General features: G+C 42.3%; 44 protein-coding genes and 2 pseudogenes (1 of these 46 running past the window's edge). 20 read left to right on the forward strand and 26 right to left on the reverse strand.

The annotated features are described in order from the left end of the window. Positions 1–63 precede the first annotated feature (63 nt). Complete coding sequence (locus ACT3S4_RS10715; protein ID WP_060491130.1) at positions 64–369, reverse strand: cupin domain-containing protein; 306 nt, start codon at positions 367–369, stop codon at positions 64–66. A gap of 193 nt (positions 370–562) precedes the next feature. Between ACT3S4_RS10715 and ACT3S4_RS10720 the strand changes: the two genes are divergently transcribed. The 6 genes from ACT3S4_RS10720 (at position 563) to ACT3S4_RS10745 (ending at position 7,985) form a co-directional block, all read left to right on the forward strand. Continuing rightward, entirely contained in the window at positions 563–1,519 is a 957-nt protein-coding gene (locus ACT3S4_RS10720) for a helix-turn-helix domain-containing protein (RefSeq protein ID WP_444761030.1), read from the forward strand. Positions 1,520–1,856: 337 nt separating this feature from the next. Then, positions 1,857–2,795, forward strand: a complete 939-nt coding sequence (locus tag ACT3S4_RS10725; RefSeq protein WP_198329937.1) for an ABC transporter permease — start codon at positions 1,857–1,859, stop codon at positions 2,793–2,795. Then, positions 2,792–3,742 carry an iron chelate uptake ABC transporter family permease subunit gene (locus ACT3S4_RS10730; RefSeq protein WP_444761031.1) on the forward strand — a complete coding sequence of 317 codons (951 nt, stop codon included), beginning with the start codon at positions 2,792–2,794 and terminating at the stop codon, positions 3,740–3,742. Before ACT3S4_RS10725 ends, ACT3S4_RS10730 begins: the two co-directional genes overlap by 4 nt. After that, a complete protein-coding gene (locus ACT3S4_RS10735; protein WP_443548148.1) occupies positions 3,739–4,515 on the forward strand; it encodes an iron ABC transporter ATP-binding protein in 777 nt (258 codons plus the stop codon). Before ACT3S4_RS10730 ends, ACT3S4_RS10735 begins: the two co-directional genes overlap by 4 nt. Next, the gene (locus ACT3S4_RS10740; RefSeq protein WP_444761032.1) at positions 4,512–5,498 is read left to right on the forward strand and encodes a siderophore ABC transporter substrate-binding protein; all 987 of its coding nucleotides are present in this window, start codon (positions 4,512–4,514) and stop codon (positions 5,496–5,498) included. The genes ACT3S4_RS10735 and ACT3S4_RS10740 overlap by 4 nt, the downstream gene beginning before the upstream one ends. Before the next feature lie 171 nt (positions 5,499–5,669). After that, a complete protein-coding gene (locus ACT3S4_RS10745; protein WP_443564040.1) occupies positions 5,670–7,985 on the forward strand; it encodes a TonB-dependent receptor in 2,316 nt (771 codons plus the stop codon). Positions 7,986–8,174: 189 nt separating this feature from the next. Here ACT3S4_RS10745 and ACT3S4_RS10750 read toward each other — a convergent pair whose 3' ends face one another. Then, positions 8,175–8,450 (reverse strand): DMT family transporter, encoded by a 276-nt coding sequence (locus ACT3S4_RS10750; protein ID WP_444761033.1) that lies wholly within the window; start codon positions 8,448–8,450, stop codon positions 8,175–8,177. A gap of 523 nt (positions 8,451–8,973) precedes the next feature. Between ACT3S4_RS10750 and ACT3S4_RS10755 the strand changes: the two genes are divergently transcribed. From ACT3S4_RS10755 to ACT3S4_RS10775, 5 genes are all read left to right on the forward strand, one after another. After that, the gene (locus tag ACT3S4_RS10755; RefSeq protein WP_444761034.1) at positions 8,974–11,364 is read left to right on the forward strand and encodes a TonB-dependent receptor; all 2,391 of its coding nucleotides are present in this window, start codon (positions 8,974–8,976) and stop codon (positions 11,362–11,364) included. A 469-nt stretch (positions 11,365–11,833) separates the two neighbouring features. Next, entirely contained in the window at positions 11,834–12,646 is an 813-nt protein-coding gene (locus ACT3S4_RS10760) for a hypothetical protein (RefSeq protein ID WP_444761035.1), read from the forward strand. Beyond that, positions 12,636–15,692, forward strand: coding sequence for a hypothetical protein (locus ACT3S4_RS10765; protein WP_444761036.1), 3,057 nt, complete (start codon positions 12,636–12,638; stop codon positions 15,690–15,692). The genes ACT3S4_RS10760 and ACT3S4_RS10765 overlap by 11 nt, the downstream gene beginning before the upstream one ends. Continuing rightward, positions 15,682–17,049, forward strand: a complete 1,368-nt coding sequence (locus tag ACT3S4_RS10770) for a hypothetical protein (protein WP_443564036.1) — start codon at positions 15,682–15,684, stop codon at positions 17,047–17,049. The genes ACT3S4_RS10765 and ACT3S4_RS10770 overlap by 11 nt, the downstream gene beginning before the upstream one ends. Before the next feature lie 41 nt (positions 17,050–17,090). Then, entirely contained in the window at positions 17,091–17,717 is a 627-nt protein-coding gene (locus tag ACT3S4_RS10775; protein WP_201553847.1) for a condensin complex protein MksE, read from the forward strand. 176 nt (positions 17,718–17,893) lie between these two features. On the opposite strand, the gene ACT3S4_RS10780 is transcribed toward ACT3S4_RS10775, so the two are convergent. After that, positions 17,894–18,799 carry a LysR family transcriptional regulator gene (locus ACT3S4_RS10780; RefSeq protein WP_444761037.1) on the reverse strand — a complete coding sequence of 302 codons (906 nt, stop codon included), beginning with the start codon at positions 18,797–18,799 and terminating at the stop codon, positions 17,894–17,896. A gap of 294 nt (positions 18,800–19,093) precedes the next feature. Here ACT3S4_RS10780 and ACT3S4_RS10785 point away from each other — a divergent pair, with 294 nt between their 5' ends. From ACT3S4_RS10785 to lldD, 3 genes are all read left to right on the forward strand, one after another. Next, positions 19,094–20,797, forward strand: a complete 1,704-nt coding sequence (locus ACT3S4_RS10785; protein WP_444761038.1) for an L-lactate permease — start codon at positions 19,094–19,096, stop codon at positions 20,795–20,797. Between the two features lie 65 nt (positions 20,798–20,862). Continuing rightward, positions 20,863–22,569 carry a D-lactate dehydrogenase gene (dld, locus tag ACT3S4_RS10790; protein ID WP_444761055.1) on the forward strand — a complete coding sequence of 569 codons (1,707 nt, stop codon included), beginning with the start codon at positions 20,863–20,865 and terminating at the stop codon, positions 22,567–22,569. A gap of 127 nt (positions 22,570–22,696) precedes the next feature. Then, complete coding sequence (lldD, locus tag ACT3S4_RS10795) at positions 22,697–23,839, forward strand: FMN-dependent L-lactate dehydrogenase LldD (RefSeq protein WP_444761039.1); 1,143 nt, start codon at positions 22,697–22,699, stop codon at positions 23,837–23,839. Between the two features lie 263 nt (positions 23,840–24,102). On the opposite strand, the gene ACT3S4_RS10800 is transcribed toward lldD, so the two are convergent. From ACT3S4_RS10800 to ACT3S4_RS10810, 3 genes are all read right to left on the reverse strand, one after another. Further along, positions 24,103–25,203 carry a tyrosine-type recombinase/integrase gene (locus tag ACT3S4_RS10800; protein WP_444761040.1) on the reverse strand — a complete coding sequence of 367 codons (1,101 nt, stop codon included), beginning with the start codon at positions 25,201–25,203 and terminating at the stop codon, positions 24,103–24,105. Between the two features lie 33 nt (positions 25,204–25,236). Then, positions 25,237–25,371 carry a hypothetical protein gene (locus ACT3S4_RS10805; protein ID WP_444761041.1) on the reverse strand — a complete coding sequence of 45 codons (135 nt, stop codon included), beginning with the start codon at positions 25,369–25,371 and terminating at the stop codon, positions 25,237–25,239. Positions 25,372–26,586: 1,215 nt separating this feature from the next. Continuing rightward, positions 26,587–27,072 carry a hypothetical protein gene (locus tag ACT3S4_RS10810; protein ID WP_045455644.1) on the reverse strand — a complete coding sequence of 162 codons (486 nt, stop codon included), beginning with the start codon at positions 27,070–27,072 and terminating at the stop codon, positions 26,587–26,589. Positions 27,073–27,295: 223 nt separating this feature from the next. On the opposite strand from ACT3S4_RS10810, the gene ACT3S4_RS10815 reads away from it, so the two are divergent. Further along, positions 27,296–27,961 (forward strand): hypothetical protein, encoded by a 666-nt coding sequence (locus tag ACT3S4_RS10815; protein ID WP_045455647.1) that lies wholly within the window; start codon positions 27,296–27,298, stop codon positions 27,959–27,961. Positions 27,962–28,111: 150 nt separating this feature from the next. Here ACT3S4_RS10815 and ACT3S4_RS10820 read toward each other — a convergent pair whose 3' ends face one another. The 10 genes from ACT3S4_RS10820 to yghU all read right to left on the reverse strand — a co-directional run bounded on the left by ACT3S4_RS10820 (position 28,112) and on the right by yghU (position 42,598). Then, positions 28,112–28,855: a M90 family metallopeptidase gene (locus ACT3S4_RS10820; protein WP_045455651.1), complete on the reverse strand. Its 744-nt coding sequence runs from the start codon at positions 28,853–28,855 to the stop codon at positions 28,112–28,114. A 96-nt stretch (positions 28,856–28,951) separates the two neighbouring features. Continuing rightward, positions 28,952–29,962 (reverse strand): RhuM family protein, encoded by a 1,011-nt coding sequence (gene rhuM, locus ACT3S4_RS10825; RefSeq protein WP_201605699.1) that lies wholly within the window; start codon positions 29,960–29,962, stop codon positions 28,952–28,954. Positions 29,963–30,047: 85 nt separating this feature from the next. After that, a complete protein-coding gene (locus ACT3S4_RS10830; protein ID WP_444761042.1) occupies positions 30,048–31,118 on the reverse strand; it encodes an AraC family transcriptional regulator in 1,071 nt (356 codons plus the stop codon). 154 nt (positions 31,119–31,272) lie between these two features. Further along, on the reverse strand, positions 31,273–33,354 hold the full coding sequence (gene capA / locus ACT3S4_RS10835) for a caprolactamase subunit alpha (RefSeq protein WP_201605703.1): 2,082 nt from the start codon (positions 33,352–33,354) through the stop codon (positions 31,273–31,275). Between the two features lie 57 nt (positions 33,355–33,411). Next, complete coding sequence (gene capB / locus ACT3S4_RS10840; protein WP_201605704.1) at positions 33,412–35,175, reverse strand: caprolactamase subunit beta; 1,764 nt, start codon at positions 35,173–35,175, stop codon at positions 33,412–33,414. A 417-nt stretch (positions 35,176–35,592) separates the two neighbouring features. Further along, positions 35,593–36,141, reverse strand: a complete 549-nt coding sequence (locus ACT3S4_RS10845) for a peroxiredoxin-like family protein (RefSeq protein ID WP_201604179.1) — start codon at positions 36,139–36,141, stop codon at positions 35,593–35,595. Positions 36,142–36,440: 299 nt separating this feature from the next. Next, a complete protein-coding gene (locus ACT3S4_RS10850; protein ID WP_201604181.1) occupies positions 36,441–37,685 on the reverse strand; it encodes a DUF819 family protein in 1,245 nt (414 codons plus the stop codon). A gap of 176 nt (positions 37,686–37,861) precedes the next feature. Continuing rightward, the gene (locus tag ACT3S4_RS10855; RefSeq protein WP_055125462.1) at positions 37,862–39,529 is read right to left on the reverse strand and encodes a DEAD/DEAH box helicase; all 1,668 of its coding nucleotides are present in this window, start codon (positions 39,527–39,529) and stop codon (positions 37,862–37,864) included. 583 nt (positions 39,530–40,112) lie between these two features. Further along, complete coding sequence (locus ACT3S4_RS10860; RefSeq protein WP_444761043.1) at positions 40,113–41,384, reverse strand: DUF1176 domain-containing protein; 1,272 nt, start codon at positions 41,382–41,384, stop codon at positions 40,113–40,115. Positions 41,385–41,743: 359 nt separating this feature from the next. Beyond that, positions 41,744–42,598, reverse strand: a complete 855-nt coding sequence (gene yghU / locus ACT3S4_RS10865; protein ID WP_109589798.1) for a glutathione-dependent disulfide-bond oxidoreductase — start codon at positions 42,596–42,598, stop codon at positions 41,744–41,746. A gap of 355 nt (positions 42,599–42,953) precedes the next feature. Between yghU and ACT3S4_RS10870 the strand changes: the two genes are divergently transcribed. Beyond that, positions 42,954–44,330: a DHA2 family efflux MFS transporter permease subunit gene (locus ACT3S4_RS10870; protein WP_055125460.1), complete on the forward strand. Its 1,377-nt coding sequence runs from the start codon at positions 42,954–42,956 to the stop codon at positions 44,328–44,330. 116 nt (positions 44,331–44,446) lie between these two features. Here ACT3S4_RS10870 and bfr (ACT3S4_RS10875) read toward each other — a convergent pair whose 3' ends face one another. From bfr (ACT3S4_RS10875) to ACT3S4_RS10885, 3 genes are all read right to left on the reverse strand, one after another. Next, on the reverse strand, positions 44,447–44,926 hold the full coding sequence (bfr, locus tag ACT3S4_RS10875) for a bacterioferritin (RefSeq protein WP_444761044.1): 480 nt from the start codon (positions 44,924–44,926) through the stop codon (positions 44,447–44,449). Between the two features lie 67 nt (positions 44,927–44,993). Further along, on the reverse strand, positions 44,994–45,482 hold the full coding sequence (bfr, locus tag ACT3S4_RS10880; protein ID WP_045447320.1) for a bacterioferritin: 489 nt from the start codon (positions 45,480–45,482) through the stop codon (positions 44,994–44,996). A gap of 439 nt (positions 45,483–45,921) precedes the next feature. Continuing rightward, entirely contained in the window at positions 45,922–46,113 is a 192-nt protein-coding gene (locus ACT3S4_RS10885; RefSeq protein WP_193005005.1) for a (2Fe-2S)-binding protein, read from the reverse strand. 378 nt (positions 46,114–46,491) lie between these two features. On the opposite strand from ACT3S4_RS10885, the gene ACT3S4_RS10890 reads away from it, so the two are divergent. Beyond that, the gene (locus tag ACT3S4_RS10890; RefSeq protein WP_045447327.1) at positions 46,492–46,821 is read left to right on the forward strand and encodes an ArsR/SmtB family transcription factor; all 330 of its coding nucleotides are present in this window, start codon (positions 46,492–46,494) and stop codon (positions 46,819–46,821) included. 152 nt (positions 46,822–46,973) lie between these two features. On the opposite strand, the pseudogene ACT3S4_RS10895 reads toward ACT3S4_RS10890, so the two are convergent. The 6 genes and pseudogenes from ACT3S4_RS10895 to tnpA form a co-directional block, all read right to left on the reverse strand. After that, positions 46,974–47,693 (reverse strand): annotated as a pseudogene (locus tag ACT3S4_RS10895) (sulfate/molybdate ABC transporter ATP-binding protein); the annotation flags it as partial. A 119-nt stretch (positions 47,694–47,812) separates the two neighbouring features. Further along, on the reverse strand, positions 47,813–48,769 hold the full coding sequence (gene cysW, locus ACT3S4_RS10900; RefSeq protein ID WP_201501256.1) for a sulfate ABC transporter permease subunit CysW: 957 nt from the start codon (positions 48,767–48,769) through the stop codon (positions 47,813–47,815). Further along, entirely contained in the window at positions 48,769–49,653 is an 885-nt protein-coding gene (gene cysT / locus ACT3S4_RS10905; protein ID WP_444761045.1) for a sulfate ABC transporter permease subunit CysT, read from the reverse strand. The genes cysW and cysT overlap by 1 nt, the downstream gene beginning before the upstream one ends. Positions 49,654–49,936: 283 nt before the next feature. Then, positions 49,937–51,031, reverse strand: a complete 1,095-nt coding sequence (locus ACT3S4_RS10910) for a sulfate ABC transporter substrate-binding protein (RefSeq protein ID WP_444761046.1) — start codon at positions 51,029–51,031, stop codon at positions 49,937–49,939. 249 nt (positions 51,032–51,280) lie between these two features. Beyond that, positions 51,281–52,297, reverse strand: a complete 1,017-nt coding sequence (locus ACT3S4_RS10915; RefSeq protein ID WP_444761056.1) for a sulfate ABC transporter substrate-binding protein — start codon at positions 52,295–52,297, stop codon at positions 51,281–51,283. Between the two features lie 340 nt (positions 52,298–52,637). Then, a complete protein-coding gene (gene tnpA, locus ACT3S4_RS10920) occupies positions 52,638–53,036 on the reverse strand; it encodes an IS200/IS605 family transposase (protein ID WP_109589807.1) in 399 nt (132 codons plus the stop codon). Between the two features lie 74 nt (positions 53,037–53,110). Between tnpA and ACT3S4_RS10925 the strand changes: the two are divergent. Continuing rightward, positions 53,111–54,419, forward strand: a pseudogene (locus tag ACT3S4_RS10925) (RNA-guided endonuclease InsQ/TnpB family protein). A gap of 176 nt (positions 54,420–54,595) precedes the next feature. Beyond that, entirely contained in the window at positions 54,596–55,117 is a 522-nt protein-coding gene (locus tag ACT3S4_RS10930; protein ID WP_045456193.1) for a hypothetical protein, read from the forward strand. A gap of 118 nt (positions 55,118–55,235) precedes the next feature. Here ACT3S4_RS10930 and sat read toward each other — a convergent pair whose 3' ends face one another. After that, positions 55,236–56,489: a sulfate adenylyltransferase gene (gene sat / locus ACT3S4_RS10935; RefSeq protein ID WP_109589809.1), complete on the reverse strand. Its 1,254-nt coding sequence runs from the start codon at positions 56,487–56,489 to the stop codon at positions 55,236–55,238. Positions 56,490–56,751: 262 nt separating this feature from the next. Between sat and ACT3S4_RS10940 the strand changes: the two genes are divergently transcribed. After that, on the forward strand, positions 56,752–57,671 hold the 5' portion of the coding sequence (locus ACT3S4_RS10940) for a nitrite/sulfite reductase (protein ID WP_444761047.1). It continues 766 nt past the right edge of the window; the window shows 920 of its 1,686 coding nt (coding positions 1–920); it begins with the start codon at positions 56,752–56,754; its stop codon lies beyond the right edge, outside the window.

The following is a 57,671-nucleotide window of genomic DNA, read 5'->3' on the forward strand; positions in this document are numbered from 1 at the left end:
TGCTCAGATGCATTTCAATCAAATAGCTGTAATAGAAACATTGTTATAGATTTAATTCTATATTCATAAAGGTTCAAAAAACATTACACTCGTTTCAGTAGGCGCATAAGGTTTATGGTTACTGTTCTTAGGAATAACGACAACTTCACCAGCGTTCACCTCTACGGTTTTGTCTTCTAATATAATAAATAGCTGGCCTGACAATACGTGAAATAACTTATCTTCATATTCGTGATTATGCCATTCATACTCACCTTTCAATTTAGCCAGTTTTACTGTTAATTGATTAAACTGAGCAATATCAGTAGGCTTCCAAAACTGTTCAATATCATCAAGCTCTTTTTTTATATTCGCTATAAGCAGACTCATGCTTACTCCTTTTTGGTATGTGAATACCATTGAATTATATTTAATTGATAATCATTAACATTAATATGATTGTTTATTACTAATAATGCTATTATTGCTTCAAGACTGGAGAACTGGCTATTTATACGTGTAAAGCTATTTTTAGCTGGATATAACATAAACACACATACCAAAACATCTTGATTGTATTTATATGGCAAACTTACATGCATTTTACGACCACTATCAGACCGAATACTGGTCTTTCGATCATCCTGATTCTGACTATTTGATTAAACGTCCAACTTATGATGGCAGCTCTGGTTATGGTGACTTACTGAGCTTGCATAATGGTATCGTGCTCGGTCGAAACAGCATTGCTAGCAGCCAATCTTTGGTGGAACCCGCCGCATCATTTTCTTGTGATGTAGGGATGCACTTAATTGTAGATGCGAACTATACCTTACATGCTAGTAATTTACGGACTGATACAAGTATTCATTCGCAGCAAATTTGGCGACGATCAGGAGATTTTGGTGATATAAACTCTATAGTTGATACTGAATATTTGCAGAATTCCCCTATAAATAGCCATATCGTAACAATCGATTTTAATCAAACATTATTGTCGCGCTGGGCAGAAAGCTTCGCTGTTCCAATATGGCTATTACTTTCTAATAATCAAGATCCTGAAATGGTTCAAGTCAGCTTATCCAACCAGCCACGTCTACTTGCTCGTGCAGCTTATATCCTCTCTTTACCCTGCTGTACTTTGAGTGACCGATTAGCTTTAGAGAGTCAAGCATTGCTGCTTTGCCAAGATATTTTAGGCATTCAAGATATATCAGGCCGATTAGCAAACCAAAAAAGCCAAATTGATCAGGCCGTTGATATTATTCGCCAAGAGTACAGTAATAAATTAACAATTTCCTTGTTGGCTCAAAGAGTGGGTATAAACGAATGCTATCTCAAGCAACAGTTCAAACAACAAACGGGTAAAACAATCGGCAGCTTTATCCGTGAACTGCGTATGCAGGAAGCAATGCGTTTGTTGCTAGATGAATATAAAAGCGTCCAAGAGACTGCATGGTATGTTGGCTATCGTGATCCTAGCAATTTCAGTAAAGCTTTCACCAAATTTTATGGCGTTACACCCACACAACTTATCTAGCCAACCAATAGATGTCAAGCTGCCACAATCTTCTAAAATCAGCTAAATAAGCATTGCTGATATACGACTTATTTATGCCAAACCTATGTTGCGCCTGAGTTAATTCAATCTTTAAACCTTGGTAAATGCTGAGGTATCGTTCCGAATAATTTCCCTTATTCACGGTATAACTTCCCAATTTCACCTTATATTCAACTTACCTATTCAAACAAGCATAGTATGATTGATTCTCATTTATGCTTTAATGAAAAATCCTAGCAATGAGTTTTATAGACTGTTGGTGGTATGTTTCAGCGTAGTAAAAAGTCATTCGTAATAAGTAAGAAGAACTTCAATAATGCGCTCACTATCTTTGTTACTCATTTTACTCTGTGCCGTTTCTCTTATGCTGGGCTCAAAACAGACCTCACTTATAGCTCTCTTTAATTTCTCCAACGATGCATGGTTGACCTTAACGGCGAGCCGTATACCACGGCTGATTGCGCTGGTACTGACAGGAGTGGGTTTGTCTGTTAGCGGCGTGATTTTACAGCACATCGTCCGTAACAAGTTTGTTGAGCCCGCAACTTCAGGGGGTTTGGATGCTGCCAAACTTGGCATTTTGGTCTCGCTCACCATGCTTCCTAATGCCAGTACGAGTAGTAAAATGATCTTTGCGCTGGTTTTTTGCTTTGCCGCAAGCTTACTTTTTATTCTCATTATCAGTCGTATTAAGTTTAAGAGCGCTGTGCTTATTCCTGTTCTTGGGTTGATGTATGGCAGTGTGCTGAGATCAATTGCGGAGTTTTATGCGTATCGCCATAATATTTTACAAAGTATGCAAGGGTGGTTATTGGGAGATTTTTCAAGGGTTATACAAGGTCATTACGAGCTGATTTATATTATTTTGCCCATCATTGTATTAGCCTATATTTATGCCCATCGCTTTACGGTACTGGGTATGGGCGAGGACATGGCCGCCAGTCTAGGACTCGGCTATGCGGCGACGGCCGCCTTAGGGCTCATGCTGGTCTCAGTGACGGTAGCCGCTTCAGTCATCACCATCGGCGCCATACCTTTTGTGGGGCTGGTTATTCCAAATCTAGTCGCTCTAAAGTACGGGGAAAACCTGTCGCGGACACTGCCAGTAGTCGCCTTAGGCGGTGCTTGTTTACTGCTGATTTGTGATATTTTTGGGCGGCTCGTCATTTATCCTTTTGAGGTTCCCATTGGCCTTACCGCAGGCGGGGTAGGCGGTGTAATATTCCTTGTGTTAATCATGAAGGGGGTGAGATGAGTGCTACGGCAAAGGTTTGGGCGACCGTGATACTGATTATATTGCTGGCGCTTATCTTCTTATTGATAGACTCTGATTTAGATTTTGATTACTTAATTCCTAAGCGTTTGATGCGTCTAGCGACTATTGTTCTCGGTAGTATATGCTTAGCTTTTTCATCTATAATCTTTCAAACTATTGTTGGTAATCGTATTTTGGCGTCTTCTATAATGGGTTATGAGGCTGTTTATTTACTGTGGCAAGTACTGTTGCTCTTTGTGATGGGTACAAATGGACTGATGCTGCTAGGTGTCAGTGGTAATTTTATCGTATCAATCGTATTGATGCTGGCATATTCTTGGGCACTTCATCACTGGCTTTTCCCTCAATGTAAAAATGATGTCTATACCTTGTTGTTATTTGGCTTGGTGTTGACGATGGTCATCGGTACGGTTACGCAGTTTATTCAGCTGCGTATTAGCCCTGGCGAGTTTTCGGTTTTTCAGGGGGTAAGCTACACCTCGTTTAATCGATCTCAGCCAGAGACTCTGTTTTATGGAGCGCTTGCGGTAGCCACCGTACTATGGGTTAGTCGTAAGACACTGCCTGTCTTAGATGTGATGGCGCTTGGCCGTGAGCAGTCGCTGTCTCTTGGTGTAAACCATCCTAGATATGTTAAGTTATATCTGGCTTTAATTGCCATTTTGGTGGCTGTGTCAACGAGCTTGATCGGTCCTACGGTATTTATGGGTGTGTTCATTGCCAACATCGCTTATGCGCTTGCAGGGAGTAACCAACACAAAGTCACCTTACCCATCGCTTGTGCCATTACTATCGCCATATTTTTAGTCGCTCAAATATTTGTTGAGCATGTCTTTAATTATAGAACCAGTGTCAGTATTCTCGTCAACCTTGTGGGTGGCATCTATTTTCTTGCGCTGACCGTCCGTACTAGAGGGTTCACATGATTACCATCAACCATGTCCATAAAAACTATGGCAAAAAATCTGTGCTATCAGATATCAGCCTAGAATTTCAGGCTGGCAGTGTTACCTCTTTAATTGGTCCTAATGGTGCTGGAAAATCCACCTTGTTGATGATGATGGCAAGGCTATTGGAAACAAGTAGCGGTGAGATATCATTCAATGATCGCAACATCCGTGAGATTGGTACTTCTGAATACGCGCATCATGTTGCGACACTGCGGCAGTCTCCAGGGTTTAATCTACGATTAACCGTGGAGGAGCTGATCTCCTTTGGACGCTTTCCGTATAGCCGTGGTGCGCTAACCACAGAAGATCGACGCATCATTGATGAGGCCATTGATTTTTTGGCATTAGAGCCTCTACGTCATTCTTATCTGGATGAATTAAGTGGTGGACAGCGGCAAATGGCTTTTTTGGCGATGACCATCGCGCAACAGACAGATGTGTTGTTATTGGATGAGCCACTAAACAATCTTGACATGAAGCATGCAGTGCAAATCATGCAAGCCTTACGCCGTCTATGTGATGAGCGGGGGCGCACGGTGATTTTGGTGATTCATGATATCAATTTTGCAGCCAACTATTCTGACCATATTGTGGCTTTAAAAAATGGCACGCTTAGCTTTAGCGGACTGTCCGATCAGGTCGTGACAGAAACCAATTTAAGTGAGTTATACGATCTTGATTTTGAGATCATTCGTAGTGAACGTGGTTGCCTGTGCGACTACTTCAATTTATCAGGGGATGCAGTATGAATTTGAGTAAGAGAGATTGGGTTTGGGTACTGGTCATGTCGGCCGCCGTATCATTACAAGGATGCGAAAAAAAATCTACTGAGCTGACAAATGAGCCAGCACACGCGTCACAAAAACTTGAGACGCCCATCACGATCAAGCATGAGCTTGGTACTACTGTCATCAATACTCGACCGCAACGCGTCGCGGTACTGGATATGAATGAAGCTGATTTTTTGGATCAGCTCGATGTTCCGATTGCAGGAATGGTCAAAGACTATATTCCGCACTTTCTTTCGCAGTACAAAGCGGATGCCGCAGTAGAGGACTTGGGCGCTATTGTTCAGCCAAATATGGAACGTATCCATGCGCTACATCCTGATCTGATTTTAATGACCCCGCTGCACGCCGCTAACTATCAAGAGCTGTCAGAGATTGCACCGACTCTGCATTTCGATGTGAATTTTAATAACAGTCAGCAGCATATAGCCAGTGTTAAAAGTCACTTATTAACTCTAGGTCGTATTTTTGATAAAGAGGCATTGGCAGAGCAAAAAGCCACGCAGTTAGATGCAAGAGTCAAAGAGGTTCAGGACTTCACAAAAACCCGCCCAGAAAAAGCACTGGTTGTCTTACACAATAATGGGGCTTTTAGCAATTTTGGGCTGCAATCACGCTATGGTTTTATCTTCAATGACTTGGGTGTCAAGCCTGCGAGTACGATTGTAGAGACCAGCTTACATGGACAGCCGATTTCTAGCGAGTTTATACAGCAGGCTGATCCAGACATTCTTTATATCGTAGACCGTACCGCTGTCATGGAGCACCGCGCTATTATCAATCCTGAGGAGGTGAGCAACCCTTTACTTCGTCAAACAAAAGCATGGAAAAATGGTCGTGTTGTTTTTGTTGATGCCGATGCGTGGTATATAGCAGCAGCCAGCCCAACCTCATTAAACATTATAATGGACGATGTCCTCAAAGGTTATCAGCCAACGTCCTAGAGACACTCTAGGAACCTTCTAAGACGAACGATGTTTTTTAACGTAGGACTAGGGCATGTCCTCGTGAATAATTAAATGAAGAAAAGAGGATTTTTTATTCTAAATTGTTAATGATTATCATTTGTGTTTTTATTCGCATTATTATTTCCATCAAAACAAGAGGACGTTTCCATGCACCAACTTCAACACCTAGGTCATAAAAATAGGGTCAAACAGCGGGCGACACTGACCAAACCTTCTTTTGCGCTTAATCCTTCTTTCACGCTCAATTATATCGTATCAGCAAGACTTGCCATGTCTTTGAGCCTAGTCGCTGGGACGGTATTCATCTGTATGCCATCAGCGTATGCACAGACAAATAGTAATGTGACACATAGTGAGCAAACCACTGAGTCTGGCAAAGGAGCGCAAAACCCACCGTTAGAGGAGGATAACAACGTTCCTACAGTGACCTTGCCTGCGATAACAGTAGTGGCAGAACGCAACGACAATCCTATCTACTCAGGTGGGCAGGTGACCTATACCAATCACGCTGGATTCTTGGGAAATAAGGATTTTTTAGAGACGCCGTTTAGTGCCATCAGCTATACCGATAAATTTATTGAAGATCAGCAAGCCACCGATATTACGGCTGTCATCGCTGCTACCGATCCTGCCGTCTTTAGCAGTGGGGTTAGTGGCCAGAATCTTGAAAGTTATTCTATCCGTGGATTCTCTTCAGACATTGGTGATGTTACGGTAGACGGGCTATTCGGTATGGCACCTTATTATCGTAGCTCACCTGAGATGTTTGAGCGTATCGAAGTACTCAAAGGGCCCTCAGCTTTATTGAATGGTATGCCGCCCAAAGGCTCAGTAGGCGGTGCAGTCAACCTAGTGCCTAAACGAGCAGGCGATGAGCCGTTGACGCGAGTGACGGCAAGATATTTATCAGACTCACAACTTGGTGGGCATGTGGATGTAGGACGGCGTTTTGGTGAAGACAAGCAGTTTGGTGTTCGGATTAATGGTGCTTATAGAGAGGGTGATAGTGCAGTAAATGATCAAGAAAAACAAGCGCAACTGGCTTCTGTTGCACTGGACTGGAAAGGAGAGCGTGCTCGATTATCGACAGATCTTTATCATAGTAAAGATCGTGTCGATGGACCGACTCGCGGTCTCACCCTAGCACCAGGATTGTCAATTCCTAAGCCGCCCAAACCAGCGACTCTATTGAACCCAAGCTGGGCATTTAATGATAGTGAAGATAAGGGGCTAATGATACGTGGTGAATATGATGTGACTGCTGATTTAATGATTTATGGTGCGGGCGGAAATAGTAAAACAAAATTTAAGTCGCAGAGTGCCTCTGTCGCGCAGATTATCAATGCCGCAGGAGACTATCGGACTAACCTTGGAGAAGTTGATGATGAAATCGAAAGACAGTCTGCTGAGATAGGGTTAAAAAGTAAATTCCAAACAGGACGAGTTAATCATCAATTGGCATTTAACATCGTTGACTATCAGGAAGATTATGATTTAAGTGCTAGAAGGGGTTTATTAGCTGAAGATTGGGTCACGAACATATATAAACCAGTATGGGAGTCGCGTAATATTCCCTTCAATTCTCCTGCGCTACTGAACACAAAAACGAATTTGACCAGCTATGGTCTTGCAGACACACTGTCTTTTGCTGAGGATAAATATCAGCTGACTTTAGGACTACGCCATCAACAGGTAGAAAGTAAACAAGCAGGTATGCTGGCATCAGCAAAGGATTACAACGAAAGTGCGACTACGCCATCAATAGCGCTACTAAGTAAAGTAAACGATCAAGTTTCTTTATATGCTAACTATATAGAAGGTTTGAGCCAAGGTTCTACTGCACCGATAGATGCAGAAAATGCTGGTGAAATGTTTGCCCCTTATAAGACGCAACAAAAAGAAGTTGGCGTAAAGCTTGATCTTGGTGAGTTCTCACATACCCTAAGTGTTTATGAAATAGAGAAACCTAATAGCTATTTAGACCCTGTTAGTAATATCTTTTCTTATGCTGGCGAACAGCGTAACCGAGGTGTTGAATGGGGGTTTTTTGGCTCACCCATTGAAGACATACGCCTAATGGGTGGGGTTTCATATATTGATGCGAAGCTAACCAAGACGCTTGGTGGCGTTAATGAGGGTAATAGAGCTACAGGTGTCCCACAATGGCAGTCTAAGCTTGGTGTTGAATGGGATCTACCTTTTATTCAAGACTTGACATTGACAGCTAATGCAAACTCGATATCTAAGCAATATCTTGACGCAGGCAACTCACTGTCATTACCAGGTCGCACTGTATATGATTTAGGTGCACGTTATGCCACCTCTATTGATAAAAAGCCGCTGACATTAAGAACGAGTGTTGCTAACGTAACTAATAAAGCTTATTGGGCAAAGCCGCATTATACCAGTCTTGGCTTGGGTGAGCCGCGTACATTTATGCTGTCAGCCACAATGGATTTTTGATTTGAGTTAAGGCGTGTTTGTAATATCATTATAGATTAGTGAATTAGAGTGCTAAAGATTTGCCGCACCCAAATAGGAAATTTATTAGCATATAATTCACTCTTCTGTGAGTTCAAGGCTCAAAAAGTAGATGAGACGTAGACTTAGCGATATCAATAATTACTCGTTATTCTACTGGCAAGTTGTTACCTAAAGCATAAATAGAATGGTGCCTATTGGAGTGCTTTTTATGGCACTTAAATTGCTAGCCACGTTAACTTTGGCATTGCTTGTGTTGGTAAATGAAGGAGTGAGCCACAGCTCCATAATCATGCCTAGCAGAACGAAAGTGACACCTACTGAACGCCCAGTATTTATCTCTCTTGACGGCAAATTCATAAGACCGTATTGGTCTAATATTAATGAAATGAGCAGTAGCATACTACCACGGCGAGCCACTTCTGTGAATTGTTGTTCTAAATCCATAGTACATCGACGTCGCCAGCAGCTTCCACCGCTCGTCCAAAGATCACAATCACCTTAGCTTGAGCATCTAGCTCATGACTACTACGCCAATCGTTGTCGAAATTAAGCAAACTAACAAAGCCACTGAAATAAAAATAGCAATGAGTTTGCCTTTTGAGAGGACGGCAATATAGTCAGTTCAATCTCATTTGGCGTTCTGGTACGTTTGGCATCTTCTATCGTACCAAGGCCATCATATGCTCTAAGAAGCCTTGTTCAGGCGCTTGGGTGATATGAATAATATATCAGTGTTAAGACATATAGAGAGCTATCAATTAAGTTATGGATACCGCTTAAATATTGAATCTTGAGTGACGATGGAGCAGTATTTTTTGGAAGCACTAGGGGTTTTTAATATTGTAAATAATTATAGAAACAAAAATGATTATCATTTACAATATTGTTCACAAAGTTAGTACACACAGCATTATTAGCTAAATATAACTTTTACCACTCTTTGATCCGCCAATTAAGTGAAGTGAATATGAAACGCCACCATCAAGTTGCTCTATCCTTTCTTACCCTTTGTATCAGCCAGCAACTATATGCACAAAACAATGTCAGTGCTATGGACATCGCTTCAAATACAATGCTTTCAGAAGACTTAGCTGTCAACGCCGCCTCAAGTGAGTTACCAAACGTGACTTTAGATACCATTACGGTCACTGCTAAAGCAAGGACAGGAACGGCTTTGGCACAAAAAATTAGTGAGATGCCCGCCGTCACACAGGTAATTACCGAAAATGAGCTGCAGATGCAGGCGACAGGCAATCGCACTACTGGAGATATATTGGCTCAGCTGATTCCAAGTTTGGGGGCAAGTAGTGGCTCAACCAGTAACTATGGCACGACCATGCATGGCCGTCCCGTGCAGTTTTTGCTGAATGGTGTGCCATTGAGTGGCTCACGCAGCCTTTCACGCGAGCTAAACAGTATCGACCCTGCGCAGCTTGAGCGGGTAGAGGTGCTCTCTGGTGCGACCAGTATTTATGGGGCTGGCGCGGCTGGTGGTCTGATTAATCTCGTCACAAAATCTATGGTGGGTTATGGCTCTATCAGGCAAACCAGAGTCGGCGTCAGTAGCAGTCGTAATTTTGACTCAGATTCATTGGGTTATCATGTGGGGCAGACATTGGGTTATGGCGGTGAGCGAGTCTATGGTCGCCTAGATGTGGATTATGATCGTAAGGGCGGCAAATTCGATAGCCACGATAATCGCATCAGTCCAGACGTCAATCAAACTGACCAACAAGATACTGAGTCGCTAAGTGTTAATGGTAGCTTGGGTATAGAGCTCACTGACAGCCAACGTCTTGATTTGGCAGTGACTTACTATAATGATGAGCAGGATACTGACTATGGTCCAGATTATGGTAAAAATTTACAAGTATTATTAAAACCGAAAAAATTACCACCATCTTTAAAAGCGATTGACGGTGCCGACGTAGAAAACGAGCCTTATACCACCAAAACATCAGTGAATCTTAACTATAATAATGATGATATTGCAGGCTCAAATTTGAGCGTGACTGGCTACTATCGAGACGAAAAAGGCCGTTTTTATCCTTCTGGGAAAAGTGCAGCAGACCAAGCAGCTGAAGTTTGGGCTACCAATGGCCTTACTGATAAAGACACGCTAGGTAAGCTGTTGGGCGCGGCAACATTCGTCACTCAATCAGAAGCAGATATTGAAGTGATGGGTCTACGCGCAGCCATGCAAACGGATAGCGAAATCGCAGGTAAAAAGACGCTATTTAGCTATGGTGCTGACTTTGAACGCGAAAAAAGCGAGCAAACCTATGAAGGTCAAGACTTAAACACGTTTCTTGCTAGTAATGGTTTGAGCGCTCAAACTAATGGTCTTACTTATAATGGCGGACCAGATACCACCATTGATAAATGGGGCGCTTTTGTCAATGCCGATATAGACTTGACGGATAAGTGGCATACCAGTGCGGGCGTGCGCTATCAAAAACTCAAAGCAGAAACGGCTACTTTCACGCCCATTTATGAGCAATTGCTCGAAGAGTATTTTAATGATCCTCTCATCAACGGTGTCAGTGATGCTTATGGCATTGACTATCAGGCTGGTCAAGTGGAAAAGGGCCATACAGACCACGATAAAACCCTATTTAATATCGGTACCAGCTATCAATTAACCCCAAATGACCAAGTATTTGCCAATTTTTCACAAGGCTTTACCACTGCTGACATTCAGCGTGCGCTACGTGATGTACGAGCAGGCTTTGTCGTCAACTCAGACAACGTACAGCCTATTGCGATCGACAATTACGAGTTGGGCTGGCAAGGTAAGCATGGCAGTACTGCTGCACGATTGAGCGGTTTTTACAATGAATCAGATAAAACGGTACGCTTTACCAATGACTATACGGTAGAAGTCGTCGATACCGATGAGCGCGTCTACGGCGTAGAAGGCTCGCTCAGCCATGATATTGATGATCAATGGCAAGTGGGTGGCAGTGTCGCCTATACTCGTGGCCAGTATGATAAAGATGGTGATTGGTTGGAGCTGGATGCCGTACGCTTGACACCACTTAAAGGCACCGCATTTGCACAATACAACTTTGATGAAGGCAGCAATGTACGTCTACAAGCATTAGCAATTGGCGGTGATAATAAAGCCTTTAAGGATCAACAAAAAGACCCTGATTCTAGCGCATTGCCAGTCACAGGTTATATGACACTTGATGTATTAGGACAAGTCAAAATGCCGGTAGGTCGAGTAGACTATGGAATTTATAACTTACTCAATAAGGATTATCTAACGGTCTATCATCAAACTACCTATGGCGATTTGAATCGTTTGCCTGCCTCGGGTACAACTTACGGGTTGAGCTACACTGTGGATTATTAAAAATAATATCAGAAAACCTTTTACGCTAATTATTGAATAGCGTGAAAGGTTTTTACATTTTTTTTCAAAACCTAAAATACGATTAAAAATCTAATTTATCTATATCCTGATTCATAATAACTATCATTTATGTTAATCAACATTCTCCTAGCCGTTATTCGGTATCAACTTTGTCTTTAAGTCTTTAAAAGACCTTTCAGTTAGTACACTGTCTATGAGTAAGGGAGTAGCAAAATACTGCTTCACTTTTTACTTCCTTGTTTAGTCTGTCTTGATTCTTCATAAACTTTTTATTTACTTCGTGAAGTCATCGTATTTCTCGCTTTTGTTCTATTAATGTCTGAAACTGTGCTGATATGATATAGTCAGCGGACCACTAAACTGTTAGGTATGATGCTCCCTTCATTGTACTACTTGCGTGATCTGCGGTTGCCTGTTTTTAATATGACTATGAAAAAAGATTTGATATATGGCTGCGAAAACCTTAAAAAACTATTTGGAAAAAATAGACGCTGGTGAAGCTATTAATCTTAGAGCTTTTCAGAAATTAATAGCTTCTATTTCATCCTTTGATGGATTTGCCGAGTCTGACTTACAAGCGGTTAAAAAGGGTGCACATACTTACATCCTAAGTTATATCAACCCTGAAAAGTTGGCTTTTTTACACCATTATGCTGAGAGTCAAGGCGAAGATAGAGTCTCAGGAGCAATGCAAAATAATAGCCATGCATTTAAAGTAAATGGCTCACTACTCCTTATCCAAAAATACCAAAACCATCCTGACGTTCTGATATTCAAAGACGACGGTAGGATTCCTAAATATCAAACCAATAAGTCTGCGTTAATATTAGAAAACAGAGAGCTGTTTATTCATAGCGATAAAACATTTAAGTTTTTGAGCGAGCACTGCCAAATTACTGAAGATATGCGTAAAGACATTGACGTCATCTTTGGTGCAGGGACAGAGATTACTAATGGCTTACACCTTCCATTTTTAAGTCTTTATAACACCTTGTATTTATGTCTAGATCTTGACTTGGGCGGCATTAAAACGGCAACCTCATTGATTAATAACTTGCCATCAAGCATGGAGATTCACTTTGTCATTCCAAATGATGTCGAGTCTCGCCTTAAGCAAGTTATTGATAAATGTTCGCCCGAATATATGCAAAAGGTATACAACCTTGATGAGAATATGCCTCAAGCACTGCTCCCCTGCATACGCATTATCAAAAAACACAATACTATCTTAGAACAAGAGGCATATTTGTATGGCTACTGATTTTAATACTCATCACCTGTCTGTTAATGAGCTTACGGCTCACAATATAAATGCCCCTACTATGGATCATAACGATAACAAATCGTTAGATAGTCCATTGATCGACAATGACTTAAATGACTTAGAAAGGGGTGTTGATGACTATTTGAATGATGACTTTAGACTCAACTACTCTCTTAACAAGATTGTTTTGGTTAACTCTGCGAGTCATGCTTACTCAGAGATACCCATCGATGAGCCTTTAGTACTGCTTGGTAAAAATAACCGCGGCAAAACCTCTAGTCTTGCCGCGACTAAGCTTATTTTATATCCTGAAGTTAATTTTAATAATTGTGAAAGCAAATTCAACTTTACGAACAAAGCAAATGATCCCTACAGCAAGGAAGAGTCTTACAAACATTATTTTCCAATCAGTGAATCTTTTATCGCCGTAGAAGTAAAGAACCACGCTGGTTTATTTACGATGCTGCTATACCGTGTTGGAGATTATAAATACCATCGTTTGTTCTTCCCTGTGCCTTATGAAGAGATAAAGCCGTTCATATGGAATGAGCAGACCAATTACTTTGCTGATGAGTTAGGTATTAAAAGCCTGATAGAGGTACAGAAAAAACTGGGTGGATTACACCTCACCACCAAACAAGAATTACAAAATGTGATGTACGGTAATAGAGGGTCTAAAACCAGCCATTTTTGTGTGGTGCCGATTAAAGACCAAAAAGAGGCGTCTATTCGCTCTTTTGTCAAAATTTATGAATTAGCGTTTGATGCGGGCAAGGATGAGAAAAAGAAACTGCCCAATGCTATTGCGACTATTATCGAGATGCAGCGGGGACGAGACAAAGAGAAGCTGAACGAAAATGTACATGACCTTAAGATAGAGCGCGCGCAGCTATTTGAAGAAAGTTTAAAGATTAAAAGCTTAACGGAGAATAAAGACGACTATGAGTTTATTCAAAAGCAGTTTGATGCTCTACATCTGGATGCAAAACATGCGGTCTTAGAGTACACGGCATTTTTACGAGAATTTAAATTAAAGCAACAGCAGTATGCTAAAGATAAAATCGCTATTGGTGCTAGAAAAGAAGACATTGAGAGAGAACGCAATCATGCCATAGAAGAAGTAAAGCAAGTTGCAAATGAGATTACTAGATTGGGCACGCTGCACAAAGCATTAAAAGAGGAAGTAGCACAGCTGCAGCAACAGAAAATCAAAGCTGAGAAAATATTAGGTCAATTTGCTCACAAAAGCCCACAAGATATTATTGCTGAAATGATTATCCAACGTCATAGGTATGACGAAACTTTTAAAGCCATGCAAGCTAAAGAAAATACGGTTATGTTAATTCAACAAAAGAATAAGCAGAAACAGGACTTAGAGGCAAAAATAAAAGCCGCTCAAAACGGACTTGATAATCATGACTTGTTACTTGCCAATCAGTTACCCTCCCATAGCGCGCATATATTAGGCAGTATTAATGAGAATTTTTTAAATATTACCGCTAATAGTCCATTGACGAAGGAAGCTCTACGTCAAATTAGTGATTTTACGGCGCTGTTTACGGTTAATGATGCTAATCATTTGTCCTTTTTATCGTTCACTTTACCTAATACATTTTATCACCCTTATGATGCTGATAAACAGCGCTCCCAGTTTGAAAAAACTATTACACAAGATAAGAAAGAAGCGTCTACATTGAGCCAAGAGATTGGAGAGTTAAACAGCGCACTGTCTCAGTTTGATACAGACATAGGTAAAAAGATTGCTGAGGGGAAAAAACAAGCCCTTAAGGAGCAGATAGTAGAGCTTGATGCCAAGATTACGCTACTTGAAGGGTTATCTTTGATCAAAAGTCAGATAGAGGATAAAACACAGCAAATAAGCCAAAAAGAAAAGGCGCTGGCAGAGGCTCAAGACCTGCGAGCCATTAAAGATCAATCTAAAGCATCAACAGACAGTAAGTACAATCAAATCGTAGAGCAGTTCGATGACATTATTAGCTTTGGTAAAGAGGCTGAAAGCATTACAAGTCTGCTGGCAGGTGTAAAATCGCAGGGATTGCCTTATCTAGCGGAAGACGACCCTGAGATAACATCATATTTAGAAAATAATGACATTGAGATTAGTTTACATGCGGCATCTACAATCGCCAATCGCATAGGCGGGCTAAGTGAGCGTATTAACAGGCTTGTCAGCAAAGTGTCAGATTTTACAGAAGTGGTTTTGGTAGAGGGTATTAATCCGCACCAGCGTATTGAAGGTATCAATAGTCTGGGAGAGGTGATTCAGCAATACAAAAACTCCTTTGATACGCTTGAATTTCAGAAAAGCAATTATCATGACAAAATAAAAACCCATAATAGTGTGATTGATAACTTATTAAAAGAAATTACAGATTCGGCTGGATTACTACGTACAACGATTAGCTCTCTCAATAAAAAATTGAATGAGCATAAGATATCTAACTTACATCAAGTCTCTCTTAAGCTTAACTTAGCACCTGATTTTGCGAATTTGGAACGTACCTATGCTAAGCACAATGCCAATCAAACTAGTCTTTTAGATGAGCGCTTTTATGAATCACTTATTAACTATGTTGAAAAGACTAGCCATTCAAACAGTCAACGTTTAAAAATGCGTAATCTGATTGATAGTATTGACTACGAGTATACGCAGGCGACGGGTGAAATCGAACAAAAGTCACAATCAGGCGGTACGACCAGTACCATTACCGCCTTAATTGCCACATTGCTGTTTAGTGAAGCTTTTCAAAAAGGCAGTAGCTTACGTATGCCTATTATTGTGGATGAAGTGGGCACGATTGATAAAGATAATATCAAGACCATTGTTGAACAGGTAAGCAATGCTGGATTTACTATTATATGCGCCAATCCGGGCTTGCATGCAGACACCCTACGCTATATCCCTAATTACATTCGCGTTGATAAAAGCTTGCTCAATGGCAAGCCCAAATCTCGTGATTGTATCTTCCATATTATGCCAAGCCAAATCAACCGTCAGGGGAGGGTTGTGCATGGTCATTAATCGAGAAGCGATATTAGCAGGTATATTAAAGCATAAATCTCATTTTTTTAGATTCGTTGATGTGATTAATGCCAACGAGACAGCGTTACAGTTTCCTATGACAGCGTATCTGAAATTTTACGAACAAGTTATTTATCAAGATGATGACTATGCCTTAAAAGATATCTTAAGTGTCGAGGCATTATTGCAGGCGAATGTATTCGTTAATATTGATGGTTTAACCAATATGGTAACGCTATCAAAAGACATTTATAACATCTTAGTATGGCTGGATATTTCTCGCAAAAAACAATTAGATTCTCAACCTTTTGAATCGCATCGACAAGACGTTGTTCGACTGGCAAATGAGTTGACGACTTTGCCCATTGAGGGTATTAACTTTAAAGAGACTTATGCTTTTTTCTATGAAAAACTTAGCGACATTCAAGTAGATATCTCTGAAAATATGCGAGTCTTAGATTACCGTGTCGATGAAATTGCAGATATGTATAAAAGCCGTGAAATGGGCTCATTAGAGACGGGTTTAGATGAGTTATTTCATAGAGCGCAGCATGTATATCATCGTAATATCACGCCTTGCCTTGAGTTTATTAACCCAAGCCTTGAATTAAAAGGGACTAAAAATCTATCAGAAACCCTAAAAGATCTCGAGCATTATTTTGAAGAAATAGGGGAAGTAGACAAGGCGAGAACACTACAGTTTCGCGTTGGCGCTATCTTCTGTTATTACAAAGATATCAGAGCCATTGCCAGTCGTTTAAACGCTTATTTGGTGAATTTAGCACAAGAAAGAGAGTTCTTTTTGAGTATGGAGCGAGCTTTTGGGGTGTTGGTTGAATCGCTAGTGCCTTTAAGGCATGGACGCCATCAGAATAAATACTTAAATGCGGACAGCGAGGTATTCAAGCTTGCCACAACCTTTGATGGTTTAGAAGATCATAAAAAAAAGTACGAGAAACGCTTTAACTATTCACCAAGTAGGGGACTGGATCATTTTAATAATTATTATGAGATGATGCTCAGACGTCCGTTAAAGCAAAAGCTGGATAATCCCTTACGTGCGTTACCATCAGAGATTGACATTGAAGAGGAACGCTGCGAACAAATATTGAGTATAACGTTATATGAGATAGCAGTGGATAATATGATTGAGAATGTACAACGCTATGTGTGGCAGAAGCTACAGGAGTTATTGCCTAATGCGGGCATAATAGATTTTTTGTATGCGCTCGAATACTTTTTAAGTGCACTGGATGACGCATGTGTGTCTCAGCGCCGCAACGATCGTGATAGGATTGATGATGGTGTTTATTATCTTGATTATATCATTTGGGATTATGCAGAAGCCTCACTTTAAACATCCTAACGTTACTTCAAATAGACAGGTAGCACGCTATTATGGCAAATTACACCTTAAGCAAAGAAATATATAGCCATTTAATGAATGGAAAGATGCTCAATAAACATCTCCTTGATAATGCAGGTGATGACACCGTTAATCCATTATTTATTGAGATAATAGACAATAAAGATGAATACGTTAAACAGTATAAAATGAGCGGTTATCATCTGGTTATTGCACCAATAAATGATCCTGAGTATATTTGCATCGTTGCTACAGGCACGCTAGATGGCACAAAAACTGAACTAGCAATGAAAGCGATGACTATGTTGCTTGTTATTGGTCAATATATTAATCACCATAAATTTAAACTCAGTAAATTAACCAATGCAAAAAGTGGTGGCTTGACTGAAGATGATTTTTTGAAAATGGCAGACATGCCTCATGTTAAAGAGATATTGGAGAAGTCCAAACTCATCACAAAAGGTGAGCGGACGTTACAAGACGTGGTTATGAAGCTATTGGTTCATCGAGATATTATGATTGAAGTACCTAGCAAAAAAGCTTATATATTAACCAACGCAGGCCATTCTTTTTATCAGGAGATTCAGCGTAAGTTTGACACTGAGTCTGAGCTAGCAAATGAAGAAGATAATACGACAATAGATACGCAAGCAAGTTAATATTCAGAACAGCAATGTGTTATGACTTGATTGCCTAACTTGCCAATGTAGCTAATATGATAATTATATTTGGCTCATGAATCATTTTTACTGCTCATAAAAAACTAATCACCATCTTTTTAATTTTAAGACCGCTTTATTAGTTTTTTTATATACATCAAAAACAGGCTTATTACTTAGTAGTAGTAAGCCTGTTTTTGATGTAATGAGTCTCGTAAATGTGCAACGAGCAGTTTTAACTTTTGATCCGGTTGTCTGGCCTTAGGATAAACCGCATATAGGCCAAGCTTCTTGCTGGTAAAACATCGTAAAATCTGCGTGAGTGTATTTTTCTGTATCTCCTCATAGATCAACACTTGTGGTAAAAAAGCGATACCTAAATCGCTAAGCGCGGCTTGTTTAATTGCACTCAGATGATTGCTATGAAACCGACAATGGACAGATATTAATTGCTCTTTGCCGTCTATATATAGCGGCCATGTACTGTTAGCCGTATTATCAAACTTATAAACCAAGCACTCATGATTCTGTAACTGTTCAGGAGTTTGAGGCGTACCATATTGCTTTAAATAGGCTGGAGTCGCGCATATAATCCACTGGCTATCTATAAGGCGCCTTGCAATGAGTGAAGAATCCTCAAGCACAGCGGTCCTTAGTGCCAAATCAAATCCTTCCTCTATCAAGTCAACCAATCGATTGGTAATTTGTAACTCTACTGATACTTCAGGGTGTTGTTTACAAAATTCGGCAATAGATTCGCTAAATATGAAATTCGCAGAGACCACAGGCATGGTTATACGTATATGGCCTTTCATATCTTCGCCGTAACCCGTGACAGCATTTTCAGCTTCTTGAAAGGCGGATTTAGCAATTTTAGCTTTGTTATAAAGCGCCCTGCCTGCATCGGTTAAGCTCAATTTTCTAGTGGTTCTATAAAGCAGTTGTGTATTTAAGTTTTCTTCTAATCTCGCAATGCGCTTGCTCACTACCGAGTTCGTCAATGATAATTTTTCAGCGACTCTAGAAAATGACCCTTCTTCAACAACTTGAACGAATAAAATCATGTCGTCAGCTTTGGTCACACTTGTTCTCCAATTGCAGTAATGTGTTTCTGATTATAGCAAAAAAGGAAAATAACATTGTCCATTGATGCAATATATCAATGAATTAACAAGGCGTAGACTATTCCAGGGCGTTTTTGACATTGGGACATAAACTGTCGCAAGTCGTGCTCGGCTTTGTCTACAAGACAGCTTTAGTAAATAAGCAGTCCCTATTTGTGAATATTTAATACAACTTAGTCATCATGGGTTCGTCAAAATAAAGGCTTCGATGACTTGGTTCAGGGAAGATCACACAATCAAAAGGATGTAATTTTGAATCAAACAATATATGGGCTTTTGGCATTACTGCCAATCGTTCTCTGTGGTATTTTTCTGATAGGTTTGCAATGGTCAGCTAAAAAAACAATGCCTATCATTTTAGTGGTTACCGCTGCGCTTGCCATTTTTATATGGGATATGACGCTTAACCGAGTGTCATCATCTATTATTCAGGGTTTGGTCATTACGGTTTCGGTATTGTGGATAGTCTTTGGTGCTATTTTTTTGTTGAATACATTGAAACATACTGGTGCAATCGCCGTTATCCGTGCTGGGTTTACTAATGTATCGCCAGATAGGCGTGTGCAAGCCATTATTATTGCATGGTGCTTTGGCTGCTTTCTTGAGGGCGCCTCTGGTTTTGGTACAGCTGCCGCTATTGCAGCGCCTTTGCTGGTGGCAGTAGGATTTCCGGCGCTGGGTGCGGTGTTGATGGGAATGATGATACAAAGTACACCTGTATCATTTGGTGCGGTCGGTACGCCTATTGTGATAGGGGTAAATGATGGGTTAGATAAAGCTGCCATTAGCGCTCAACTGGCACAAGAAGGAGTACAGTGGGGCGAATTTTTACAACTGATTACCAGTCAAGTCGCCATTATTCACGGTGTCATTGGTACGTTTATGCCACTTTTTATGGTGATGATGCTCACTCGCTTCTTTGGTAAAAACAAAAGCTGGCGGGAAGGCTTTGCGATTTGGCCGTTTGCGATTTTTGCAGGCTTGGCATTTACAATCCCTTATATGATAACCGGTGTTTTTTTAGGGCCAGAGTTTCCGTCACTGGTCGGTGGCTTGGTCAGTATTACTGTCGTTGTTAATGCTGCTAAAAGAGGGTTTTTGGTGCCAAAAACCACATGGGATTTTGAACCGCAAAAAAACTGGCCGAGTGAATGGCTTGGTAAGTTAGTGGTCAGTAAAGAAGATACTACGCTGACCTTGAGTGATAAGAAGATGTCCACCCTTATGGCGTGGTTCCCTTATTTACTGGTTGCCCTTTTACTGGTGTTTTCAAGAGTATTTACAGGCTTTCAGTCTTTACTTGACAGTGTGGCAGTAGACCTAACCTCGATTTTAGGTGAGACAGATATCAGTGCCAGTTTTAGTCCTTTATACTTACCAGGCGGCTTGTTACTAATTAGTGCTTTGGTTGCCGCCGCTTTTCAAACTAGAAAGCCCGTCAGCGCCCTAAACAGTGCCTTTAAAGAATCAGGCAAGACCGTGTTAGGGGCAGGTTTTGTACTTATTTTTACGATTCCAATGGTTAGAATTTTTATCAATTCAGGCATAAACTTATCAGATGTGGCGAGTATGCCAGTCGCCAGTGCAGAGTTGTTTTCAGGTACTTTTGGCAATGTTTTTCCATTGATTAGTGCAACCATTGGTGCTTTAGGTGCATTTATCGCCGGCTCTAATACCGTATCTAATATGATGTTCAGTCAATTCCAATATGAAGCCGCCATGAGCTTACATATTTCACCTTCTCTAATCATCGCGGCGCAAGCGGTTGGTGCCGCAGCCGGTAATATGGTTGCCATACATAACGTGGTGGCTGCATCAGCAACGGTGGGTTTACTTGGTATGGAGGGCGCCACACTTAGGCGTACTATTTTACCCACCATATACTATGTGTTGTTCTGTGGCATCATCGTCATGGCCGCCATTTACATTTTTGGTTTTCAAGGTCCCTTGGCATGATGAATGACACACCATTACAAGATAAGGAGCGTCATATATCTTCGTCAAATCACGATTCTCAAGGCATGCTTAGTCCTGATCAGGTGTTAGATAAACTAACCAACTTGCTAGGCGCGAGTAATGTACAAGCTGATCCAGAGAAAAATGAGCACTATAGAATGGGGTGGCGCTCTGGTGGCGGCAGTGCCTTAGCGGTTTTGTTTCCGCAAACACTGCTGGAGATTTGGCGTAGCTTAGAAGTGTGCGTTGAAGGCGACTGTATTATCATTATGCAAGCGGCAAAAACAGGCCTGACTGAAGGATCAACACCGAGCGGTAATGACTACGATAGACCCGTTGTGGTGATTAATACGCTTGCCATAAACCAGTTGTATTTGGTGAATGACAACGAGCAAGTGATTAGCTTGCCTGGGGCAACATTGCATCAGTTGCAAAGTCAGCTTAATGCTGTCAATAGAGCGCCTCACTCTGTCATCGGTTCCTCGACGTTAGGTGCGTCTATTATTGGTGGTATATCTAATAACTCTGGTGGGGCTCTGGTTAAAAGAGGCCCTGCCTATACCGAGCTTGCTGTGTTTGCCCAAATAAATGAACACGGTCAACTGATGCTAGTCAATCATCTAGACGTCGAGTTGGGTGATACTCCGGAAGAAATATTAACGAATTTGCAAAACGGTCATTTTGATAAAAAAGAATTACCTGACACTGGTAAGCTCGCATCTGACAGAGAGTACATCGCCAGAGTAAAAGAGGTTGATGCAAGCACGCCCAGTCGCTTCAATGCGGACAAGCGCAGACTGTATGAAGCAAGTGGCTGTGCTGGCAAGCTTGCTGTGTTTGCAGTACGTCTTGACACTTATCCAATAGCGGCAAAAGAGCAAACTTTCTACATAGGCTCCAACAGTGTGAGTGAGCTTGCACAGCTCAGAAGACAGATACTATCCCGCTTCGACAATATCCCTGAAGTGGGCGAGTATATGCATCGTGATATATTTGATGTCTCCGCTAAATACGGTAAAGACACGTTCTTGAGTATCAAGCATCTCGGTACAAATGCTTTACCTAGACTGTTTTCTATCAAAGGCGCTATGGATGCAAAATTCCATAAATGGTCATGGATGCCAAAGCATTTTACTGACAAGGCCATGCAGTTCATCGCCAATCTATTTCCAAAGCATTTACCGAAGCGCATGATGGAGTATCGCGATCAATACGAGCATCACCTCATCATAAAAATGAGTGATGAAGGCATAGCAGAGGCTCAAGATTTTTTGAAGACGTTTTTTGATGCGTCGGACACGGGTAACTATTTTGAATGTAGTCAGGAAGAATCAGAAAGCGCGCTTTTAAATCGTTTTGCCGCAGCCGGTGCCGCATTACGCTATGAAATCATACATAAAAAAGAAGTCGGTGAGATATTAGCGCTGGATATTGCCATACCACGTAATGAGCTAGAGTGGCTTGAAAGCTTGCCTGAAGACATTGAAAAACACTTAGAAAAGAAGCTGTATTACGGACATTTCTTTTGTTATGTGTTTCATCAAGACTATATATTGAAGAAGGGCAGTGATGCCAAGCTTGTTAAAAAGATGATGTTAGAGCTATTGAGCGCGCGCGGAGCCAAATATCCTGCTGAGCATAATGTCGGGCATCTATACGAAGCAGAGCCTGATTTGCAAAACTTCTATAAAAGCCTAGACCCAACCAATACCTTTAATCCCGGCATCGGTAAAATGTCGAAATCCAAACGTAACTGCTCGTGCTGTTTGTAATAGGCAGTTTGGGCTAAGCTTATTGCTTCAAAAATAAGCCAATTGCATCCATCGTTTAGCACTAATCAATAAATAATTAGAGATTCAAAAATATTACATAGATATCTAACAGAATAAGGGCAAGCGTATGATTATTTCATCTCCAAACGACTACAGGGCTGCTGCCAAGCGCCGACTGCCAGCCTTTCTATTTCATTATATAGATGGCGGTGCTTATGAGGAATATACCTTAAAACATAATGTTGAAGATTTATCAAAAATTGCCCTTAGACAACGTGTACTGAATGATATGTCACAGCTTAGTCTCGAGACGCAGTTATTTAATGAAACTCTGTCTATGCCTGTCGCGTTGTCACCCGTGGGTCTGACAGGTATGTATGCACGTCGCGGAGAAGTGCAGGCCGCTATGGCAGCCGATCAAAAAGGCATTCCGTTTACCATGTCGACAGTTTCGGTTTGTCCGATTGAAGAAGTGGTGCCTAGAATTAACCGTCCAATGTGGTTTCAGCTTTATGTATTAAAGGACCGAGGTTTTATGAAAAATGCCTTGGAGCGTGCCAAAGCGGCGGGGTGTTCGACCTTGGTTTTTACGGTAGATATGCCAGTACCAGGGGCACGCTACCGAGATATGCACTCTGGTATGAGCGGTAAAAATGCTGCTATGCGCCGTTACTTACAGTCTATGACGCATCCGCAATGGGCATGGGATGTAGGGCTAAATGGCCGTCCGCACGATCTGGGCAATATCTCTACTTATTTAGGTAAGCCAACAGGATTGGAAGACTATATAGGCTGGCTAGGTAATAACTTTGACCCCTCTATTTCTTGGAAAGATTTAGATTGGATTCGCGAGTACTGGGATGGGCCTATGGTTATCAAAGGTGTTTTGGACCCAGAAGATGCCAAAGATGCGGTACGTTTTGGGGCCGACGGCATAGTCGTATCTAATCATGGTGGACGACAACTGGACGGTGTTTTATCCAGTGCACGTGCTCTGCCTCCTATTGCCGATGCGGTGAAAGGAGAGATTAAAATCTTAGCAGACTCTGGTATACGCAATGGCTTAGATATTGTGCGCATGTTGGCTTTGGGCGCTGATATTTGCATGCTAGGGCGCGCCTTTATTTATGCTTTAGCAGCGGATGGCGGCGCAGGGGTAAGCAATTTGTTAGAACTGCTAGATAAAGAAATACGCGTCGCAATGACCTTGACTGGTGCCAAAACGATTGCTGATATTAATTCTGACTGTTTGGTAAAACTGGATAGTTAAACCGAGGCTATAGAGTTTGTCAGTACACGAAGTGAGCTCATGCAGATAAGATACCGGAGATTAGAAGCCGTCAGCTTGGTCGTTGATCACAAGCGCGAGGTTGCAGAAATATCCAATATCTAAGCTACCAACAATCGAATGTTAGGGTGTTTTGGTTGTTATGTGATGACTGGGAATGAGATGCTATGCAAAGGGCTTATTGTGCATTGTGAATGCTAATAGGCATATTATTGTTGAGTGATATGATCAACGTAAAGTAATTCTTACGTTGAACCCCGGAGCTTATCTATATAGTCTGCCCAATCTTGCATCATCAGTATTCGAGTATCAATTTCATCTAATCGGTTATAAGCGCCGCCATGCGTATCCTTTATTCGATGTCCTAATTGCAGCTCAGTCACGATATCTGAATAACGCAGCTCAGGTTGTTCCATTAGTAGAGTTTTCGCTGATGCTCGAAATCCATGAGCGCATTGAACATCCTTATATCCAAGCCTATGAAATATTTGCACTAGCGTTGCTTTACTAATATAAGGATTGCTCGAGGCGCGTATCGATGCAAATACATGTTCTTTATGACCTGTGACTGGTTGTATTTTTCTTAAGCGCTCAATTACTTGAGTGGCTAGTGGTACAACTAAGTGCGATACCATGTCCTCACGACCTTCGCCTTTTGTTGGGGAAAACTCCCATAGCTTATTCTCCCAATCTATATCTTGCCAACGCATAGACCGCAAATCGATACTACGCACAAAGATATATGGCAGTAAATTCATCGCTTCTAATGTGATTTTACTTGCACCTTTGAAATTAGACATATCGTTCAGGAGGGTGGCAAACTGATCAGGCTTGGTAATGGCTGGTAAATGGTTGCCTGAATTAGCAGGCGCTAGCTCGCCACGTGTATCAATAGCTACATTTCTATCGCATAATCCTCTTGCGACAGCAAATGAGAAGACCTTTTCAGTATAAAGCCGAGTACTGGCACCAACGAAGGTTGCTTGATTTTCATTGTTTTGAATCGCCTCACATACACTTAATATCATCTCGCTCGTGATACCGTTCACTCTTAAATCGCCAATCTCACGACACATGTATCCTAGACATAAATCCCAAAATTTAAGGGTTGAGTCACTAAACACGCGTTTCCTAGATTTACTATGGTGACGACTTGACGTTTTGTGATCTCGCCACGCTTGTGTGATTTCAGAAAATGTGGCGTTCTTTAGATGAGCATACTTATTGACTTGTTCTTTTTTATGAATGGCTTTAGGGTCGGAGCCTTGTGCGACCGTGCTAAGTATAGTTTCTGCTTTATACTTAGCTTCATATAGGCTGATATCTTCGACCTTACCTAACATCATTCTAGGGCGCTTACCATCGATATGCGGATGAGCCTACCGTAAGTAGTATTCCTTTTTACCATTTGGATAAATACGAATACTTAAACCCGCGATACCTGAGACACTAACCGAGTAATCTTTATCTCGGCATTCAAGTTTATTGATATCATTTAAATTATCGACAGCCATGATGTACATCCGTCAGCTTTATAAGCTAGGTAAATTGTGAATGTTAATCTATTATCTCTATACTTAGATTTAGAGCAATCTTTGCGCACGTTTTATGAGTCCTGAAAAGCGTCTTCTGGGAAATGTAGATAACTGTTGGACACTAATATGGACACTGTTATTCATTAGTGAATTTACAAAACCCTTTAAATGTAAGGTTGTAAAGTAAAATCATCCCCAACCTTCACTTGGGGATGACTATAGTATAACGACTGAAGGAGGAGTAGGCTATGCGTTTATTGAGCTGTAGGTTGTTATTACTGGTTATTTTGGTCAAATAATTGGGGTTAATATAAGATTGATGCTTTGCCTAGCATTTGATTGAGCATATTTTCGACAAAAACCATGCTCCTGTACGTGCACAGAATATAAAAATTAGGGGTATAGTACTGTTCTGTGCAAATTTGGCGGTTGTTAACTCAGTGCTTTAGATGGAATCATATTACGAATAGTGAGTGGGTTTTTGATAACTTAAAACAAAAGGTATTACAGCTTAGTTGGTCATGATATTCGCCACTATAAGGTAGATCTAAACCAGACTTGCAGACAGGCTAAGTAGGAGCATTGTAAGATCATACCTGCGCTATTAGAACGGATATGAATTAACAGATAACTAAAAGAGTGATGATTTTTGAGCTAAGCTAATAATCTATAGGTAGTGATATCTTTATATGCCTAACGTATTGCAAAAGCATTCGTACCAAAGAGCCAGATGATTAAGATGCTAACAATTGAATGATAGTGAATTTGGCTGTTGGACGATGATTAGGAATGAGGAATTGGATAAAGTGGTGATTGGCTATTCTGGCAGATGTAGCCAGTAGGATGGTGACACATAGAACGAACTCATCAAACAGTTTAGCTTTAAAGCTTCGATGATCGATAAAGAAGATTTAGTTAAGGTTTACCATAGTGATGATTGCAATACATGTGAAACGGTTATTAACTAAACTAACTAGTTGTTTATGATACATAACATAACCCCATGAATTTACTATCAGATACTTCTTATTTAACATAATATACATTATGCGAAAACAAACCAATAGCTTTAGAAGTTAGGCTCATAGTTTTATACAGTGCGATTTATAAGCTCTCAAGATTGTCTCTGTGATTTTTATTCAGGGTTTATAGTTTTTATATTTAGGTATCAATAAAAATAATGCTCAGTATTGGCTAGCGACAGGTTTCTAGTAAATGCTTGCGCAAAGACTTGCCATCTTCATCTAAAATTACATCTGCCACTCGGCAATCAGCATCGTCACCGGTACCATTACATGACAACTCATAATAAACATTGCTGCCATGTGCCAAACTCACTTGCACCAATCCTTGGTCAGTCATTGAAAACTGTTTGTCTTGTGCATAATCAGGATCTTGCGAATCCCACAATACATCATAATCAACATGACAAGATATTTGCTCTCTATCAAAATAATCCTGTTCAATCTGCATCGCGGCTTGTAGATCTGGGTCGGCATACTGTTGCAATACGACCGGATTATCCACGCCTTGATTGCTGACGTCTTGCTGATACATGTTGCTAATGGTCGCTATTTTTATGGCTGCATAAGTCTGAGTTGACTCTGCTATATCAGCTATAGCAGAATTGGTTGCTATCAGTCCCATAGCTAGCAGCGTCAGTGAATAATGTGTTGGCATGGCGTTCTCTACGAGCTTCAATGATATAAGTGTTATAAACCATTACATCATAACCATATTATGACTCTGCTGTATTATCGTATCATTCTGGTTTATCTACTAAAAACAATCTATTACTTAGTAACTTTTAAATAATAACTTTTTGCTCAGTAATCTTGTGACATTTGCTCAATTATATTCACAGTAACGTATATTTCGCTAACCACTGCGATAAGGATGCTTTATGACCCTATTATCTACTTTCAAAGACCGTTCATCTAAATTAACCGTTGGCGGCGCATTGGCTTTGGCGCTAGCAGCAACTGGCTGTCAATCTTCTGCTGAATCCAATATAGCCACTCCAAATCAATCTAACGGCCATTCATCAACGCCCGTTGTCTCCGATATCAGTCAGCAAACCCTTAAGCAGCAAGCCTTACGTATTCAGCGCGCGCTTACAAATAAAGACTTCGCTCGTATTACCAATGATATTCATCCAACCCGTGGCGTCCGTTTTTCGATGTATGCCCATGTGCGTCCTGAGACAGATAAAGTCTTTAGCCGTGAACAATTCGCCCAATATTTGCAACAGTCTAAAATTCGTTTTACTTGGGGCGAAAAAGACGGTACGGGTGATCTACTCGTCACGCCACTACCTACATATTTAGACACGTGGATTGATGCTAGCAAATTTAACAATGCCAGTATCAGTATTAATGAGTTCCAACACAGTGGGAATATGATTAATAACCTGAAGAAAATTTATCCCAATTCAGAGGTTGTCGAGTTTTATCATAAAGGCTCGGAGGAATATGCCGGTATGGATTGGCGTATCATGCGTTTAGTGTTTGAAGAATATCAAGGTAAACGCTATTTGGTCGCTATTGTGAATGAGCAATGGACAACTTAAATAGTTTTTATAGATAAAAACATAGACTTAAAGGAAAAATAAGCCAAAAAAAAGGCAGTGTTATTAAATAAATACACTGCCCTTTTTTATTGCTTTTTCATGCCTGTATATTCATTATGGAGCATTAATAGTGACTATTGATGATTTTGATTAAAGTGGTGTTTGGCGAAAAAACTTCATCATTATGTCGTAAATATCAGGGTAAGCATCGACCAGCTTTTGCGGCGTCTCAAAAAATACCTCACTGAGTACCGCAAAAAATTCCGCTGGATTGGTTGCGCCATAACGATCAAGACCTGATTTATGATGGCTTTGAAAATCCTCAAAATCTCGTGTCATAATTTCAGTCCAGCGCGCAGGATCCATATCGGTTTGCAGTGGTGGAAAGCCGTTGGTACGACCATTTAACATATCAAGCTTATGCACAAACTCATGAATGACGACGTTGTGACCATCGCGCTCCCCTGAGTGTTTGGCATCCTTCCACGACAGAATAACGGGGCCGCGCAACCACGCTTCGCCGCTACGGTGCTGACTACCCTCATGGACAATGCCCAGCTCATCGACAGTGGTAGTTTCACTCTTATAGGAACCAGGATAAATGATAATGGCTGACCAGCCAGCGTACCACTCAAGGCTTAGGTTTAAGATAGGCAGGCAAGCTTGTAAGGCGATAGATTGCCTCACCGCATCGCTAATCTCAAAACCTTGTGCGCCAGTAATTGACTTATCCGCCAAAAACAACGTCGCTAGCTCAAACAAGCGTGTTAGCTCGTCCTCATTTAACCGATCAAGTATCACAATACGCTGAGCCGCTTGCAGCCAGTCAGCATGAGTAAATTCGCTATTGTCCAGTATGCGCTGCTCGCGCCAGTCTTTTATCATGCTAAACATATTGAATTTCCTTTAGTTTTGTCGTTAGACTGTGCTTTTTATTATTAGCGTTATGTGTTTTAAGGGGTTAAATGGTGCTGACAATAAGCCTGTGTATCAACTCTCTAACGACAACATATTCATAATCAGCTTAATCAAGGTTTCTTTTTGGTTGGGATCAGATTCAGCGACTAACAAGGTTAATGCGGCAAGCCCGGTATTGTTGATGACCATCTCACCTTTATCATTGAGCAGTCGATTATTACGATGCAAAAAATCTACAAACAAAAAAGCGCCGCTGCGTTTATTACCATCGGTAAAAGGATGATTTTTGACCATAAAGTACAGCAGATGCGCCGCTTTACTCTCGATGGTCGGGTATGCAGGCTCACCAAAGACGGTTTGCTGTAAATTACCCAGTACGCTGTCCAAACCATCACCGCGAGGCTTAGCAAATAGCTCGGTCGCTTCACCTCTATTTATCAGCTGCGCTTTTAAATCCGTCAGCGCTGCCATCGCCTCAGTCGGACTGGGTAAGATACCGCCATCCTCCCCTGAAGGATTATCAAGCAAGCCTTCATCATAACGCTGTAACCATAAGAATGTCTGTGTATAACGGCTGATAATCTCAACCAAGCCGCGTCCTTCATCGGTTTTCAGCTCGGGACTTTGCGCGGTTTTCCTAATTAAATTTAATGCTTGTTGTAGTTCGCTCGAGTTTTTATCAAAGCGCTCTTGATTGAGTGTATAGCCTTGAACCAAGTATTCACGTAGACGTTGGGTTGCCCATATACGGAACTGAGTACCTTTTTTAGAATTAACCCGATAACCCACAGAAATAATAGCATCTAGATTGTAAAAGCGAATGTTACGTCGAACCTGCCGATTCCCCTCTTGACGAACTACCGAGGATTGCTCGGTAGTTGCTTCTGGGTCTAACTCACCTTCTTTATAAATATTTTTTAGATGTAATCCTATGGTATCCGAGTCTTTTTCAAACAGCGTCGCCAATTGGGCTTGTGAGAGCCATAGTGTGTCGTGTTCTAAGCGTATCTCTATCTGCGCCTTCCCATCAGCGCTTTCATATATCTCTACTTTTGCTGTTTTATCATTCGTAACACCAGCCATCTTGGTTTTTCCTTAGCTTAATATGCGCGCTTATGCTCAATTCATAAATCATACAGCGACTGCATGACAGAGTACATAACAATAACTATCCTGTACTTGGTGTATCTCGCGGCGAATAACCGAAGTGCTGCTTATAAATACGTGAAAAATAACCTTGATCGGTATAGCCTACTCTATGAGCGACCTCATCTATAGTCACGTAGCTTTTGCTCTTCAAAATATGATTAGCTTGCTTTAAACGCAATTCCTTGACCCAGTCCGAAAAAGTATAAGGTAGCTCAGAAAATAACTTATGTAGGTATCTGGCAGAGATATGACAAGCAGCAGCGACCATCGCTGGAGTTAAAGCGGAGTTTTCTAGATGCAAATAAACGTAATTCTCGATGCGCTTTAGGTGCACCGATTGTATGGACGAGCTGCAACTCATCATCACCTCTTTCGGGGCACTCAATGTCAATACAATAAGATTAAGCAGCTGCTGCTCTAGAATTTTTATCTCCAAGTCACCCAGCTGATTGTTATGAATAAGCGCCAGTATTTGACCAATTTGAAATACTAGCAACCTGCCAGCACCTTCATCAACAGTTAAGCTGCGTGCAAACTGCCGCTCTATAGTGCCCATTTGCGGGGTTAATAGCACTAAAGGCACTTTAATCACATACAGTGATGCTTCGTGCAGATGATAGAACTCATAAGGTAGGCTGGACAGCTCAATAAAGAACTGACCGGGCTTAGACGTTAGCTGTCGACCTTTTTGAGTAAAACGAACGTCGCCTGTCATAGGAAAAGTAATTAAAATACTGTCATCAATATAGCCAGAGCTCTGTCTGCCGCGATTATAGTGCACAGTATTAGCATGATAGTGCGAAACACCTATCTCTAGAAGCTTAGCATGTTGCAAAAAACCAGAAAACTTATTCGGTTGTCTGAAACTAACTTCAAGATCAAAGTAAGTCTCATTGATGGTATGTTTCCAGTCAAAGGCACCTAAGGTTTGTATGCTATCCGTTGCTGGCATCTCTAACCCTGAGGGGCTTAGAAGATTTTTATTCATTGACAAATCATGTGCAGAGGTATCGTTTGTCTGACCTGCCTGCAACTGTAAGGTTTGATGAGAGGTATTTTGATAACGATTTGGCTTTTGATTTGCATTCATCCTTGAACACTCAGTATATGGTATACAACTGTACTGATATCCTATCAGTTATTCATCAATAATCCTCTTTTATATCATAAAATAAAAAAGGCTTTAGGCATTAAAGAGTACTTAATACCTAAAGCCTTTAATTAGTCTTGTTTCATAACTTGCTTTATGCTGCTCGAGTCAGCTTATAAGTTCCAGTCTCATGCAGCTCTGCTTGCCAGCCATTTTTAATGACCACGGTAGTGGTTGGCTCTTGGATAAGCGCAGGGCCTGTGACCAATGCACCAGTACCGAATTTCTCCCCATCATAGATAGGCGTATCAATCCAGTCATAGGACTGATCAAACAGCATCTCACGGCTACCCGTTTTAGCATTACTGATATCTCCTTGCTGCGGCACAAGGCTCGGTAGTTTTGGCTTACTGATTTTACCGATGACCGACACCTCAATGTTGACTAGCTCGACGTGACTATCACGCTCATCATAGGTATAAAGCTCACGATGGCGATGATGGAACAGCTCTAAGATGGTATTCACCCTTTCAGCATCGAGCTTACCATTCGGTATCAGCACGTTACATTCATGCACCTGACCAACATAGCGCATCTCCATGGTACGCTCGATAGTAATATCTTCATCTGTAAAACCATCTTCTAGCAATTTTTGGACACCTTGCGCTTCAAGCTCTTGTAGCTTGGCATTGAGTGCTTGCAATTCTACCTCTGGTGCAAGGATCATCATTTGTGTCGCCAAGTAGTTATACTTGATATCAGAGATAATCTGACCAAAGGCACAGAGACAGGATGCAATTTTGGGTATTAAAATAGTCCCTATTCCCATCTCTTCGGCCAGAGCAATAATATGCATGCCAGCTGCTCCGCCTGCGCAGACTAGCGCAAAATCCCGAGGATCATAGCCTTTTTCGATAGTAATACGGCGAATGGCATTAGACATGTTTTGGTTAACGATAGCACTGATACCAAATGCGGCGTGATCTAACTCGATATTTAGCGGATCAGCGATGTGTGTTTGCACCGCTTGTACCGCTTTGTCTTTGTCTAAGGTCACACAGCCACCTAACACCGCATTTGGCTGTAGATAGCCCAATACTAAGTTTGCATCTGTGACGGTTGGCAAGTCACCACCTTTACCATAACATGCTGGTCCAGGCGTCGCGCCAGCACTCTGAGGACCGACCTCTAGCATACCAAAAGTATTAACATGCCCAATAGAGCCACCGCCCGCCCCTAATGTCTCTACATGAATCATAGGTACGCCAATACGATTACGTAAAAAATCAATATCGCGGTTAAGGCTGGTTCTGCCTGATTTAGCCATAGTGATATCAAAAGAAGTACCGCCCATATCAACCGTAATGATATCGTCAATCCCAAAAGGACTGGCAATATACAGACCCGCTTGTGGTGCCGATGCGGGGCCTGAGTTAATGGCATTTACCGCACGCTCTCGCATGATACTACCAACTGCAAGCCCGCCATTAGACTGGAAATAACGTACTGGCTGCTCAGCGCCTAATGCCTTAAAGTAGTCGTCAATTTTATGGACATAAGATGCCATGACTGGGCTTAGGTAGGCATTCACTAGCGTCGTTGAAGTGCGAGTATATTCTTTGATCTGCGGATAGACATCACTACCACAGCAAACGAATACCCCTGGCATATGCTGCTCAACAAGCTCTTTAGCACGCTGCTCATGCTGAGTATTACGAATAGACCAGACGAAAGAGATAGCAACGGCCTGAACGTCTTTTTCCTTAAGTGCTCTGATGGCATCGAGTACGTCTTGCTCATTTAGCGGCTCGTGTTCAGTACCATCAGCTAATATGCGTCCACGTATGGGAAAACGACGATCACGGGTGGCGATTTGCGGTGCTGGCGGATAGCTAGCATCATAGCGATGCCCTTCTTCTTTATGCCCTAAGCGTATCTCGATACTGTCCTCGTGACCTTTGGTACATAACAGCCCGACCTTGACCCCTTTCATCTGAATCAGCGCGTTTAGCGCCACAGTAGTACCATTGATACATAGGTCGCAGGCTTGAATAATATCTTCAATAGGACGGTCAAACTGCGTGGCGATTTGCTGTAAACCATTAGCAATAGCCAGGGTGCCATCTTCGGGAGTAGAAGGTGCTTTGAATAGATGTACATGGCCACTTCTTTCTGCCAAAACAAAGTCAGTAAACGTCCCGCCAGCATCGACGCCAATTCGGAAATCATTTTTCATAAGTCATCCTTAACTCAAATTATTTAATATCATCAGTTAGTTTTGGGTTTTTGGGTTTTATGCCGTCAGCTTACGACGTAAAGCATCCGTCTCTGCTTCATTGACCGCCAGCGTTTGTGAGTCAATAACCACACCGTACTCAGTCTTAGCCGCTGCTACTGATATGATCCTTTCTTCTACATCTTTTAATACTGCGGGTACCGACCGTGCAAACGAGCTACCGTAGCCGCCACCGCCTGGATTGGTATTACGCGCACGGTCACCCGGTTGAATTTCAGTCATTATATTTTGCTTGTGCAGATCAGTGAAGCCATCCTTATGGATAATCTCTAAGCGCCCTAATTTCAGCTCAGGTGATATTTGCTCTGCTCCTGCAGCCCCCATCGTTGGATGCTCACGACCTTCCCCAAACGCCACTACCGTCATCTCATGACCTAACGGCTCAACTTCCCATACGGTGCCGCAACCGCCACGATACTCACCAGCGCCGCCACTGTCTTCTGCCAAGCCATACTTATGAATTAAGATAGGATACTGATACTCTAATAGTTCAATATCACCAGAGCTTAACGCGCCAAAGCAGCATAAAGGACCGCAAGCATGCCAGCCGTCCATTTGCTGAGTTGCGCCAGCACCGGAGATGATCGAAGCTAGAATCATAGTGACGTATTGTTCCCCTGTTTTTGGATCGATACCTGAGATATTGATGCCAGAAGCATGACCCCAAGAGGCAATCACTCGATCTGGCGCTGCGTCTTCAAAAGCCATACGCACCGCATCCGTTAAGGTTTCCATCGGTGTGGTAGTACAATTCACATGAGGGGCAGGTTCTTTGGCATTACATAGCGTGCCATGCTCACCCAAGTCTACCGTGACACAGCGGTATAAACCTTCGTTGTACGGCGGGTCTACTTGGGCAAACATCATCAGCCCTAGGAGAACACCAGACATCGAATTGCCTGCATAAGAGTTAATGAAGTAAGGTACTTGCGGCGGGCTGGTAATCTTGATATGTACATCGCTGTCTTTAATCTCAATATCAGCGCTGATGGTCAAATCACCCAGACCGTGACCTGAATCTTCTAATACCGCTTCGCCATGATACTGGCCATTTGGAATAGATGAAATTAATGATCGCATATGGGTATCAGCCATATTCTTTAGCTCTTCGATCGCCGCACGGACGGTCTCTACCCCATACTTATCTAGCAGCGCAATCATGTTGCGCTCACCAACCGCACACGCCCCATATTGAGCATTAAGATCGCCTTCTTGGTTACGGCGAGAGCGCATATTACTATGGATTAAGTTAATGACATCACGACGTCTAACGCCTTTTTCCCATATTTTGATGGGCGGAATGCGCAACCCTTCGGCGTATATCTCTTTAGCGTCTGGATTATATCCTGCTGGCACGGGACCACCGATATCAGTGACATGACCTTTGCATACTGTCCAAAACACCAACTCACCTTTATAAAACACTGGCTTATACATACAGCAATCTAGGATATGACTGCCCATCATCACGGGATCGTTGTGATAAATAACGTCTCCTTCATGAATGTCATCACCATAATATTCGGCAACGGCTTTCATGGCTGGCATGAGTGAACCTAAATGAATAGGAATGTCTTGACCCTGCAAAATCATCTCAGGCAGATGATCAAACAAAGCATTGCTATAATCGTGAGCTAAGTTGAAGACGCTAGAGCGAGCGGTTTTTTCTAAGGTTGTCGTCATCTCGCGCTGCGCCGTTTCTAAGGCACCACGTACGACGGACAAGGTAATAGGATCAATTGAAGTGTGAGCGTTGCTCATGTGAGACTCCCTGTCTAGAAATTTATATCAGAAGATATGAGTGGCTCTGTAAAATATAGCGCCCAATGTGGCCGTTAATACTTAACAATTACACTCATTCTTTATATGGCTGTCATCCATCCTAATGACGAAGCTTTTTTACTATAGCGAGGTTTTTGGTAAATAGATTGACTGACAGTGCAGGGTTTTTGACTGTGAGTGCACACCTGTATAAATAAGGTTTGTGATTTCAGCTTTTGGAGAGAATGTTAACAATAAAGAGCGTTTGCAATAAAAAAGACAATGCATCGGTTATGATGCACTGCCCTATGAATTTACGTCTTTGACTATTTATTAGTTTAGTTTTGAGTTTACAGCCACACTTAAGCGTATTAAATGTCTGACATCAAGAAAAATGCCGTCGTCAATAATACAGTCTTAAGCATAATCGTGTGTACCACGAATAGGATAGTTGTTTTCTGGATTTCTGATAAAGGCCAGACCATTTGCCAAGGCTTCCAGCTCAGGTCTAGTAAAAGGAGCATTGGAGATATCTACAATCTGAATCTTCCCTTCTGTATTGATAACAAACAAGCCGGGCTCTGCAAATGGATGATCGGTTTCTTTCTCTGAACGTGGGTTGGAGATATAAAGACCCAGCATTTTCATTTGTTCAACGGTCAGATCATAGGCGATAGGAAAGCTCACATTTATTTTTTCCAAATGGCTTTTTACCTGCTCTTTGCTGTCACCTGAAACAGCAATGACGTCGACACCCGTTTCATTAAATGCCGATTTTAATGTTTCTAACTGATTGAGGTATTTGGTACAAATAGGACAGTGTTGACCTCGGTAAACAACCACCATTTTCCAGTCATGACCATTTTCGGGCTTGCCCAATAGCGCCATGTCACCATTATAAGTGGGTACTTCGATAGTAGGAAATGTTACACCAGCAATGATTTTTGGGTTGTAGTTTGCTTGCATTGTTTTATCCTTATAGTTTTGGGTTAAAAATATTTAATATCAAATTTGAGTGTTTGCTCAATTTAGTATGTATTGATACTACAAGTAAAAAGCCGACGGTGAAGTCGGCTTTTTGTTATTAAATTGGTATAAATTGAAAGTTTTTCTCTCTGTAGAGATATGATGGGTCAACATAGTTGTTTATCAACTAATACTAACTAGTCCGACTCATATGAATATGATAGCGATTAACAGCGCAGACTAGTTAGCGTTATGACAGAAGCGTCTGGCGTTACCAATGCTGAGCATTATATTCGAGCTCACCCTACTACCAAGCGCATCAATTGGGTACTAATATAGCCACCGAAAGTGCCTACCGCATAGCCCAGAATGCCCAAAAACACCCCAACTGGCGCTAGTGATGGGTGAAACGCAGTTGCGACAATGGGTGCTGATGATGCACCGCCAGTATTGGCATTGGAGCCGACTGCCAAAAAGAAAAACGGCGCACGGATCATCCTAGCCACAGCAAAGATAATGACAACGTGAATGCTCATCCATAATAAACCAATAAGGAGCAGTCGCCACTGCGAGACGATACCCGCAAGATTGATTTGCATACCAATAGCAGCAATCAAGATGAAGATAAATACCGTACCAATTTTGGAAGCACCCACATGATCAAGGCGACGTATCTTGGTAAAGGAAAAAATTACCCCTATCAAGGTTATAATCACAACCATCCAAAAGAACGAGCTGGCAAAGCTGTATTGTACTGCCCAGCTATAGGGCGCAAAAAACCCTGCAATTTGACCACCGATAAAGTGTGCGACACCCACCATAGCAAAGCATAAGCCAAACATCACCATCAAGTCATTTAAAGTTGCTGGACGAGCATTGTCACGCCCATAATTCTCAACCGCCTTAATCACTTTATCAATACTACTGGTGTCTGCCCTCAATAGCCGATCTATCTTATCGCTATGCTTCGCCAGTACCAAGATAGCCAACAGCCAAAGTGAGGCATTGGTGGTATCGACCAAAATCATCATCCCAAATAAATCATCACTGACGCCAAACAACTCTTTCATCGCTGCTTGATTTGCCGCGCCGCCAATCCAGCTACCCGCCACCGCCGAAAACCCACGCCATAGCGTGTCATCAGTAAACATCTCAGGCGATATCCATTTAGCGACACCTAAACTAATAGGGCCACTAATAATAATCGCGATACTAGCAGCAAAAAACATGGCGATGGCTTTCCAACCTAGCCCCAATATCTTCGGTACATCCATCGACAAGGTCATTAACAGCAAACTTGCTGGCAACAGATACGTGGCAGTAAAGCCATAAATCTGTGAGCCGATACCGTCAGCGAAGACGCCTAAACTATTAAGCGTTGCAGGGATAAAGCAACACAGCACAATACCCGGCAATACCGCATAAAAGCGCTGCCAGAATTTACCGGGTAATCCTTGGGTATAAAAAACCAAACCGATAATGGCCATAATGATGCCAAAAGCCAATGGCAGGCTATCAATGGTTAAATGAGAAATATCGGGCATCAAATAGCTCCGCAGCACACGATGAATAAAAGCTTGTTAGTATAGACAAGGCGAAAAAAACGCGCAAGCAGCGATCGAATAAACACAAAAAAGCCAGATAACAAGTATCTGGCTTTTTTAGTGCTATCTTTAGGCGATCAAGCAATTAATAATTTTAATCACCAAATATAAAAGTATTACGAGTTGTTACCACGGTTGCCGCCGTTTGGACGACCTTGACCACGGCTGTCAGAACGACCTGCTGGGCGACCTTGGCTGCCACTTGGACGACCACGACCTGTTGCAGCACGCTCACCACGTGGAACGCCAGTGCTATCGCCGCGGCTAGGAGCACCAGTGCGCTTGCCTTGATACGGCTTGCCACCTGAACGTTCATTTGGTTTGCCTGACGCGTCACGTGGCTTACCTTGATAACCGCTGTCATTGCTAGCGCGTTGACCAGTTGAGGCGCTATCGCTTGAACGACCGCGAGCATTAGCAGGATTACCTTGATAACCACCGCTCGAGCGACCACGGCCTTGACCATTACCACCGCCGCCGTTTGAACGACCGCGACCACGGCCACGACCATTACCTTTATTTTCGCTAGGTACATAAGTCTTCTTAGGCTCCATGCCTTCGATGATACATACTTCCATTTTGCGATCTAAGTAACGATTGATAGCGTTTAGCTGTGGACGATCATCCATGCTACACAAGCTGATAGCGATACCAGTACGACCAGCACGACCACAACGACCGATACGATGGACGTAATCTTCAGTCTGACGTGGAAGATCATAGTTAATAACGTGCGAGATAGCTGGGATATCTAGACCACGAGCAGCAACGTCAGTCGCTACTAGGATTTTAACTTTACCATTACGCAAGTCTTGAACGATACGGTTACGCTTGCTTTGTGGCAAATCACCGTGTAGGAAGCTGGCTTTATGACCCGCTTCTTGTAGCTGTTTGGCCAGTTTTTCAGTGCTACGTTTGGTAGCAGCAAAGATAATGATCTGTTCCATATCTTGCTGGCAAACGATTTTGTCAAGTAAGCGGTTTTTGTGATCGAAATCATCACAGTAGTACACTTTTTCTTCGATGTGTGCAGATTCTACTTTGATTGATACACGCTCAGGGTTCTTAGTGAAGCTGGCAGCGATTTTACCTACTGGGCCATCCCAAGTTGCAGAACACATGATCGTTTGACGATCAATTGGTGCGGCACGAAGGATATCACTGATGTCATCAGCAAAGCCCATGTCTAGCATACGGTCAGCTTCATCAAGTACCAAAATTTCTAGGCTTGATAAATCAACACGACCAGCATTGATATGGTCAAGTAGACGACCTGGGGTCGCAACGATAACTTGAACGCCTTTTTTCAACGCAGTGATCTGACCATTGTATGGTGCGCCGCCAACTAAAGGCACGCAGAATAGACCACGCATGTCTTTAGAGTATGTACGTACGCTATCATGTACTTGCTGAGCAAGTTCACGCGTTGGCGTTAAGATAAGGGCTTTAGTTAGTTTATCAAAGCTGGTTGCACGGCTTAAACGGTCAAGTACAGGGATAACGAATGCCGCTGTTTTACCACTACCAGTTTGCGCAGACAATAATAAGTCGCGACCTGCTAGTGCAAAAGGAATGGCTTGTGCTTGAATAGGTGTTGGATTGGTATAACCACTGCGATCAAGCGCGGTCAAAATCGGCTTGGCAATGTCTAGTTCAGCAAAGGTAATTTGATCTTCATCAGTCGCGTCAGTAGTAGCCGCTTGATTATTAGTATCAGTATTTGGAGTGTCAGTGTTTTCGATGATGCCGTTTTCAGCGGCGATTGCAGATAAAATATCAGTCATGAGAATCCTTGGTAAGTATAAGTTGCTGTAAATTCAGCAAGCTTGATGCATACCACTGATAACCGTTCACCACGCTGCCTTTATTAAAGGATTACCGGACCACATGTAAGTGTCGATAATCAGAAGTCAAGCCAATAAAGCTTAGAGCCTCTACAATAAATGCGTTCGTGCTGTCTGACGTATTTTGGTGGTAGTGCCGAGTGTCTCATCCTTGTTTGATATAAGCGTATTATTAATGCTTTGTCCAAAGCAAATAATCGCGAATAACAACCAATTTAAACCATATTTATGGTTCGGTAGATAAGATATGAGTCAAAAATAACTGCTATTTTCATGACAGGTTATTTAAGTACACAAAATCATCGGCAACAATTACTTATGGTCATCCTAGACCCAAAATCGCAGGCGATGTTATCAATCTCATAATTCACGAAAGCCTAAGCTAACGTGGCGACGCAGTATAGCACAATAAAATATTATATGTAGCTATTTATTAAATTTCTCGGTAAATAAAGAAAATCTACTTATAAATGTACGCGTTCAATATGCTGAGTAATAAGACAATCAGCAGTATTATTGGCGGCTATCGCACCATTTTAACTTCAGTGACATACGTCGGCAGCTGCCACGCACCGCCCGCTTCAATCATACGGCAAAGCCCTGTGGTGCTTTCATGGCTTTTTTCAAATGCCTTACCTGTCCATACCCAATCAGTCTTGGTTAAACAATCACCGATGCCGCGACCTTTTTGTACGGAAGTGATTTTACCCTTATCATAGCCAGTGGCGTTGGTGGTTACCAATGTCGGTTTATAAGGTTTACTGTCATTGATGACCCAGATGCCTGCACCAGTATTATAAGCGCCCGTCCAGCAATCGTGTTGTGCCAACAGCTGTGAGCCATTCAGTCGGCTCACACGCCATGGTGATTTGTCTGATAGATTGGGACAGTCACTATCTGCATCTTTCATTGTACTTTTCATCAGCGCCGCTAGCTGCGACGATTTCATCACAAACTTTCTATTGTCGCTAGCGACGGCTTTCGGATTGGGCGCCACAAAGCGCAGTTTTGGTGCAGGTTTAGATGGCAATACAGTGCTATTTGATTTGGCGGCACCATCAGTATTGACAAAGGCAGATGACGTCCCTACTCGACCTTGGGCTTCATCTGCTTTGAGCATGACGGCGCTAGCCCCTTTATCAGACAGTTGCCAGCGTGAGTTACGTAGCACTAGCTCAATTTTGCTTGACTTAGTCAGTGCCTCTAGTAGCGCTGTGACTTGTGTTGGGGTCAGATCAGCATTGCCTGCTGCAGTTGAAAACGGCTTGGTTTCGCCATAGTCTCGACCATTGATGAACAATGATATACGATGACGATTGCCAAGTTGCATCAAGGCTTTAGATGAGCTTTCTTTAGCACCGCCCAACTTTACTTTGCCATCCACACCAGCATTTGCGCCTGCACGGCGTATGAGCAATACCGATATAGGAAATTCGCTATTGTTTTCTGCTTGATAGCCTGCCAGCCGGCATGTACGAGTATTGTCGCAGACTACCTGCCAGTCTTGATTGGTAAATTCAACGCCATTGCTGGCCATCGTCGCTGTACTAAATAAAGCTGCGCTGATAGCAGCAAACATAGGTAATCGTATTTTATTTTTTATCATCAATAAGAGTATCTTTTTTATTTTTTTAGGATGGGTGGTCAAGTTGGCTTTGTATTGCAATATTGAGTATCGATTAGCATCTATCTGTTGATCGTTCTGAATGGCGCTGAGTTTGGTATTGACAACTGTTAATTCGCTAGCCATCGCCTGTCGTGAGAAGTTGATCCGTTTACGGTTATCATCCTTCATAATCGTTATCCATCAATATAGTCAATCTTATTTCAATCAGATATGTTGTCTGATTTACTCAGTCTATTATAAGTCGCTCTATTCGCCTTGCTGGTATCCCAATGGTATTGAGCCAATTAAATAAGCAGTACAAATACCCGCTTATTAAGGTGTTATGTGCTTGAGCTACTCAAGCTATCTTAACGTACTAAGGTTTCTATCTGTTGTACTAATGTATCATTGTGTAAACAGATAAGTATATCTCTATTTTAATATAACCATATATGAATATAGAATAGCAAGATGTCGGATAAAATCAAGGCTGATAAGCAAATAGCCTATCAGCCTTGATTTTATTAATGCGTCTGTTATCGATAGGTTTAGTCAATAGGCTTTAATGATAGGTCTACGGCACGCTTAACGGCTGGACGTTCAGCAATTGCCTGTGCCCAGCGCTTCACATGCTTGTAGTCATTAACTTGCAGGAACTCGGCGGCATCATAGAGCTTTCCAAGCACCAATTGTCCATACCATGCCCAAATAATCATATCCGCAATATTATAATCGGCTTCATTGTTACCACACATATATGTGCTGTCTTTTAGATGGGTATCTAGCACATCGAGCTGGCGTTTGGTTTCCATGGTATAGCGGTTGATCGGGTACTCTAGCGGTTCAGGCGCATAAGCATAAAAATGTCCGAAGCCGCCACCTAAGAACGGCGCACTGCCCATCTGCCACATGACCCAAGACAAACACTCTGCCCGTGCTTTGCCAAGTGATAAAGGCATAAATTGGTCAAATTTTTCTGCCAGATACATCAAGATAGCACCAGACTCGAAGAGCGCTATCGGCTCGCCAGCTATATCGGAAGAATGATCAACCAAGGCTGGAATTTTTGAGTTAGGGTTTATGGCTACAAAGCCAGAACCAAACTGCTCTCCTTGAGAGATATCAATTTTATAGGCATCATATTCAGCACCTTTAACACCAATCTCGGCAAGCTCTTCTAACAGGATATTAACCTTGACGCCATTTGGCGTATTCAATGAATACAGCTGTAATGGCGCATCGCCTACTGGCAGCGCTTTCTCATAGCGCGCACCCGCTGTTGGGCGATTGATACTGGCAAACTTACCACCGTTTTCTTTGTCCTGCGTCCAAACCTTTGGCGGGACATATTTATCGTTTTGGCCATCGGTATGATTGCAAGCTTTGTTATTTTCCTGACTCATAATATATCCTCAGTTTATCTTTATCGTATTGTTGATGCTTCTACTTATATCGTCGGTAGTCAATTCAATATCATATGATTGAGATGAAATTGACTATACTGCTTATCTGTTGGCTTAAGTCGTTAGCGAGGGTTTACTATAACGATAACCAACCCTGATATTAAAGTCCTCTCTTGTAAGCAGTGTTAATATTATTACCTCTAAACACAGAATTTTATAACCTCAACCGCCAGCCGTTACTTTGATTCCCTTTTATTATGATTGAGTCTTTCTTATACTACTCGGTTGGTATAGCGAATTAGTCGTCAATAGACTATTTTGTTCATTTTATGATGGAATATCTAATGAGATTTACATGGTAACGCTAACCCCGACACAAGATAAATACTTGCCCTATGTGCTAGCGGTGGCGCTATTTATGCAAATTTTGGATGCCACTATATTAAATACGTCATTACCGCAGATGGCACAGGCGCTGGGTGAGTCTCCATTAAAAATGCAGTGGGCGGTGATCAGTTATGCGCTAACTTTGGCCATATTTATTCCCATCAGTGGTTTTTTGGCGGATAAATACGGCACGCGCCGAGTATTTTTGGCAGCGATTATTATCTTTTGTATTGGCTCACTGCTATGTGCTGCGTCACCAACGTTGGATTTTTTGATTGGTTCACGGGTTATACAAGGTATTGGCGGGGCGATGATGACGCCTGTGGCTCGCTTAATATTGGTCAAATCCTACCCACGCAATAAGCTGCTGACCGTTATGAACTTTGCGGTAATTCCTGCTTTGGTAGCCCCGCTAGTAGGGCCTGTCTTAGGTGGCTATATCGTACAATATACCAGTTGGCATTGGATATTTTTGATCAATATACCGATGGGTATTTTTGGCTTTATCATGGGCAAAAAACTGGTTCCGGCACTATTTGAGGATACCAAGCGGCTTGATTGGACAGGATTTTTATTGTTTGCGGCAGCAGCTTGTGGGTTTACGCTTGCTGTAGAGTTCGGCTCGCAGACTGGTCGAGGGTTTTATGGGTTGCTGCTTAGTTTGGTGGCCAGTTTATTGATAGGCGCTTATATCTGGCACGCCAAGCGTCGTCAAGCACCGTTGTTCCCCTTGAGTTTGTTTGACATTCGCACCTTTCGTATTGGCATCACTGGTAACTTATTTACCAGATTAGGCATCAGCGCCGTACCGTTTTTGCTGCCGCTGTTGCTGCAAGTGGTGTTTGAATACTCACCGTCGCAGGCAGGTTGGCTCCTCGCGCCCATCGCGGTCGGTGCTATCGGGATTAAACCCTGGGTCAGTAAAATTATTCAGCGTTATACTTATCGCAAAGTGCTGGTCTTCAACACGTTTTTGATGGGCACGCTCATCATTGTGTTGGCACAGTTTACCGATGCCTCACAGTGGTTATGGTTTATCCCTATTTTGACCATAATGGGCGCTTGTAATTCTATGCAATTCAGCGCGATGAATACGATTACTATCGGTGATTTGCAAGGCGCTCAAACCAGTAGCGGCAATAGCTTGATGGCGGTCAATCAGCAGTTGGCGATTAGTTTCGGTATTGCTTTTGGGGCAGCGGTACTGACGCTGTTACGTGAACGCCTACAAATGGATACGCTGACAGCGTTTCAAACCACCTATTGGATACTTGGGGTCTTGACCATTCTCTCGGGGCTGTACTTCTTACGACTTAAGCCTGAAGATGGGCGCGGCTTATACTGAGCCGCTGATATTTGGAGTATGAGACATAAAAATGCCAGCATGTGAGTGATTATAAACCACAAGACACGCTGGCATTTTTAGAGCATATTACGGCTCATTGCATCAACAATGAACCATTAAGGCGCGTCATCATCCATTTGTGATTGGATATAGCGCTCAACCCCAATGCTTTTGATCAAGTCTTCTTGCGTCTCTAACCAGTCTTGATACTCTTCATTGCCATCTTTTAGCGTCACCAATAGCTGGCGCGACACATAGTCAGACTTTGTTTCACATAGAGTAATGGCGTCAGTAATGATATCGAATTTTTGTTTTTCTAGGCGCAAATTGCATTCGATAATCTCTGGCACATCTTCACCGATGAACATCTTTCCATAATCTTGCAAATTTGGTAAACCGCCTAACAATAAAATCCGGGCAATCAGCTCATCAGACCATTTCATCTCAGCGATGGATTGTTTATAGAAACTCTCATTGAGGGCTTCTAATCCCCAATGGCGCGCAATGCGCGCATGTAAAAAGTACTGGTTGATGGCAATCAATGACTGTCCGAGCACTTTATTTAAAGCGCGAATAACCTCTTTATCCCCTTTCATTATCTCTCTCCCTTTCATGCCGTTATTTATGCTAAATACTATGGTTATTGTTCATATCTTCGTGACATTAAACAAGATTGGGAGTGACTTCAGCCATTTGGCTTTGTAGATAATTGGGCAGACTGATCATCTCAATTAAGCGCAACTGTTGCTCAAGCCAATGCGCATGATCTTCTTCAGTGTCTTTTAGTTGTTCTACCAACATCTCACGCGTGACATAATCGCGCTCTGCTTCACAGAGAGCAATACCGTCTTTTAAGTGCTGTTGTACTTGATACTCTAGCTCAAGGTCAAGTTGCAGCATTTCAGGAACTGTCGCGCCGATATTGATGGCATTGACCGTCATTTTCGGCGTGCCGCTCAGCATTAGGATACGGCGAATAATAGATTGGGCATGTAGCGTCTCATCTGCCATCTCATGATGGATACGGTCGTACAATTTGCCATAATGCCATTCAGCATACATTTCTGAGTGAATAAAATACTGGTCACGGGCAGCAAGCTCACCGCCTAACAAAAAATTCAAATAATCAATGACTTTTGGGCTACCTATCATAACCTATACTCCCCTATTTATATTTTACAGATCACCGTACATTCATAATTACCCATATAAGGATAGTACTATTGGTAAACTGATCAGTAAAGATCAAAATCAACAAAACGTCTTACAACGTGAGACAGATATAGTAGCATATAGGCGCTATACAGCTTGTAATGTTATGAACTAAGAATAAGATGCTAATTGAGAATCATAATTAGCTAGCTTTAGTAATCACTGGCTTATCGCAACAATGGCTGCTAATGATGCTCAATATCATTATTGTAGTAGGTGTATAGGTAAAGTTATATGGACGCTCGCAACTTACCCTTTATGTATAATGACCAAAGGATAAGTGCGGAATATTGAATGTATGTGGTATCGAGGCGTACTAGTGATATTGGTGTAGTGAGGTGATGAACAGCTGGGTAGTAAATCTCTGGTTTGATAACGTTTAAACAGCGTAAGCCAAGACATCGAGTTTAGCATGATGCTCATCTAGATAATCGTTAACCATCGGTTCGCAGCAGCCACAGCAAGTCGCAACATCGAGGGTATCTTTTAGACCGTCAAGGGTATCGATACCTGAAGCAATGGCTGCTTTGATTTGCTTTTCTTTTACGTCATTACAGATGCATACGTACATGGTCTGGCTCCTCTGAATACCGCTATTCGGTAACTGCTTTTATTGCTCATAAATTTAGTGCATTGATGATAAAAATGGTGAATAGAGTGTTTGTCTTGATATTCACGGTCATTTTTATGGCTTGATATATAATAACGATAACTATTATCATTTGCAATAGCATTTGATATATTATTGGTATAAAAGTACAGTCATGAAAGTAGAGTTATATTGCACGCAGTTAATTGATGTAAGTGAATATAAGCGTGCGTGTAACCGAATATGATGAAAGGTAGTAAATTAACGACGAACTGTAATTTAGCCCATTTTTTAATCGATTTTGTAGATAACTGCTGTTATATTGAACCCCTATTAACAAAGCCCAATTGGAATTGTTCTATGTCTGATAATAATTTTACGATACGACCTATCGAGTTATTTAAAGTCTTATCTGACCCGACGCGCTTAAAAATATTTCAAATTCTATTTAACAAAGAATCGCGCTGTGTTGGTGAGTTGGTAGAAATACTGGATCAACCACAGCCAACGATATCGCGTCATTTGAACCATTTAAAGAAACTCGGTATTTTAAGCTGTGTTCGCGACGGTACGTGGATGTGGTATGAAGTCGCTGACGACTTGCCAGAATGGTGCCAAGAGATTTTGGATATTACTTATAAGCAAATATCTAGCAAAGACCTCGATATGTCCAAGCCTGCTGAGATATGATAACTATCTAGCATTATTGCTATCAACATTTGATCTCAATAACGCTAGATACCAAATGAAATTGAGACCTGCTTTAACGCATAAAAAAAGACCTATTTATTGTAGGTCTTTTTTTATGCGTTATAATAGAAAAACTGCACCAAATTTCACTATGCTAAGTCTAAAAAATCACTGATAAACGCATTGGCTGGCTGGTGTATCAGCTCCTCCGATGTGCCTACCTGCTCTACCCGCCCCTGATTCATGACCACGATCTCATCTGAGACCGCGCGGGCTTCTTCTTGATCGTGAGTAACCATGATACTGGTAATACCAAGCTCATGATGGATGTTCTTTAGCCACGTGCGCAGCTCTTTACGTACCTTGGCATCAAGTGCACCAAAAGGCTCATCGAGCAACAATAACTTTGGCTTCACTGCTAAGGCGCGTGCCAGCGCAATCCGTTGACGCTGACCGCCTGATAATTGATGCGGATAAGCATTGGCCACTTGTGGCAGCTGCACCAAGTCTAATAGCTCGGCAACGCGCTTATTGATATCTGCCTTACTCGGTCGCTCATTCTTTGGTAACAAGGTCAGTCCAAAGGCGACATTATCGGCGATATTTTTATGACGAAACAATGCGTAATGCTGAAACATAAAGCCAATATGGCGCTTTTGTACTGGCGTATTGGTCACATCCATCTCATCAAACAATATCTGCCCTGAGTCAGCATACTCTAAGCCGGCGATAATGCGTAGCAACGTCGTTTTGCCACAGCCTGATGGTCCCAGTAAAGTGGTCAGCTTGCCAGTCGGCACGGTGATATTGATATTATCTAAGGCGGTAAACTGACCGAATTTTTTATTAACGTTGCGAATCTCGATGCTCATAATGGGTTCTCTTATTATATCTTTGGTATCGTGGCAGATTTTTTGGTTACCGCATTTATATTATTAAATTAAATCTAATGCCAGCCTTTGTTCAGACCAAGTGTAGATAATCTTGCTTATCATTTATCCGAACTTTCAGCGGTTGTTGCATCAGTAGTATTGGTAGCCTTAGTAGCGTTGGCACTTACCAGTAACTCAGGCACACTTGCCAGCCGTTCGGACTTGGCAAATTTGCGCTCTTGTAGCTTAGTCATGACTTGTTGAATAAGCAACGTCACCAATGCCAATGCAGCTAGTAGGCTCGATAAGGCAAAAGCGGCGGTAAAGTTATAATCATTGTAAGCAATCTCAACCAGTAGTGGCATGGTATTGGTCTCGCCGCGAATATGACCAGATACCACACTCACCGCCCCAAACTCACCCATTGCCCGCGCATTGGTCAAAATCAAACCATAGAGTAGTGCCCATTTGATATTCGGTAGTGTCACATGCCAAAACGTCTGCCAGCCAGTCGCGCCTAAGGTCAATGCAGCTTGCTCTTCAGAGTCGCCTTGCGTCTGCATCAGCGGTATCAGCTCACGTGCTACAAAGGGAAAGGTGACAAATAAAGTAGCGAGCACGATCCCTGGAACCGCATAAATAACTTGAAACCCCATGCTCTCAAGCCAGCCGCCAATGGTGGAATTGAGTCCGAATAGTAAAACAAACATCAAACCTGCAACGACGGGTGATACTGAAAATGGCAGATCAAGCAAGGTAGTAACGAGCTGCTTACCTTTAAACTGATAGCGGGTCACTAGCCATGCGATTGCGATACCCATCACCATGTTGATGGGCAAGACGATAGCCGCGGTAATCAATGTCAGCTTAATGGCTTGTAAGGCTTCTGGGTCGACCAGCGAGGCAATATACAACTGCCAGCCACCTTTAAAGGCCTCATAGAACACAGCCAGCAACGGAATGACCAACATGATGACCATAAATAACACTGCGATGACGATAAAGGTAAGACGTATCCATGGCGTATCTTTAGTCGCTGCGTTGCTTTGGTAGTCGTAGCTATTAGATATTTGCATTAGCGAGCTCCTACACGGCGCGACAGTTTCCACTGCATGATGTTAATAGTTAATAAGATCACAAATGAGATTATTAGCATAAATAATGCAACCGCAGAAGCCCCTTGAACATCAAACTGCTCTAGTTTACTAATAATAATGAGCGGTAAAATCTCTGATTGCATGGGGATATTGCCAGCGATAAAGATAACCGAACCGTACTCGCCAGTGGCACGAGCAAACATCATGCCAGCACCCATGAGTAAAGCGGGCAACAGCTCTGGCAAAATTACTTTGCGAAACGTCGTCAAGCGATTGGCGCCCAATACCGCGGCTGCCTCTTCAAATTCAACCGATAGCTCAGCGAGTACAGGCTGTACCGCACGGACAATAAAAGGAAAGCTGACCACAACCAAGGCGAGCCAAATACCTATAGGTGTAAAGGCGACCTGAATGCCAAATTTATCAAACCACTGCCCAATCAAACCATTAGGGGCATAAAGGGTCGCAAGCGAAATACCTGTGACCGCCGTTGGTAATGCAAATGGTAAATCAACTAGCGCATTAATCAACGACTTACCCCAGAACTCGTAGCGTACGAGTACCCAAGCAACCAATGTGCCAAACACCATGTTGGTCAGCATCGCCAAAAACGACATCCATAAGCTTAGCTTGATAGCAGCAGTGACTTGCGGCTGACTAATCGTCTCCCAGAATCCAGTCCAACCCATCTGAGTCGTGGTGTAGGCCATCATGGCAAACGGTAATACCACCAGTAGCGATAAGCTAAAGACAGTGATACCCATGCTTAGGCCGAACCCTGGCAGCACATTGCGTTGGCGCAAACGTGTTAACCACCCTTTTTTTGCAGGGGCTTTGCTGGCAGGAGATGTTTTTGCACTCATAATGATGTCCTATTGCCTAACCAATCGTACTTAGCGATGATTACTATTTATTGTTATTGCTTAACGTGGGTTTTCACTATTGATACTTAAAAAGAGTACTTAACAGAAAGCATTTAACGATGATGTCGTCCATAAAACCATGCTATCAGGTAGATATTAGTGTGCTTACGGTATAAAGGACATAGCGTATATGACCATGTCCTTTATGAGGTTCTGCATGACTAACGGTGTGACTGACTGCATTTGCTAGCGCAGTAGCTTCTCTTATGCACTTAGCAAGTGATTACTGCGGGGCGTTAATGGCGAGCTGGTCGAATACACCGCCATCACTGAAGTACGTACCCATGATTTCATCCCACGTGCCAAAGGCATCATTTGGACGGAATGTTTCGATTGGTGGTAATTTATCACCATTTTTATCAAGGACGCTTTTGACGCTAGGACGCAAGTATAGATTGGCTGCTAGCTGCTGGGCAGGCTCGCTCCATAAGTAGTCAAGATAAGCTTTTGCGGCATCCGTTGTGCCTTTTTTATCTGTCACTGACTTGACAATCGCAACAGGGCTTTCTGATTTAATAGAGTATTTAGGATAAACGATGTCAACTTTACCAGCACCAAAATCAGTTGCGGCAAGGTTGGCTTCATTTTCAAAAGTCACTAGGACATCACCGATACCACGCTGAACGAAAGTGGTGGTCGCAGCGCGCCCGCCATTCTCATAAACTTTGACGTTTTTAAGCATGTCTTTCACGTAGTTTTTGGCATTGGTCTCGTTTTTATCAAAAGCATGTAAGCCATAACCATAAGCGCCCAAGAACGCATAACGACCATTACCGGTCACTTTTGGATTGGCCATGACGATCTCAACGCCTTCTTTGGTTAAATCTTCCCAGTCATTGATACCTTTTGGATTGTCTTTACGGACTAGGAATACAATGGTACTGGTAAAAGGGACGGCATTGTCTGGGAATTTACTTTCCCAATCTGACTCAACCAAGCCTTTTTTCTCAAGCAGCTCAATATCAGAGCCTTGGTTCATGGTGGCGACATCTGCTTGCAGACCATTGGCAACTGACAGCGCTTGTTTACTTGAGCCACCATGTGACTGCTTGATTAGGATATTGCTGTTTGGATTTTCCGCTTTATAGTGCTCAACGAATAAGGGGTTGTAGTCTTTATAAAAGTCACGTGCCACATCATAAGAGACGTTCAGCAGCTCAATATTTTGACCTTCTGTGGCAACTGTGCCATCTGCATTAGCAGTCGTCTCTGTCTCGCTATTGCTACAGCCAGCCAGCCCCAAGGTTAATGCAACGCCTGCAATGCTCAAGACGTGACGTTTTTTACTTTTTTGTTGATATTGCAAAGCGTATGTCATAAATTCCTCAAAGGTATCTGTTAAGTAATGCAAGTATGCTAACAGTGCCATCTTATTATGTTTAATGATGAATATGCGTATGTTATTGCCAAAATGGAATAACAAAGGGATAAATACAAGGTTATCAATCACTTAAATAATATCGTTAATACATAACGCTGACACCCTACTAACTACCCGCTCTGGCTCATACAAATTGAGCACTTTGAGTATGTATCAGGCCATTGACAATCTCTTGATAAAGGCTCCCTACTTCACTCTTGCCAGCTGATCAAAACGCCCACCATCGACAAAGAAAGTGTCAATAATCTGCTCCCAAGAACCAAATACTGCTACCGGCTCAAAAGTCTCAATATCAGGCAAGGTTGCTTTGTGAGCTGCCAGCACTTGTGGGTTACTTGGACGCATATACATCTCTGCCATCAGCTCTTGTGCTGGAGTGTCCCATAAGCCTTTTAGGTAAGCATTCGCCGCTGCCGTCTTGCCGCCCTTGTCAGTAACGGCTGTTACGACCGCCACTGGATTCGCAATCACAATAGAATAACTGGGATAAACGATATCGACCTGTCCTTTGGCAAATTGCTTGACGGCTAAATGCGCTTCATTTTCGGTCGTGATGAGTACATCGCCCAGCCTGCGCTGAGTAAAGCTGGTTGTTGCGGCGCGTGCGCCATTGTCATAAGTGACCACGTTTGCCAGTAGTCTTTTGATAAAATCATCCGTTTTGGCAGGACTTTGCACCGTTTCTTTAAATTGATGTAATCCATAACCATAAGCACCCAAAAACGCATAACGCGCGGTGCCACTGGTTTTCGGGTTTGGTATCACCACGTCGATATCGTTACGCGCCAAGTCCGACCAGTCTTTGATGTTTTTGGGGTTACCATCGCGCACCAATAGCACCATGGTACTGGTATAAGGCACCGCATTGTTCGGGAACGCTTGCTGCCAATCAGCTGTGACCAAGCCTTTTTTAACCAACAGATTCATATCACTTTCTTGGTTTAAGGTCACTACATCTGCTTGCAGACCATTGGCAACCGACAGCGCTTGTTTGCTTGAGCCACCATGTGATTGGTTGATATTTACCTGACTGTCTGAATGCTTTTGCTGATAATCTGCGCTAAATAAAGCGTTATAATCTTTATAAAAATCGCGTGATACATCATAAGAGACATTTAATAAACTGATATTTTTTGCATCACCCGTTGCGTTCGAGCCGTCTTGCTGAGTGGCTTCGGTAGGATTACAGCCTGTCATTAGCATAGCAAACGCCAGTACGCTACCAACTTTAACACTGATATTGGCGATCGGCGTTGGCGTCTTTTTATCCTCAATAAGGGTATGCAGGGTAGCAAAACGAAGATTTTGAGATATTTGCTGAATACTTTTGTTATCTGGTTGCATGGGTGCTCTCAATAATGTTGATAGAAGCGTTTTCCACAGCATTGACAATCTTATTAATGCTCATAATTCTTTGGATACGGTTCTATGGATAATGAGAAATATGCTAACAGCATGTGAGTCAAATGCTTAGTGACAAATGCGCTTATCGAGTGATTAACTTGGCATAAGTCATTTTATTAATTATTTCACAAGGCTTAGGCTAGCCTCGCTGATTCTGAATATATTGCTTAATAATATCTAATGGCGCACCACCACAAGAGCTTGCAAAATAAGATCGGGACCAAAGCACCGGCTTGGCATAAGCTGCTCTTAACTCAATGAAATCGCCTCTCATTCGTCTACTTGTGACTGACTTTAGATTATTAACCAACTTGCTTAACTGCACCGTTGGCGGATACTGAATAAGCATGTGAATGTGATCTGCCTCACCGTTACACTCCTTTAGCTCAGCGTCAAAAATTTTACAGAGCTCAGCAACACATTCACTAAAATAATCATGATGCAACTCAACTAAAACTTTTTTTCGGTACTTGGTAAAAAAAACCAAATGAACGTGTAGGTTAAAGGCGGCATAGCGATTTTTATATATCTCACTCATTGTAATAAAAACCCTTAAGTGCTAGAATTATAATCATAATATCAAATACACACTCATTAATAAAGAAAGTGTTTATGAAGATCAACAAAGCGTATAAATTTAGGCTTGAGCCTAATACGGAGCAAACGGTTATTTTAAATAATCTTGTCGGCTCTGCGCGTTTTGTTTGGAATCAAATGCTGGCAATCTCATTTGAGATGTTTGCTAACAACGAGTTTATTAATGCCACCAATCTGGTTAATAAAATTATAGATTTAAAAAGTAATCCTGATTTTGACTTCCTAAAAACCAGTTCAAATGCGGTGGCTTTACAACAAAAAGTACGTGATCTCGCCTCTGCTTGGTCACGTTTTTTTGACCCCAAAGTCCATGCCAGGTTAAAAGAAAATAAAAAGAAACCCCGTAAACCCAAGTTCTTTAAATTGGCTGATGGATCGGAGATCCAACTACGTCCACTGATGCCAAGATTTAAGCACAAGTCCGATGGCTGCGACTCAATTCGCTTGGTTCAGTTTGATAAATATTGCCGTGTTGAGGACAATCGAGTCAAACTACCCAACGGTATTGGCTTGGTGAAGTTTAGAAAATCCCAAAACATTATCGGCACCATCAAAAACGTCACCATCAGCAAGAAATCAGGGCGCTGGTACGTGTCGTTTGGGTGTGAACTTGAACTGGCTGAGAACCCTCGGCATCCTGCCATAAGCGCTATTGGATTAGACATGGGTATCAGCAAACTACTCACCACCTCAAATGGTGAATACATCAAACCTAAAAACGGCTTTAAAGCCAATCAACTCAAGCTTGCTAGATTACAGCGTCAATTAATCAAGAAAGTAAAATTCAGTGAAAACTGGAAAAAGCAAAACCGTAAGATACAGAAATTGCACCATCATATCGCCAATATTCGTCATGACTACTTGCATAAAATCACCACCAGCATCAGCAAAAACCACGCTATGATTGCTTGTGAGGACTTAAAAGTAACCAATATGTCGAAGTCTGCAAGCGGGTCGATGGAGAAAAAAGGTTATAATGTCAAAGCCAAATCAGGATTGAATAAATCAATTTTGGATCAAGGCTGGGCCATGATGGTCAATATGCTTGAGTACAAGCAGCAATGGCAAGGTGGGCTGCTAGTGAAAATCAATCCACGTTACACCAGCCAAACCTGCTTTAACTGCAAGCATGTCGCCAAAGAAAATAGACAAACTCAATCAAAATTTGAGTGCGTCCAATGTGGTTATGTTGCGAACGCAGATGTTAACGCGGCTCGCAACATATTAGCGGCAGGGCATGCCGTGTTGTCTGCGGAGGGAAGATGCGGTAAAGGGTCGCCCGTTGAAACAGAAAACTTGTGATATTCGTGAGAATGTTGCCTAAGAGCGTTTGCTTTTAGAATCCCCCACTTGAGCTTGGCGAAAGTGGTGGGAGTATGTCAAATAGACGAGCCTTTATGTAAACGATACTATCTCTAATATCCTTACAGCCATGCTGTTAGGCGTTTCGTTTAGATAACGACCATTCCTCTTAATCACTCCTTTATCAAAGGTACTTAAATGATCATGTCTCCACCTCGTGCCGCTCGTCACTCACGCTTTTTTTCGGTATTTTTCACCACATCGGCGGCTCTGTTTGCCTTAAGTGGCTGTAATAACATGACACCTAGCGTGAATCACCAAGCCATAAAACAACCTATAGCCGATGTCATGCCAGCTGTGCAAGCAGTCGTTGGAGATTATGCTGATGAAGGTTATGAAAAGCGCGCGCAAGGCTATGATTGGGTTGGCGTCATGGTACGGGCAGAGAGTGATCAGCAAATCAACATAAAGGTTCGCGCCCGTAGCGATATTAAAAAGCCCAGTTGCCAGTTTGATAGCAAGGCGACATTAATGGGTCAAGACGACGCGCACGGCATTATTTTCCAAAGCAAAGTCAATGACAGTACAGCATTCTTTCAATTTAAGGATGATAAGCTGACTATTGATAGTCAAGATAAATACGCGCTTAACTACTTCTGCTCTGGCGGTGGCACATTGATTGGTGACTATCAAAAGCTGACAACAGATTTAGAGATTTAATAGATAACGAACGCTAGCTTAGATAACAGGCGTTGAAAACCAGTATCAAAAAAAAAGGTGTCAGATGATAAGTCTGACACCTTTTTTTGATACTGGTTTGTATGCTGATAATCTTGGTTTACACCGCAGAGGCACCAACCAATTTCACTTCAGCACGTTCCTCTCTTGCGATACCAGCATAATAATCACGCAAAATTTGTAATACTTCTGGACGGCTAAAGTTGTCTGGTACTTCTTCATCTTCTGATAGCGCTTTACGCAGCTTCGTACCTGATACTTTAACGTGTTCAGACGCTTCATGCGGGCAAGTCTTATCTGATGCCATGGCATTACAAGCATTACACCAGAACGTCCAGCCAATTTTTAGTGGTTGAGTGATAAGATCATCTTTACCAACCTGTTCAAATATCGTTTGTGCATCAAAGGCACCGTAATAATCGCCGACACCAGCGTGGTCACGACCAACAATCAGATGGCTACAACCGTAGTTTTGACGGAATACTGCATGCAGTAGCGCCTCACGCGGACCGGCATAACGCATGTCTAGCGGATAGCCTGCTTGGATCACGGTATCAGCTCTGAAATAATTATCAATCAAGGTCTTAATGGCTTCTTGGCGTACCTCAGCTGGGATATCTCCTGGTTTTAATGCGCCGAGTAGCGAATGAATCAGTACGCCATCACAAATCTCGATCGCAATCTTGGCCAGATATTCGTGTGAGCGGTGCATAGGGTTACGCGTTTGGAAGGCGGCGACTGTTTTCCAGCCTTTGGCATCCAATATCTCGCGCGTCTCAGCTGGCGTTTTATAAATCTCTGGGTATAAGGCGGGGAACTCGCCTTCGCTTAGTACTTCGACGCGACCTGCGATGTTGACTTCGCCTTGGTTCAGGACTTGCTGCACGCCCGGATGTTCAGGATCAGTTGTGGTAAAGACTTGCTGGCACTCATGGTCTTTGTCGATATCATAAGTTTCTTCGACAGTAATGATGCCCATCACTTCCCCATCATCCGCGACCAAAGCCACTTTATCACCTTGGCTCAAAGTATCGGTCAGTGCTCTTGGAGCAGATAAAGTAATGGGGATTGGCCAAAACAAGCCAGCATTCTCACCACTTTGCAGACGCATGTTGTCAACAACGCCTTGCCAATCGGCTTGATTCATAAAGCCATTTAGCGGGGTGAAGCCACCAATACCAAGCATAATCAAATCACCACGCTCACGTGAGCTTAGCGTGATAGTCGGCAAAGTGCTGGCAAGTTCTAGAGCCTCTTCGCGTGCTTTACCTTTTAATAATAGTGGCTTTAGGGTGTCGCTACCATGAGGGGGTACTAGTTTTGAGGCTGCTTGATTGGGGACTGAAGATGTCATATTAATTTAAAACCTTAATGATGAGTGAGAAAGCTGAGTAAATGGGTTATAAATAGAATACGCATAGGCTACCGAATTTTCGTTATGAAAATTTATGCTGACTTTGGATATGGATATGACTTATAGGAATTTATGTTTTAACGCTATAGCTTATATGATGTGACGCTAAGCTAAGCTAAGCTAAGCTAAGCTAAGCTAAGCTAAACTGTCACTGAGCAGTTTTTAAGCTATCATATACGTCTATCATTATTGAGATTACGTCATGTACCAATATAATTATGCTGACCAAACCTTGGTAGAAGAACGAGTCGCCCAATTTCGCGACCAAACCGAACGGTTTTTGGCAGGCGAGCTGCCAGAAGAGCAATTTTTGCCGCTGCGTTTGCAGAACGGTCTTTATATCCAGCGTTATGCGCCGATGTTGCGTATTGCGGTTCCATATGGCTTGCTGGCAACCTATCAATTGCGTAAGCTCGCCGAGATTACCCGCAAATATGACAGAGGTTACGGACACTTCACTACCCGTACCAATATGCAGCTGAACTGGCCAAAACTTGAAGAAGTGCCAGATATTTTGGCGGAGCTGGCATCGGTACAGATGCATGCCATTCAGACTTCGGGCAACTGTATTCGTAATACCACCACCGATCCATATGCTGGTATTCATAAAGAAGAGATTGCTGATCCACGTCCTTATTGTGAGATTATTCGCCAGTGGTCAACCTTTCATCCTGAGTTTGCATTTTTACCGCGCAAATTTAAGATTGCCGTCATCGGTACCGCCAATGATCGGGCAGCGACGCAGGTGCATGATATCGGACTGCATTTAAAAGCCAATGAAGAAGGCGAGCTTGGATTTGAGGTGATTGTTGGTGGCGGGCTTGGACGTACGCCAGTGATTGGCAAAACCATTAATAAATTTTTACCACGCCATCATTTACTCAGCTATTTAGATGCGATTTTGCGCGTCTATAATCTGCATGGTCGCCGCGATAATAAATTCAAAGCGCGTATCAAAATATTAGTCGAGAGCATGGGCGGTCCTGCCTTTGCTAAACTGGTCGAGGCTGAATGGGAAGCACACACCAAAGGTGGCTCATTAACTCTAACCGATGCCAGCTTTGACAAAGCCAGTAGTTATTTTACCGAACCTGATTATCTAAGCTTTGATGCGCTCCAAGT

The organism is Psychrobacter sp. AOP30-A2-5, from assembly GCF_052378115.1.
Taxonomy (GTDB): domain Bacteria; phylum Pseudomonadota; class Gammaproteobacteria; order Pseudomonadales; family Moraxellaceae; genus Psychrobacter.

Bases quoted from the DNA above. Each gene is read 5' to 3' on its own strand.
- ACT3S4_RS10715 (WP_060491130.1), bottom strand. From the start codon at position 369: ATGAGTCTGCTTATAGCGAATATAAAAAAAGAGCTTGATGATATTGAA.
- sat (WP_109589809.1), bottom strand. From the start codon at position 56,489: ATGACATCTTCAGTCCCCAATCAAGCAGCCTCAAAACTAGTACCCCCT.
- ACT3S4_RS10765 (WP_444761036.1), top strand. From the start codon at position 12,636: ATGGCTACTGATTTTAATACTCATCACCTGTCTGTTAATGAGCTTACG.
- capA (WP_201605703.1), bottom strand. From the start codon at position 33,354: ATGAAAAATGATTTCCGAATTGGCGTCGATGCTGGCGGGACGTTTACT.
- ACT3S4_RS10720 (WP_444761030.1), top strand. From the start codon at position 563: ATGGCAAACTTACATGCATTTTACGACCACTATCAGACCGAATACTGG.
- yghU (WP_109589798.1), bottom strand. From the start codon at position 42,598: ATGAGTCAGGAAAATAACAAAGCTTGCAATCATACCGATGGCCAAAAC.
- ACT3S4_RS10810 (WP_045455644.1), bottom strand. From the start codon at position 27,072: ATGCCAACACATTATTCACTGACGCTGCTAGCTATGGGACTGATAGCA.
- ACT3S4_RS10750 (WP_444761033.1), bottom strand. From the start codon at position 8,450: ATGGATTTAGAACAACAATTCACAGAAGTGGCTCGCCGTGGTAGTATG.
- bfr (WP_045447320.1), bottom strand. From the start codon at position 45,482: ATGATAGGTAGCCCAAAAGTCATTGATTATTTGAATTTTTTGTTAGGC.
- ACT3S4_RS10855 (WP_055125462.1), bottom strand. From the start codon at position 39,529: ATGACTGATATTTTATCTGCAATCGCCGCTGAAAACGGCATCATCGAA.
- ACT3S4_RS10730 (WP_444761031.1), top strand. From the start codon at position 2,792: ATGAGTGCTACGGCAAAGGTTTGGGCGACCGTGATACTGATTATATTG.
- ACT3S4_RS10740 (WP_444761032.1), top strand. From the start codon at position 4,512: ATGAATTTGAGTAAGAGAGATTGGGTTTGGGTACTGGTCATGTCGGCC.
- ACT3S4_RS10760 (WP_444761035.1), top strand. From the start codon at position 11,834: ATGGCTGCGAAAACCTTAAAAAACTATTTGGAAAAAATAGACGCTGGT.
- capB (WP_201605704.1), bottom strand. From the start codon at position 35,175: ATGAGCAACGCTCACACTTCAATTGATCCTATTACCTTGTCCGTCGTA.
- lldD (WP_444761039.1), top strand. From the start codon at position 22,697: ATGATTATTTCATCTCCAAACGACTACAGGGCTGCTGCCAAGCGCCGA.
- ACT3S4_RS10800 (WP_444761040.1), bottom strand. From the start codon at position 25,203: ATGATGTTAGGTAAGGTCGAAGATATCAGCCTATATGAAGCTAAGTAT.
- ACT3S4_RS10755 (WP_444761034.1), top strand. From the start codon at position 8,974: ATGAAACGCCACCATCAAGTTGCTCTATCCTTTCTTACCCTTTGTATC.
- ACT3S4_RS10805 (WP_444761041.1), bottom strand. From the start codon at position 25,371: ATGGCTGTCGATAATTTAAATGATATCAATAAACTTGAATGCCGAGAT.
- tnpA (WP_109589807.1), bottom strand. From the start codon at position 53,036: ATGAGTGAGATATATAAAAATCGCTATGCCGCCTTTAACCTACACGTT.
- ACT3S4_RS10915 (WP_444761056.1), bottom strand. From the start codon at position 52,297: ATGCTAATGACAGGCTGTAATCCTACCGAAGCCACTCAGCAAGACGGC.
- ACT3S4_RS10860 (WP_444761043.1), bottom strand. From the start codon at position 41,384: ATGAAGGATGATAACCGTAAACGGATCAACTTCTCACGACAGGCGATG.
- cysT (WP_444761045.1), bottom strand. From the start codon at position 49,653: ATGAGTGCAAAAACATCTCCTGCCAGCAAAGCCCCTGCAAAAAAAGGG.
- ACT3S4_RS10830 (WP_444761042.1), bottom strand. From the start codon at position 31,118: ATGAATGCAAATCAAAAGCCAAATCGTTATCAAAATACCTCTCATCAA.
- ACT3S4_RS10775 (WP_201553847.1), top strand. From the start codon at position 17,091: ATGGCAAATTACACCTTAAGCAAAGAAATATATAGCCATTTAATGAAT.
- ACT3S4_RS10845 (WP_201604179.1), bottom strand. From the start codon at position 36,141: ATGCAAGCAAACTACAACCCAAAAATCATTGCTGGTGTAACATTTCCT.
- bfr (WP_444761044.1), bottom strand. From the start codon at position 44,926: ATGAAAGGGGATAAAGAGGTTATTCGCGCTTTAAATAAAGTGCTCGGA.
- ACT3S4_RS10890 (WP_045447327.1), top strand. From the start codon at position 46,492: ATGTCTGATAATAATTTTACGATACGACCTATCGAGTTATTTAAAGTC.
- ACT3S4_RS10770 (WP_443564036.1), top strand. From the start codon at position 15,682: ATGGTCATTAATCGAGAAGCGATATTAGCAGGTATATTAAAGCATAAA.
- ACT3S4_RS10930 (WP_045456193.1), top strand. From the start codon at position 54,596: ATGATCATGTCTCCACCTCGTGCCGCTCGTCACTCACGCTTTTTTTCG.
- ACT3S4_RS10815 (WP_045455647.1), top strand. From the start codon at position 27,296: ATGACCCTATTATCTACTTTCAAAGACCGTTCATCTAAATTAACCGTT.
- ACT3S4_RS10910 (WP_444761046.1), bottom strand. From the start codon at position 51,031: ATGACATACGCTTTGCAATATCAACAAAAAAGTAAAAAACGTCACGTC.
- ACT3S4_RS10885 (WP_193005005.1), bottom strand. From the start codon at position 46,113: ATGTACGTATGCATCTGTAATGACGTAAAAGAAAAGCAAATCAAAGCA.
- ACT3S4_RS10820 (WP_045455651.1), bottom strand. From the start codon at position 28,855: ATGTTTAGCATGATAAAAGACTGGCGCGAGCAGCGCATACTGGACAAT.
- ACT3S4_RS10745 (WP_443564040.1), top strand. From the start codon at position 5,670: ATGCACCAACTTCAACACCTAGGTCATAAAAATAGGGTCAAACAGCGG.
- ACT3S4_RS10735 (WP_443548148.1), top strand. From the start codon at position 3,739: ATGATTACCATCAACCATGTCCATAAAAACTATGGCAAAAAATCTGTG.
- ACT3S4_RS10850 (WP_201604181.1), bottom strand. From the start codon at position 37,685: ATGCCCGATATTTCTCATTTAACCATTGATAGCCTGCCATTGGCTTTT.
- ACT3S4_RS10725 (WP_198329937.1), top strand. From the start codon at position 1,857: ATGCGCTCACTATCTTTGTTACTCATTTTACTCTGTGCCGTTTCTCTT.
- cysW (WP_201501256.1), bottom strand. From the start codon at position 48,769: ATGCAAATATCTAATAGCTACGACTACCAAAGCAACGCAGCGACTAAA.
- rhuM (WP_201605699.1), bottom strand. From the start codon at position 29,962: ATGGCTGGTGTTACGAATGATAAAACAGCAAAAGTAGAGATATATGAA.
- dld (WP_444761055.1), top strand. From the start codon at position 20,863: ATGCTTAGTCCTGATCAGGTGTTAGATAAACTAACCAACTTGCTAGGC.
- ACT3S4_RS10870 (WP_055125460.1), top strand. From the start codon at position 42,954: ATGGTAACGCTAACCCCGACACAAGATAAATACTTGCCCTATGTGCTA.